Source organism: Rathayibacter rhapontici (assembly GCF_001995175.1).
Taxonomy (GTDB): Bacteria; Actinomycetota; Actinomycetes; order Actinomycetales; family Microbacteriaceae; genus Rathayibacter.
In genome coordinates this window covers 1-52,616 of the sequence record NZ_MUKN01000026.1, presented here as the reverse complement: position 1 = coordinate 52,616, position 52,616 = coordinate 1, and the positions used below count along the sequence as shown (strand labels likewise).

Genomic DNA, 52,616 nt, shown 5'->3' with positions numbered 1-52,616 from the left:
TCGCCAGGGTCGCGCCCGTGCCATCGAAGCGCAGCGTCTCCGTCGACCCGGGGGTCGTCGACTTCCGGGTCGAGCCGGAGTACTGGTTCTCCGACTGCCCCCACACGCCGGTCTCGCCGGCGGCGCCGGGCAGCACCTTCGACTTCGAGCGGGTGATGCCGAGGATCAGCGACGTCGCGTTCTTGAATCCGCGCTTGCCGGCGTCGCTGTTCCAGAAGTGGCCGACGTCGTTGCCGCCGGCCGCCTGGATGACGAGCCGGTAGACGTCCGCCAGGAACGCCGAGGTGCCCGCGGTGAGCAGCGCGAGCGCGACGTCGACACGGGTGCGGCCGCCGTTGTGCTGGTTGACGGACGTGCTCCCGAGACGCCGCGCGAGCTGGTTGGTCCAGAGGTCGAACACCGTGTAGTCGGGGGTGTTGATCGCGTCGTCGGCGACGACGATGCCCTCGGAGGACCCGATGTTCAGGATTTTCGTCGTGCCGATCGCCGTCTCCCACAGCTGCTCGGGGTCGTCCGGCAGGTTCGGGAGCCCCGGAATGGTGGGGTTCCCGGGCTCCTCGGGCTCGGTCGGGGTCTCCGGGTCCTCGGGGTCGACCGGCGGCCCGACTTCTCCCGCGAGGGTGCGGAAGGTGACCGTCGCCGACGGCGCGCTCTCCGACGAGTCGGTCTCGAGGGTCGCCAGCGCGAGCGCGTACTCGGTCGCCGGGGTGAGCTCGCGCAGCAGCAGCGGCGACTCCTCCGCCGCGACCGCCGGCTCTCCGTTCAGGGAGACCCGGAAACCGAGCGGAGCGTCCCCGGCCCAGGTCACGAGCGCATCCGTGGCGGAGACGGCGGTGACCTTGACGGCGGCCGGGACCGGGAGCGGCGGGGGCGGCGGGACCGGCAGGCCGTCTCCGACTCCGAAGGGCGACGTACCGAATGGCTGGGTTCCGAATCCAGCCATCTGCTACACCCAGCTCGAGGTCGGGATCGCCTTGCGGGTGACCCCTGCGTAGCCGGCGGCGTCCGTCTTGAGCAGCGGGATCGCCGTCGCTCCGGTCAGGTTCCGGATCTTCCCCGAGCCCTTGATGACCGTCTTGCCGCTGATGGGGTTCACCCACGCGGCCGGAGTCGTCGACGCGGATGCCTTCTGCACGACGTCGACATCGCCCGGGAGGACGAGCGTCGTGATGCCGGCGGTCGGGTGGCCGGCGACGCGGAGGAGGTCGGTCCCTGCCGGCGCGCGGGAGTAGTCGGCGAAGGCGTCGCCGATGAATCCGATCGAGTACGGGATCGGCTTGGTGGGCTTGGGGCCCGGGTCGCCGTCCTTCCAGTACCCGCCGGGCTCGAGGTCGACCATCGCCAGGGAGTTGTAGCCCATGATCGGGTCGATGACCCACGTGTCGACGCCGGTGAGGCGCATGCCGACGGTCTTGTAGCGGGCGTCCTTCTTCGCCTCCCACTGCGGGGCGACGTAGAGCACCGAGTGATGCACGGACTCCGCGGCGAGGCCCTGGCGGAAGCCAACCTCCTCGTAGTCGAACGCGCGGCAGAACAGGTAGCGCGTCTCCGAGTGGATCGGGGTGAGCGGCCACGTCGCGGTCGAGTCCGGGTTCGGGTTTCCCTGCGGGACCGTGAAGCCGGCCGTCGCGTCGGTGAAGCCGTAGCGGCCTCCGTGAGTCGTGACGTGCACGAACCAGACGTTCGAGCCGCGCGTCTGCGCCGCCGATCCGCCCGCGTCCTTCTCGCCCAGGGTCAGGACACCGTTGACGGTGCAATCGATGAAGAAGATGCTGTCGCAGCCGTGGTGCGTGTCCAGGCCCGGACCGTAGGTGTTGAAGGTCTGGTGGTGCATCACGTACACGAACCGCTGGATCCCGTGGCGCAGCGTGTCGCCGACGGCCGACAGGAACGCGCTGTTGCCGGTGGGGTTCGTCGTGAAGCCGTGGCGGACGTTGTACGAGACGCAGCCCAGGACGGCGAAGTTCTGCGTCGTGCCCTCGACCTCGACGTGGTAGCCGAAACCGCCCTCGGTGGTCGCGTCGTTGGGCAGCGCCTCGGCGATCGAGTTCGCGATCGTGCCGCCGTAACCGGACGCGATGCGGTACCCGTTTCGGTACCCGTTCCGGAAGACGTCGCCGACGTAGTGCCCGTAGACGGCTCCGCGGATGTCGACCGCGGCGGCGCGGACCTTGTCGACGCCGTTCGGGTCACCGATCGTGTCGAACGTGAGGTTCTCGGTCCGGCTGATCAGGTTCGAGAAGTAGTCGCCGACCGGGAAGATCACCGGCGTCGGGGCGTAGCGTTCTGCGAGCCGCCGAGCTTGCGCAGGGTGACCTCGACGGTGAGCTTCGACCAGTCGTAGAGGGTCGTGCCCTTCGAGACGACCTGGCCGGCGGCGGCGATCTTGCCGACGATGGTGGTGCCGCGGAGGAGGTTCTCGCCGACCGAGAACGAGCCACCGGCGCCGGGGGTGACGCCGCGGGTCGAGATCCGCATGTTCTTCGAGCCGTTGAGGTCCGCGCCGGCCGCCTCGAGCTTCATCGTGGCGCCGGAGGTCTGGCCCTTCACGATGTCGTTCTCGGCGAGCGTCGAGGACCCGCCGCTGATGAGGTAGGAGACGCCGAGGATCGGGACCGTCTCGGCCATGACGGCCTTGCCTGATGCGAGGGGCGTGTCGCCGCTCGAGAGCAGGTCGTGCACGACGGAGCCGGGGAGGCTCCACGAGAAGAAGCCGGCGGTCGCGGTACTCGTCTCGGACTTCTTCGCTCCGGACGCGACGATCTGCCAGGCCATGTCGGCGCGGAACTTAGGAATGTCGGCGGCCGGGACGTCGAAGAAGTTGACGCCGTGCCGGTTCGTCGCGCCGACCGACTTCGTGGCGAAGCCGCTGACCACGACGCCCGCGGACGGTGCGATGACCTGGCGGAGGATCGTGCCGCCTTCGCCGATGAAGCCGCCACCGCCGACGGAGATGATGTGCATGTTCCGGTCGTCGAAGTTGCCGGTCGTGGTCGTGTTCTTCAGCTTGTAGAGCGCCGGCACGACGACGGCCTTCTTCGCCGCGGACGCTGCGGCAGCCAGGGCGCCGATGTCGTTCTCGACCGGGTTCTCCGGGTCCCACTTCTTGAGGCCCCACTTCGGGTTCGCGGCGTTGAGGTAGCCGACGGACTGCTCCGCGACGCCCCCCTGCTGCAGCTCGAGGATCGCGGCGCGGTGGGACTCGACCACGGCGCCCCAGTTGGTGTTGCCGTTCGGCGGCGTGGGCAGGGGCTCGGTGTAGGCCACGGCGGGTCTCCAATCAGGGGTCGGCGGTCACGCCGGGCATGCGAAAGCCCCCGCCGGGAGTGGCGGGGGCTGGGGTGGTGCTCGGGGGTGAGAGGGGTCAGTCGGTGGCGCGGTGGGCGCCCGTGGGCTTCGCGCCGAAGTGGAGCAGCGCGAGGAACGCGTCGACCTGCGGGAGCGCCATCAGTCGGGTGATGACGGCCGCGAGGCCGGTGACGAAGACGACGCCGGCGGCGAGGTAGCCGAGCCACGCCTCGGGCACGTAGGCCTGCAGGAACTCGGAGACGATCGGCCAGGCGATCGCGAGGAGGGCGGCGAGCGCGAGGAAGGTCTGCACGGCGGTGCGCGCGGCGGCCTTCCAGGGGTACTCGACCTGCGTCGGGACGGTGGTGGGTTCGGTGGTGGACACGGTGACCTCCTGGGTCAGTCGGTTGCGGTTCGGGCGGGGAACGGGGGGAAGAGCGCCTCGGGGACGCCGTGGTCGATCGCGATGCGCCGGACCGCGGAGGCGTGTTCGGCGTAGCGGCGTCGGTCTGCAGCCTCCGCGTCGACGCGCTCCTCCGCCTTGTCGGCCCGGACGAGCGCCTCGTCGCGCTGCTGCACGATGTCGGCGCGGCGCTTCCCCTCGCGGGCGGAGACGCCGTTGCGGAGCGCAGCGACGACGGAGATGAACTCGCGCAGCAGGAGCGCGATGCCGGCCCCGCCGCCGAGCGCCACGAGCAGAGTCGTGTCGAGCATTCGTGTTCCCCCTAGTAGTGCTCGCGCCGAACCGTGTACGACGTCCGGCGGCGCAGGAGGGAGCGCACCTTCTTCGAGAAGGTGTCCAGCCCTGGCTCGCTCGTGAAGATCTGCAGCTCCGCGTATCGGCGCAGGATCGCGACGGTCGCCGCGGTCACGAACGCGAGCAGCACGAGCGAGGACCCCCCGGTCACGGCCGACAGCACGATCGCCACGTAGATCACTCCGCCGCTCATCGCGGCGACGTTGCCCAGGATCTCGATCGCCCAGACCTTCACCAGCCGCCCGACGAATCCGGCCGCGCCGCCGCCGAGGAGCAGTAGACCCCAGACGATGATCGCTTCCGGCCACGTCACCTCTCGGAGCACGAAGGTCGACGTCGCGAAGAGAGCCACGAATCCGGACACCGCCATCAGCGCGTAGGACGCCTGGTCGATGATCCAGATCGTGCGCTCCCACCGGAGGCGTCGATCGTTCGTGCTCGGGTCAGTCGCCACCATGAGCTACTCGGTCGACTTCGCGGAGAGCGCCGGCTGGTCGTCGGCCTTGGCCTCGGCGTCGATCTCCGCGTAGCGCTCGGCGCTGATCTCGAGGACGCGCGCGGTGAGCTCGGCCATCTGGCGGGCGTCGTAGTCGTCGGTTGAGCCGCAGAGCATGCGGGCGAACTCGTAGCGGACCGCCGGGTAGGCCTTGCGGTCCTTCCAGTCCTGCGTGAAGCCGTCGGCCGCGAGGAGATCGACGGTGGCCTGGTCGTTGTCGGTGTGGAGCACGGTCCAGGACTCGCCGTAGACGCCGATCGCGACCTCGCCGGTTTCGACGTTCTGGTAGATGCGGGCGACTCCGGGGCCGCGGCCCTCGCGGGTCACGACTCCGAAGAGGTTCTGGATCGAGGCGCCGAGGTCGGCGAACTTCTGGTCGATGTGGTTCTCGATGTGGGCGACTTCTGCTGCGCTCAAGGTGTCCTCCTGGGGTCGTGGGGCCGGCACGGTGACCGGGTGCGGGATGCGGAAGTAGAAGGCGGGGTCGACGGCCACGCCGCGGAGGCGGACCTCGAAGTGGAGATGGACGCCGGTGACGTTGCCCGTGGCGCCCTGGACGCCGATCTTCTGACCGGCCTTCACGCGCTGGCCCTTGCGCACGAGCTTCACGCTCTGGTGGCAGTACCAGGTCTCGAAGCCGCCGCCGTGGTCGATGCGGGTGCGGTTGCCGTAGGCGCCGGCGAGGCCCGTCTCGTTGCCCTCGACGACGATGCCGTCGGCGGCCGCGAAGAGGTCCTTGCCGTTGCCCCAGCCGTAGTCCTGGCCGTAGTGGATCGCGGGCGAGGCCTGCGTCGGCTTCGGGCGACGGCCGAAGGGCGTGTTGATGTTGCCCGGCGAGGGCCGGGCGGTGAGCTCGAGCACGAGGCCTCCTGATGTCGGTGATGGTGAAGGCCTGTTCAGCCCGTCCATGTGATGCGCCCGTCCGCTTCGCGAACGACGTTGCCCTGCCCCAGCTCGGCCCTGAACAGGTGCCCGTCGGCTGCGCGCGCGAGGTTCCCGCGGCCCGCGCTGACGAGGATCACCCGGCCGTCGTCGGGGAAGACGAACAGGTTCCCGGGGAGCGCCGGGTCGTCGGGGTCCGGGTCGTAGGGGTCGCCGCCGCCGGGGTCGCCTGCGCCGGGGTCGCCGCCGAGCGCCTCGCGGATGTACGGGCGAGGGTCGACGACCGCGGCGAAGGCCGGAGACAGATCGCCGCTCCATGAGGCCGTGACGTGGTCGTGCGTGCCGCGGCTGAACGAGCCGGTATCGCCGATCGGACCAACGACATCGCCGGCGTCGAGGAACGTCCCGACGGGGCGGCCCTTCGCGTCGAGGTGCGAGTGCCCCATGCGGAGGCCGTCGGCGCGCTGCACGACGACCTGCCAGCCGAGTCCGCCGCCCCAGGCGGAGAAGACGACCGTCCCTGCGAAGAGGTTCGGGATGCCCGTGCCGGTCGGCCATCCGTTGATGTCCTGCCCGCGGTGCGCGTTCGGCCGATTCTCGGTCGCGCCGTATGCGTCTCCCCAGTGATCCGGCTCTTCGTAGAACTCTCCGATCGTGGGCATCAGCTGGTCGGGAGGTTCGGGAAGAAGAGCTGCCCCTTTTCCACCCGTAGGAGGGCGCCCGGGCCGTCGGAGAGGATCACGCCATTGCCGCCGGCGGTGACCAGCGTGTCGCCGGCGCCGGCCATCTGCGCGCCGTTGCCGTTCAACACGACCGCTCCGTCGCCGCCCTTGACCTGCGCACCGTTCGCGTCTAGGCCAAGGGAGCCGCTGCCGCCGGTCATCTGCGCGCCGCCCGCATCGAGGTCGAGGGTGCCGTCGCCGCCCTTGACGTACACGTCCGCGTCGAATCGAGCGAAGGCGGTCGAGGAGCCCGAGACGATCACCTCGTTGCCGCCGACCTTGATGTACTCCGGGCCGGGCCCGCTCAGCTGCGCCGCAGCGTCGCTGACGCGCATCACGCTGCCGCCTGATTGCACCTGCACCGGGATGTCGTAGCCGACGATCTGCGCGTGTGCGTCGCTGTCGGCGTCGGCGGGGACGTAGATGATCTGCAGGGAGCTGTCGGAGCCGGCGGCCTCGGACACGATGACACGGCCGCCGCCGAACGAGCGGACATCGCCGGTCACATCGACGCGGCCCTTCCGTCCGTCCTGCCCGTCCACGAAGAGCGTGCCGGTGACGCGGCCGGTGCCCTGCAGGAGGAACGCCTCGAGGCCGACGACGCGCAGGCGGCCGGTCGTGATCGACGTGTTCCCGAGCGGCGCCTGCCGCTCGACGGCGGCGATGCGGGCGTTCTGCCGGGCGACGGTCGACTGGTCGAGGTTGTCGATGCGCATCAGGGCTCCCAGTACGGCTGGACGGCGAGCGAGACGGTCTCGGTGAGGTCGGTGTCGAAGCCGATGAGGTAGGTGTCGCGCCAGCCGTCGGTGTACTTCGGGTGGCCGACGGTCCACACGCCGAGGTGCGAGCCGAGCGTGAGCGTCTCGAGGTCAGCGCCGGGCGTGTTCGCCTGCAGCGCGTAGGACCACTGCTCGGTCGGGTAGCGGTACGCGCGGAGGTCGGAGTAGGCGTGGCCGAGGAGAACGCCGGGGTCGGTGATGCTCTTGTAGCCGGACTCGATCGAGTCGCGGAACGGCATCGCCGGGCCGTCGAGGTTGTTCGCGAAAGCGACGAGCATGTCCGCCTCGGAGCCGTTGCCGACCGCGATCTCTCCCGTGCGCTGCATCTGCCCGTTGATCCGGAAGGACGCCGTCGAGAGACCGTTCTCTTGGCTGCCGAGGTTCACCTCGACCTCGGGCCCGGAGAGGCGCGGGGTGCCGACGCGGACGACCCACTCGAGGCCGCCGTCCGCGCGGTAGCGGGGCGCGAAGTCGAGGTCCGGGCCGTCGTCGCGGTCCTGCATCTCAGCGAGCGCCTTCTCCGCGGTCCAGAGGTCCCAGTACGGGTAGAAGGCGGAGACCGGGCCTCCGGCGTCGGGCGGGGTGATGATGGGAAGCTGCCAGCCGCCGGTGTTGCCGTGGAGGACGCGCTCGATGACGGCGCGGACGGCTCCGCTGTAGGAGCGGTCGGTGATGGTGAGGTCGGCGGCGCGGTAGTCCTCGGCGTTCGCGCGGAAGACGGGGCGGACCATGTAGGCGCCGCGCACGTCGAGCGTGCTGAAGGTGAGCTCGCGGGTCTTCTCGTTCCAGTCGGTGACGTTCTCGAGGTAGCCGGCGTACAGGCAGACGCCGTTCCACGCCGTCGCGACGATGACCTCCCACGGGGAGCAGAGCAGCGCCGACCACTCGAAGTCGTCAGAGGCGATCACGGAGTGCGTGCCGGTCGACGGCGCGTTCAGGCGGCGCTTCGACGACGACTTCGCCAGCTCGACGGGGGCGATCAGGTTGCCGGTGCCGGGCGCGTGGAGGGTGTGCGTCCACATGGGCGGGTCCTCTCAGATGTCGGTGTCGGTCAGGGCGACGTCGAGGGTCAGGCCCGGGCCGATGCTGTGCACGATCTGCGCGCCGGCGGGGATGCCCCACGTGTCCGCGCGGGTCGCCGCGCCGGGCACCACGGCGCCGTCGATGCGCAGCAGTCCGTCGCGCATGTCGATGACGTGCGGGGTGCCGAGCTTGAGCGGCTGCACGACGTCGTACCGGCGGCCGCCCGGACCGTAGAGCGGATACCCGGCGGGCGCGTTCCCGCTCACGGTGTAGACGGGGAGCGCGGTGAAGTTGCCGCGGTGCGACGCCCGCTCGCCGGCAGTGAAGTGCTTCGTCTCGCCGTACTTCCGCGGATCGGGGCACCAGACGGTGACGATCCAGTCCGCGAAGCGGCGGTTGCCGCGCCGGGGAACCGCGCGGGAGCGGCCGGAGAGCCGGCCGCGCATCATCCATGTGCCGTCTGTGACGGTGGTGAGCGAGCCGTCCGCGATGAGTCCGCGGACCTTCCGGGACAGCTCCTCGGTCTCCTCCTCCGACGGGGTGATGATCACGCCCGAGAACGGGAGGAGCTTGTCGCCGAGCTGCCCCGGAGTGTCGAACGCCCCGGGGGCGCCCGGGCGCTTCACGACGTCGCGCTCCATCTCCGCCGACTCCCACCAGGCGTCGGCCCCGCCGGGCCCGAGATAGATCCCGTCCGGCGGGGCCAGCCCGTCGGGGCGGCCGTGCACCTCGACTCCGCCGATCGTGAAGGTGATGATGTCGCTCATCCGTCGCTCCTTCTCGCCTGGAAGTCGAGCTCGGCCATCGCCGCCTTGACGAGGGCTGCCTCGGACATGCCCGGCTGTGCGTGGATGTGGAGCTCCTCGGGGAAGTCGCGACGACCCGTCCGCCCGCCGGCGGGGGTACCGGCGACGTCGGCCGACGCGGACACCTCGACGGTGCCTGCGGCGACGGTCATCGCGCCCTCGGCGCGTCCTGCAGCGGAGCGGGCCATGCGCACGAGGGAGTCGCCGTAGGCCTCCGACTCGTCCTTCGTGCCCTCGACGGCTCCGCGGACGACGTTCCGGCCGGCGCCGCGCATGAGGCGCGACGGCGAGTTGATGTCGAAGAAGTCCGTGAAGCCGCCGAACGCCTGCGAGGCGAGGTCGGTGACTGCCGAGAACAGCTCGCCGCCGGCGGCCACGAGACCGTCGATGAGGCCGCGGACGATCTGCAGGCCCAGGTCCGCCCAGTCGACGTTCGCGAGGCCGTCCCAGATCGCCATGACGATCTGCGGCAGCATCTTGATGATCTGCGGGATCGCGGTGACGAGGCCGACGATCAGCGCGAGCACGAGCTCGATGCCGGCGACGATCAGCTGCGGCAGCATCGTCAGCAGGCCGGCGACCAGCTGCAGGACCAGCTCGATCGCGGCGGTGATCAGCGACGGGAGGGTCGCGATCAGGCCGGTCACGAGCGACAGCACCAGCTGGATGCCGGCCTCGATGATCATCGGCAGCGACTGCACGATCGCGAGCAGCAGCCCGAGCACCAGGGTCAGGGCCGAGGAGAGGATCGTCGGGAGCGCGGAGATGATGCCCTGCACGAGCGCGAAGACGAGCCCGATGCCGCTCTCGATGATCAGCGGCAGCGCGGCGAGGATGCCGGTGAGTAGACCCGTGACGAGCGTGAGCGCGCCCTGGATCAGGACGGGCAGTGCCGTGACGATGCCCTGCAGCAGCGCGGTCACGAGCTGGATCGCGGCCGCGATGATGAGCGGCAGGTTCGCGACGATCGCGGTCAGCAGACCGGTCACGAGGGTGACGGCGCCGAGGGCGATGGCGGGGATCGCGGTGACCAGTCCCTGCACGAGCGCGGTGACGATGGAGACGCCGGCGGTGAGCAGCGCGGGGACCTGCGCGAGGATCGCCGAGACGATCTGCGGGACGAAGGTCGCGACCTGCTGCACGAGGCCGGGGATCGCGGCGAGCACCGACGAGATGACGCCGGTGAGGCCGGACGCGAGCGCGGAGGCGTCGCCGCCCGACAGCGCGAACCCGGCGAGGCCGGCCGCGACGATGCCGAGCGGGCCGGCGAGCACGCCGAGCGCGCCGCCCAGGCCGGGCAGCAGCGTCATCAGCGGCGTGATCCTGGTCAGGATGCCCGCGAGGCCGCCGACGCCGAGGATGGCGACGACGGGACCCATGAGCGCCGAGAGGTCCGGCAGCGTGGACGTGAACCCGATCACGGCGTCGCGCGCGCTCAGCAGGAAGTCGACGACCGGCGAGTCCTCCTGGACGCCGAACGCCGTGCGGAAGGCGCTCGTGAAGTCGCCGCGGCTGACGAGGGCGACGAGGCCCTCGACTCCGGTCGCGACCCGAGTGAAGAACCCCGTGACGGCGGTGCCCGCGCCGGTGAGCGCCCCGGTGATGAAGGGCTTGAGCGGTGCAATCGTCTTGACGAGCCCGCCGACGATCGCCGCGTTGAGGCTGCCGAAGGCGCCCTCGAAGGTGGCCGTCGAGGTCGCGGCCTCCTTCGCGGCGTCGGTCATGCCGAGGTCGAGGATCGCGGCGTTGAACTCCTCCGCGGAGATCTCGCCCTTCTCCATCGCCTCACGGAAGTTGCCCGTGTACGCGCCGGCCGAGAGCAGCGCCTCCTGCAGCTTGCCCGAGGCGCCGGGGATGGCGTCGGCGAGCTGGTTCCAGTTCTCCGTCGTGAGCTTGCCCTGACCGGCGGTCTGAGTGAGGGCCATGCCGACGGACTTGTAGGTCTCGGCGTTGCCGCCGGCGACGGCATTCAGGTTGCCGCCGGCCTCGGCGAGCCGGTCGTAGTCCTTCACGCCGTTCGCGGCGAGCTGCGCCGTGACCGCCTGGATGTCCGAGAGGGAGTAGACGGTCCGGTCGGCGTACGCCTGCGTGCTGGCGGTCAGCTCCGCGATGCGGCTCGAGTCGAGGTCCGCGAAGCTGAGGGTGCTCTTGAACTTGTCGGTCGCGTCCGATGCGGTCAGAGCCTCGGGGACGAGGGACCCGATCTTCGCGGCCATCGCGCCGAGCGCGACCCCCGCGGTGGTCTGCGCGGCCCGGAACCCGTTGCCGAGCCCGGAGGCGATGCGGGACCCGACCGAGGACGCCGTGCGCGCCAGCCCGGAGAGGCCGCCGCCGGCAGCGGACACGAATCCGCGGAGCTTGCCGCCGGCGCTCTCGCTGCCGGTTGCGGCGTCCTGCGTGGCGCGGCGCACCGCGTCCTGCGCGGTCTTGAGACGGCCGGACGCGGCGGTCACGGTGTCGGTGGTGGAGGCGTGCGCGCGGCGGGCAGCCGCGAGGCGCTCCTCCGCGGCGACGGCCTGCGAGGATGCGGCGCCGCTCTTCTCGACGGCTTCCGCCAGTCGAGCCTCGGCGATGCGGACCTTGCCGGCGTCGTCCTGCTGCTTCAGGCGAGCCTTCGACAGCGCGTTCGCAGCGGACGCCGCCTGCGACGTCAGGTCCTTCATCGACTGCGCGCCGAGGTCGCCGGCCGACCGGTCCAGCGCCGACTTGAGGTCGGTGCCGAGCCGGCGGCCGGTCGTCGACCCCGCGCCCTTGAAGCCGCCGGTGAACGCACGAGCGCTCGACGTGGCGGCGTCCTGCGTCTCCTTCCGCACACGCGACTTGAACCCCGTCATCACGGGGAAGATCGAGATGTGCCCTGAGCCGACCTCGGAGGACATGCGGACCCCCTTCGGGTAGGTCAGGAGAAGACGACGCCCGCCTCGAGCTCGGCCTGCGCGGCCGCCACCTCATCGGGCGGCGCAGCGGAGGCGGGGCGCTCGAGCACCCACGGCATGAGCGCGCGCGTCGACTTCGGATGCGTCGCCGCGGTGATTACGCCGATGAGCTGCAGCGTCGATGCCGGGTACGCCCAGCCGGCGAGCTCGGCGCCGAACGCGGTCCCGGGGTCGCCGGCTGCGTCCTCGAGCAGCGCCTTCGCCTCGCCCCACGTCACAGCGCCGCCCAGGTCCGAGAGCCCGACGCCGAAGGTCTCGCGCAGCGTGCGTGCGACCGTCGTGCGGTGCTCTCGGATCAGCCGGGCGACGCTCAGGATTCCGGGAAGGCGAGCTCCTGCGCCCGCTTGAGCGCGCGGAAGAACTTCTCGGTCATGATCGCGACCTCGATGAGGCTGCGGTCCGCGAGCGCGGCGGCCTCCTCCTCGCCGTAGAACATGGAGAGCAGGTGCCGGAACTGGTCGAGCGGGGTCGAGAACTTCGCCTCGAGCTCGTCGATCGTGGACGTCGTGAGCTTGAGCGGGATCTTCACGACGTGGCGGTCGGTGAAGCGGCCGACGAACTTGTCCTCGACGATGATGTAGCGCACGTCGGTCAGGGCGCGCAGGGCGGCGTCCTCACGCTCCTGATCCCAGGAGTCGAAGTCGTACTCCTCCTCGACCTGAACGGGCGTCTCCGCGCTATCTGCCGGCTTCCGACGGGTGGTGGTGGTCATGACGGGTTCTCCTTCTTGGTGCTTGACGGGATGACGGGTGGTGAAACCGGCCGGGGCGACCCGTCAGCGCCCCGGCCGGTCGATCAGGTGGCGGGGTCAGGCGCCAGAGGGCGCCTCCACGGCGCCCGGCTTGGCCGGCCCCCACTGCCAGTACGGGGCGCCGTTGAACAGGTCGTCCTCGAGCCAGGTGAAGGTCACGTTCGCGCCCTCGACGGAGCCGCGCTCCTGCTGGTCGGGCTCGACCGAGGTCACCGATGCGACGCCGATCTGCCGCTTCTCCGTGCCGTTCCGGTACTTCGTGACGACGAGGAGGATGAAGCGGTTGTCGGGCAGGCTCGAGGAGACCTCGATCACGCCGTTCGCGTCGGGGGTCTTGCCCTCGACGAGCGCCTGAACGTTGGCGTTCTGCTCCGCGAGGCCGATGACGACGGAGCGGGTGCCCTCTCCGGCGATCGTGTAGCCCTTCTGGAAGAACTCGATCGGGTCCTCGTTGTCGCGCGCGGCGGACGGCCCGCCGTCGGACTTGTAGAGGCCGAGCTTCTTGAAGGCCGGCGGGAGGACGAGGGGCGACTTGCCGAGGTTGACCTTCGAGATGACGTTCGCCGTCTCGAGGATCGCGAACGCGGCGAGGCCGGTGATCGGGACGCCGACGGCGCCGGGGTCGTTGCCCTGGGGATCTGCGGACATAGGGGTCTCTCCTTCACGAGATGAAGCGCCGCAGATTGCGGAGCCCGGGGGTGGGTTAGTGACGGGTGGGCGTTACCAGGAGCCGGCGGCGACGTACTGCGCGGTCCCGTAGAAGCGGGCGACGTCGAGCTGGTCGACGACAGACGAGGGGCTGGTGCAGCCGTCCCACACGACGGACGCGATGGGGCAGCCCTCGGCGAGGACGATCTCCTCGTCGAACAGGAGGCCGGCCAGCCACCGCGCGAGGTCGCGCGCCGGCTTCTCGTTCCGCCGGGAGCCGGCGAGGACCGAGAAGCCGATCGAGTGGTCGAAGGTCACGGAGGACAGCCGCGCGCCGGGGTCGTCGCGGAGGACGATCAGCGGGCGCGCGAGCGGCACCTGCAGGGTCGGAGGCTCCCGGTTCCCGACTGCGACGTCGAGCTCGTCAGCTGCCGCTGCGGCGCGGACGTAGCCGGTCAGCCACAGCTCGAGGTCGGGCGGCTCGACCCTCACCCTCGGGCCGCCTTCAGCGCCCGGGCGAGGTTGCCGGTCTTCGACTCGATCAGCATCGTCTTGGCGTCGGTGCCGAGGACTCGAGAGACCCGCCGGCGGCGAGAGTTGCGGTGGACGAGGCGGAGCTTGTCGCGGTACGCGCCGGAGTCGACGGGCGCCGAGGCCTTCGCGGCGGCCAGGGCCCGCTGCGCCGCATCGTCCGTGAGCTTCTCCACGGGCGCCGATCGGAGGACTTCGTTGAAGAACTGCTGGTTGAACGTGACGTCGCCGTTCTTCGGCATGCGGGTTCCCTTCCGGTCAGCCGACCGCGCGGGTCAGCGGTATCTCGCGCGGCGCCGTCCACCCGGTGAAGGGGTTGGTGTCGGCCGCGGGCGGGATCCCGTCGATGGTGTAGACGGGGCCGCCCTCGTCGCCGTCGCGGATGCGGTCGCCCTTCTGGACGTCGAAGGCGCCGTCGCAGACGAGCGACTTCGCCTCGAGCGCCTGCTCGCGCGTCGCGCCGGCGAGCGCCGACGTCGAGGACTGCGAGATGGAGGCGCCGGGGATCGGCAGCACGTCGGGGTTGGACCAGTCGACGTCGATGTCGGTGTCCGAGTACTCGTCGCGCACCGCCTTCGGGCGGAGGCGGTAGACGGTGCGGCCGAACGGGAAGGTCATCGGCGCCGGCACTGCGGCCGCGCCGGTCAGGAGCTCGAGGGCGGTCGTCATGCGCCGTGCCCGAGCCGGTACGGCGTGAGGATGTCCTTCTCGCCCTGCAGCAGCGGGATCGAGAGGGGGGCGCCACCGGCGGTGACGTAGGACACCGACGAGCCGGCGGTTGCCTGCGCAGCGATGGTCGTCGAGTCCTTCGCGCGTTGCGCGAGCTTCACGATCAGGGCTACGACCTCGGGGACTTCCTCGGGGTCGTAGCCGTGGGTGAGCGTGACCTGCACGGCGCGGAACCGGCGGGGGAAGGCTCCGGCGCGCAGCTCGAGCATCCCCGACGTCGACCAGTCGGCCGAGGCGGTGAGGTCCACGCCGCCGACGACCACGGAGCTGACGGCGGTGACGTGCCCCGTCGGGAGGAGCAGCAGCCTTCCGCCCTTCCCGTCGAGGGTGAGTGTCTCCGTGACGGAGGGGGCGACGTGCCAGCCGCACTCGCGGCGGATCGCGCCGTTCGCGGCCTCGAGGAACAGCGTCGGGCTGACCTGCGTGGTGGCTCCTACGATCGGCGCGCGTCGGTTGGGTGCTTCGGGCACGTCGCCCCTCCTGTCACTTCGTGGCGCGCGTGCGCTTCGGCGCTGCGCTCTCGGTGCTGAGCGGCGCCGGGGCGTCGGGCTCAGCGGCGGCCGGCACGGGGCCGTCCTCCGTGGGGAGCGTGACCTCGCCCTGCTCGACGACCTCGGCCTCGCCGCCGACGACGGTCGACGAGTGGCGGTCGGTGTCGAGGGGCGGGACGACGGGCGACCCGGCGGCCACCCACGCCTCGAAGGCCGCGAGCTTCGCGGGGTCGATCGCGTCGACCTTCACGGGCTCGGGGACCTCGATCAGGCCGCGTCGCTCCGCGTCCTCCCGGCGGTAGCGGACGCCGTCGATGACGACCATCGGGCTGCTCATCAGGCGCCCGCGGTCAGGTCGACGGCCGCGATCTTCGCGGGCTGGCGGAACATCTGCAGCGCGCGCAGCTCGGCGCGGATGTAGACGAGGTTCCGGCGCGCGAAGTCCGCGTGCTGGTTGAACGCCAGGATCGACAGCGCCTCACGGATGAGGAGCTGCACGCCGCGGAAGTCGCCGACGAGCGCGGTGCCGGCGGGCAGGAGAGCCGACGTGGCGCGCGGCATCCCCCAGATGTTGCCCGGTGCGGTGGACCAGGGGCCGGCGCCGTAGAAGCGGTTCTCGCCGTCCTTCGCCAGGTCGAAGTACTCCTCGTCCGCGGGGTTGAGCAGCACCGTCGGCTGGAAGGTGCGGGACGTCTCCGCGAGGAGGGTCTTCGCCTTCCGGAGGGTGGTGAAGATGTCCGTGCTGAACGACTGCTGCAGGATCCCGGTGGTGTTCAGGATGCCCGCGGGCTCCCCACCGGTGCCCGAGCCGAGCAGGAGCACGCGCTCGAGCTCGTCGCGGAGGTTCTGCGTGAGGACGCCGTCGATGAGCGAGGCGAGCGCGCCGTCGTCCGACATCTCCTGGTTCGTGGCCTCGACGCCGTCCGCGTAGGTGTGCGCCTTCGCGTCGGCGGTCTGGGTCGCCAGGGTCGAGACGGGCTTGTAGCCGGCCGCGATCGTGGTGCCGGTCGTGCCGGTCGCCTCGGGGACGATGGCCGCGTTGTTGGTGATGGACACCAGCTGGCGGTACTCGAGCCACGACGAGTCGGTGGTGCCGACGGTGATCAGGTCGAGCAGATCGTTCGGCTTGCGGTAGGTGGTGTCCTCGATACCGGGGAGGCGGGTGGCGACGTGATGTCGCCGTTCGCCGCGGTGTTGAGGGGCGCGGGGTCGGCCTTCAGCGCGGAGCGCTTGTCGCCGATGTGGCGCGCCTTGACGTCGATCGGCGTCTCGCGGCCGATGCCGGACGGGTGCGCCGAGCGCATGGCCCGGTACTCCGCCGACTTCACGAAGCGCTCACCGAGCGAGCCGGTGACGGGCGCCTCGTCGCGGTCGCGGGTGACGACCGGGGCGTTGTCGCTGAAGGACTTCAGCGCGGCCTCGGCCTCGTCCAGCTTCGCGACCTGCGCCTCGAGGTCGGAGATCTCCGAGCGGAGCGCCAGGACCTCGGCGGCCTCGTCCTCGGAGAGCTCGGCGGCCTTCGCGGCGAAGGCGGCCCACTTCTCGCGGGCGGCCTTCAGGAGGGCACGGGGGTTCATCAGATCCTGCTTTCTCGGCCCAGGCCGCGTGAGTGCGAGTAGAGCCGCCGCCAGCTGGCGAGTCGGCGACGACTCAGCCGGCGGGGTGCCGGCCTCGTCTGCGCCCTGGGGCGCGTCCTCATCCGGCTCGAGAGCCGGCGGGGAGTCTTGGGTGGCCGGAGGCACCGGCGGGTCGTCCGCGCGGATCTCGGCGGCCTCGGGGGGTGCCGGGTCCTCGGCGTGCGGGTCGGCGGCCTCGACGGCCTCGAGTGCCGCCTCGAGGGACTTCACTCCGAGCAGCCGCGTCTCCGCGTTCGCGCCCCGGAGGACCACCGAGACCTCGACGAGCTCGAACCGGTGGACCTTCCACGCGGGCTCGCCGTCCTCCCACAGGAACTGCTCGACGTCCTCCGGCCACTCGAAGCCGCCGATCGAGAACTCCTTGATGCGCTTCTGCTTCAGCAGCCGATAGACCTTCATCGCCAGCGGGTCCTCGCGGTCCAGCTGCGCGTCGATCACCAGGCCCTCGTCGGTCTCGCGACCGGTCGCGCCACCGAGGTGCGCGGCGAGGTCGTCCCAGCGGTGGTTCCACAGGATCGGCAGCGGGTCGTCGCCGAGGCGCGCGAGCGAGTCCTTGAACGCGCCCGGCTGCACCACCTCGCGGTAGCTGTCGAGCACGCCGAACACGGACACGAGCGCCGAGAAGCGGCCCTCGTCGTCCAGGTCGGTGACCGACTCGACCGTGAGTGCCTTGCGGACCGTCTTTCTCATGACTCCTCCTCGGCGCCCGGGGGGCGTCCGTCTCCGCCGTCCTCCGGCGAGCTCTGCCCGCCAGCGGTGACGTTCATCGGGAGGACCAGCTCGTCGCCGCCCTCGGTGCGGGACAGACCGAGCTCGGCCCGTCCCTCGTTGCGCGTCATGACCGGGCCGCCGGTCAGCTTCGAGAGGACCGATGCTTGCTCGATGAGGTCGCCCTTGAGTGCCGACCGTCGGTCGAGCTCCGCGTAGTCGCGGGAGTCCTCGGCCAGCGCCGGGACGATCTCGAGCGCGAACGCCTGCTGCATCGCGGTCAGGTGCGGGCCGAGCGCAGGGCCGTAGAGCATCTGCCGGAACGCGGTGATGTTCGAGAACGTGCCCTGTCGGGCGCCGACGAGCTCGGGCGGGATGTGGAACGCCGAGGCGACTTCCGCGTCGGTGAGCTGCCGGCCCTCGATGTCCTTCGCGTCGTTCGGCGTGAGGTTGGACCGCAAGTCCTCGTACTCCATGCCGTCCTCGAGGATCGGCGTGCCGCCGGCGTTGCTGTCGCGGAAGGTGCGCCAGGAGTCGAGGAACTTGTCGCGCGCCTCCGGCGACCAGCGCGCGGTGGCGGGCCGCTTGAGGACGCCCGACATCTTGGGCGCCTCCGCCCACTGCCGGTCGCGCCAATCGACCGCGTGCGACTGCTCGCGCAGGATCGCGGCGAGGGTGGTCAGCGGGGAGACGCCAGCGGCGCCCCACTCCGACCAGCCGGCCGAGACGGCCACGGGCAGGTCGTCGAGCCAGAAGGTGTCGCCTCCGGTCGGGTGAGCGATGCCGACGCGGGCGAGGTTGTCGAAGGCGTCGGCCTCGAGGACGAGCAGCCGCGGCGGGATGCGCTGCAGCTGCCCGCCCATGAGCACGACTCCGAAGCGGTCGTAGAGGCAGCGGTCGACGTAGAGCCGCTCGAAGAAGTCGACGGTCGACGTGAATCGCCGCGGTCGGCGCAGCGCCCGCTCGATCGGGGAGTCGCTGATCCGCTGGCGGTCGTCGTCCGCGTTCCGGCGGTACGCCTTCCACGAGACGACGGCCGCGTTCCGGGCGATGAAGCTGACGACCTTGCGGACGGACGGCTGCGACTTCCACACCGCGCCGGGGCTCTGCGCTCCGAGCGTCGCGCTGTACGCCGTGAGCGGGACGCCCGGGTCGGGCACGACGAACGGCGAGATGCGCGCGAGAGCGGATCCGGGACCGGAGAGGCTGACGATCGCGCTACCTGTCGAGAGCTCGACCACGGACCATCACCACCTGCACTGCTAGGACCGCGTGGCGGTAGACGATGAGCTCGCCGGGGAAGGTGCCGCCGGCGCTCGAGACTTCACGGAGCCGGAGCCGGCCCCACCACGCCCAGGCGGTCGTGCCGGTGACGGAGGATCCGTCGCTCAGCGAGACGACGACCTGGCGGCCGGGGAGGAAGAACATGGGGCGCCTCTCATGCCACGACGAGGCCGTGGTCTTCGTAGTGCGACGTCGCGAGGACGTCGCCGGCGTGCACGAGGCCGTAGAGCGCGTTCGACGCCGAGATGAGCACGGCGGCGTCCACGGCTGAGCCGTCGCGGTCGAGGAAGAAGACCTCGCCGACCTTCCGGGCGGTGGTGCCGGAGGCGGACAGATCGAGCGCCGGCTGTGCGCGGTGCCGGAGCGTGTGCGCCTCCACCCGGTCCTTCAGCTGGCCGACGGCCGCACCGAGGTGGGAGCCGCCGACCTCGAAGACGGGCAGGCCGAGTTGCTGCAGCGGGACGGCGAACTCGCCGGCGGGACACCCTCGCGGCTGCAAGCCGATCGCGGTGACGGGGCGCCGCTGAGCGACCTTCTCGACCAGCGGCGCGAGCCAGAGCATCCCGGCCGACTGCGCGATGACCTCGATGTGAGGCAGCCCGTCCTCGCGCCAGCCGGCGGCGGACAGGTACGTCATCTTCCGGTCGGTGCTGGTGTCGACGCCAAGCGCGATCGGCGTGCCCGGGACGATGCGGGATCCGCCGGCGCCGCTCTCGCTGGGGCCGTCGGCGCACGCCGCCCAGTCCGCCGGCAGCAGGTACGGAGTGACGAGCGTCTGCACCCACTGACACAGGACCTCGGTCTTCGTCACGGCCTCCGGCTCGCCCGACGCGAGGTCGGACAGCAGCTGGTCGACGTTGTAGCCGAAGCCGATCGAGGGGTTCGACTGGAAGTAGCCGGCCGGGTCGTCGATCGCGGCGTCCTCGTGCGCGGACCACTCGAAGATCCCGTTCGCGGTGTCGTGCTCGTTCGCGAAGTCCTCGACGGACTGCAGGCCCTTTGCCACGTAGTCGTCCCACGCCGCGCACGTCGCGATGGCCGCGGCGCGCAGGTCGGCGAGCACGACGGACCGCGCGTCGCCGGCGGAGGAGATGGCCCAGAGCTGCGAGTTGAACGTGCCGTTCAGCGTCTTCGAGAACGCGGCCCAGCCGTCCCAGTTCGTCTGCTGGCGCAGCTCGTCGATGATCGCTCGGGCGGTCGAGTCGCCGCGAGACCCGCCGGAGGCGAGCGCGGCGATCTCGTAGCGCGCGCCGTTCGCGAGACGGATCGCCTCGGAGCCGTTCGTCGTCGTCGGCGTCCGTGCCTGCTTCGCGAGGACGGGCACGAGCACCGCACGCTCGGCCGGCGTGAACCGATCCGGCCAGCGCAGGACCTCCGGGTTCGACCGGTCGAGGACCTTCCGCCAGACCTTCTTCGCCGTGTCGCGGTCCTGGGCGGACCCGAGGACGAGGAACTCGTGCGCCGGGATGTGGTCGGGGAACGACTGGGAGTCGACGAACAGCCACCAGGTCGCGAGGACCTCGATCAGCTTCGTCTTCCCGTTCTGCCGGCCGACGATGATGACGACCTTGCGGAAGCGGTAGGTGCCGTCCTCGTTCAGCTCGAGCGCGTGGATCAGCAGCCACTTCTGCCACGGCCGCAGTGTCACGCCGAGGTAGACCAGCGCGAACTCGATGACGTGGAACCCGTGCGTCGTCGCCGGTGTCAGAGGGCGCAGCGGACGAGTCCAGATGCGCGGCTCCTCACGCCCCTTGCCGGTGCGAAGAGCCACCCTTAGCTGCTGCGAAACTTGCAAAGTCAGCGACCTCCTGATCGACCGCCGGGGCCGTCGTCGTCTCGTCGCCCTCGTCGGCGGCGTCGCCCGCGGTCGGCGTCGGCTTCCCGACCAGGCCGGCCTCGCCGGGCGCCTCCTTGAGCACCCGCCGCACGTCCTTCAGCGCGGAGAGGTACGCGGCGTGGGTCCGTGACCCGCCGCCCTCGTCCATCTCCTTCGCGAGCGACTTCACCAGCGCGACGAGCGGCGCCTCCTCCGGGATCCGCAGCAGACCGGTCGCCTTCAGCATCCGCGTCACCGCGGCCCTGTGCTCTCGGCTCGCGCGCGTTCTCGGCTCGGCCATGCATCGACCTCCCCGGTGGTAAAAATCGCGTCACATCGTCGGGGAGAGAGAAGCCCTCGGGCCGGGAAGGGCTTAGGGGTTCGAGTCCCTGCGATGGAAAGGCCCCCTGCCCTTCGCTCGGGTCGGCGAGGGTGCGGTCGGGGTTCTGGTGGGCGGGGGAGGGTGGGCCGCGCAGGGTGCCCTCGTCCCGGGGCCGCGCTGGTGGGCGCTGGCTGCCGGGGTCATGGGGTCCTTCGCTTCTCAAGACGAGGCATCACGCTCGCGCGTTGACGCGGCCGGTCTGTGGGGTCAGGCGGTGCGGCGGACCAGGACCTTCGCGTCGATGACGGTGGCGAGCGCCGGGGCGAGGTCCTCGAGGAGCGGGAGGAGCGGCCAGGGGAGGGACACGGCGTCAAGGACGCGGCCGCGGGCGATCTGGTCGGCGGTCGCGGGCCAGCTGAAGCGGAGGGCGCCGCCTCCCGGGTAGCGGATCGTCTCTCGCCCGTTGGCGCGGATGACGCGGGTAGCGCACGCGGAGAGGTTCAGGCGGAGTGCTGCGTGGAAGTCTTCGGCCGCCTCGCGGTGGGTGCCGGCGACATAGAGGACCTGGGCGCCGGCGGATGCGAGCACGGCGGCCTCGGTGAGGTTCGAGCGGAGTTCGATGCGCACGGGCCCGCCTCTCAGTAGAAGGACTCGGAGAGCACGCCGAGCGGGGGACGGGGTGGGCCGTCGCCGCGGTCGCGGTTGCAGCGGGCGTGGGAGGCGCGGAAGTTGCCGGGGTCTTCCTGCAGCTCGGGGTACTTCGACACGGGGAAGAAGTGGTCGAGCTGGAAGGCGGGGTCCTTCCAGGACAGCTCGGGCGGGATCGAGTAGTCGATCTCGAGGCCGCACATCCAGCAGCGCGCGTCCTCTTCCTCGCAGGCGGAGCGGAACTCGGCCTTCAGCTCGAGCATCCTCGGGGTGCTCTTGTGGTGCTGGCTCACGGGAGGCGCCTCCTGCGGTCGTCGATCACCCGAGCTAGTGTCGCGATCATGATCGACAGAGACGGAGCCGCCCTCATCGCTCAGGTCGCGGCGACACTGCTAGTGGCTGTGGCGGTCGGGAGTTTCTTCACGGGCCGCCTGCGTCGCAGCACTGCGCGGCGCGTGCGTCGCACGGAGGAGCTGCTCGCGTTCAACCTGCTCTTCCTGACGATGTTCGCGACGGCCGCAGGGGCGTTCCCGTTGTTCCCCAGGGACATCTGGACGACCGTCACCATCAGCGTGTCTGGGTTCATCGCGATGGGGCAGTTCGCTCGGCTGACGGCAGTGACCATGTACATCAGGCACGAGCGCAACGAGTAGCCCGCTCATCGTGGTGTGCGGGTCGGCGCCGGGTGTCCGGTTCGTCCCGCTGGGGCACGAAAGCGCCCCGCGTCGAAGGTGACTGCGGGGCGCTCCTGTTGTGCCGATCATGAAGTTACGGGGTGACATCGTCGGCCACAAAATTCTTGCGTCTCTCGGTGCGTCGGCGCTCGGATTCTGCGTACTGTGCCTGCCTCGCGCGGCATTCGCCGCTCGGCAAGGTGTGCAGTCGCAGCCGGCCCGGTAGCGATTGCGGGTGCCGTGCTCGAGCGACGCGGCCGATCGGGGCCGGGTGGGGTCCGACTCGAGGCGTCGCACGAACGCGGCCTGCAGGTCCTCGAGCCGGATCCACTTCGTCTCGCTGCCCGGCCGCTGGTGGGAGGGCAGGTCGTCCCGTAGCCAGCGCTGGATCGTGCGCCGGCTACGCCCCACGCGCCTCGCGGCTTCGTGGATCGACAGGACCTCGGGGTTCACCTGCTGGGCCGCCTTCGAGCTCGTGGGGGTAGTGGTCGGAGACGAAGGGCGACGTTCGGAGGCCGTTCTTCGAGGTCCAGCGGACGCGGGCCTTCCGGGCGAGGAGGGCGACCACTTCGCCTCCCCAGACAGTCTCGCTCTGGTACTTCCCCCCGCGGCGGGTCGTGCGCGAGACGGTGGAGCTGACCTGCAGTGGCGAGGCGGCCCGGAGGACCGCTGCGGCGACGTCGGCCGGTAGCCGGCGGATCCCGAGGCCGCCCCGGTACGGGATCGGAGTCGCGAGGGGCCGAGGGTTCGCGAGGAGGAGGTGGTGGGCGCCTTCCCACGCCCACGGCGACGTCGAGTCGGTCACGACGTCCACCAGGTCGACGAGACCGATGATCGCGCCGCGGGCGACCTGCTCGTGCGGCAGGTTGTCGCGGGTGCCGTCGTAGTAGCCGGCGGGGTCGTCGCGGAGGCCGGCGTGGATCGCGACGGTGCCGCGGTAGGGGCCGAGGCTGCGGGAGCGGTTCTCGACGTCCTTCCCCTGGTAGATGATCGCCCAGGCCCACGGCTGGCGGACGGTGAGGACGCGGACCTCCTGCTGCTCAGCCACGGTCGACCTCCTCGAGGTTGACCATCCCGCATCGGAGGCAGACGGGCGCTCGGGTGTCGCCGCTCCAGACGTGGTGTCCGTAGCAGATGGCGGCTCCGCCTGGCATCGTCATCGGTCGCCTCCTCGGGGGTGGGCGGGACGGGCTCCCATGAGGAGGCCGGGTGGTGGCGCACTGCCTCCATGTGCGGCATGCCGTGGTTCTCGGCCAGGCGGATCGAGCCCTCCTGCGTCGAGAGCGCCACTTCTCTCGACCACGGGAAGCCGACGCGTCCGGTCGCGTTGTTTCGGATTCCGTACTCCCACGGGCGCTGGGATCGCACGAGGTCAGCGAGGACGTGGATATCGCGCCGCGATCGGTTGATCGTGTCGAGCGCCGACATGCTGTGCCGGAAGATGCTGTCCGCATCCCAGGTCTCGGCGTCCGCCCGGCGCTCGGCGGCGGCCACGATTGGCTCCCACTCCTCCGCCGTCTCTACGGTGCGCGGGCGGGTGTCCTCCTCCTCCTGGCCGGTCGCCACCATGAACACCCAGTAGGCGCTCATGTCGTAGTCGTCGTCGCAGTCCTCAAGCCCGTCTCGCGCGGAGTCAGCGATCACACCGAGCCGACGCTGCGCCTCGTCCCGTTCGGCTTCCGCGGTGCGCACCCGAGCGAGCAGGGCGGGCAGGGCGTCGGCGATTGCGTTGAGCGCTCGGAGTTGTCGCCACGGGCCCTCCGACCCGCCCAACTTCCGAGCGGCAACCGCTTCGGCGAGGCTCACCTCGATCGCGTCGAGGTCGGCGTCCTCTCGCGGGAGGGACGCGGACAGGGCGGCGGCAGTGCGGAGCCACAGGTCGAGAATCGAGCCCGCGCCCGGCATCTCCCCGTTGACCTCCACGTACTGCTCGCGGAAGGTGTCGGCGGTCGTGATGAGGGCGCGCACCCCTTCCGGGGGGAGGGGGGTCTGGTCAGGCACGGACGGCACCAGCCTTCCGGTGCCGGGCCAGCGGCTCCATGAGCCCGTGCGCGACATCGAAGTCCTCAACCGCGAGTCGCGCCGCAGCGGACGCCTCATGCGCCGCGCGGTACTCGTCCTTCAGCCGGCGGCTGAGCGCCGCACTGGCGCGCTCGTGGGCGTGACGGTCACCGTGCGGGTCTTCCCCTCGGATCACGACGTCGTACGCGAGGTGACTGGCCGCGGACTTGACGGCACGGTACGCCGCGAGGTCCGTCTCGATGAGCGCGAGTCTCTGCTCGCGTTGCTCCGGGGTGAGTGTCGGCATGGTCAGCTCTCCTTCGTGGTCGTGGGGGTCTGCAGGGGGTGGCCGTGGGCGAAGACGGTGCAGCGGAGGCGCTCGTCCTCGACAGTGACGAAGCCGAGGCAGGACAGGTCGTTCGGCCCGCGGACGATCAGGCGCGTTCCGGTCGACTGCGCGAGCTCGGCTGAGGCCGCCTGCACCGTTGTCGCTGCCTCGACCCGCTCGAGGGCCGGGGCGATCGACTCGCCGTAGCCCGCGAACAGCTCGCGCGCCGCCCAGCGCAGCCCCGCGAGGCCGTCGATGGGGACTCGCGCACCCTGAGCCGTGACCAGCTGCAGCACTGCGCTCATGCGACGACCAGAGTGACGGTGTCGGTCGGCGCGAGTCGCACAGCGGCGTAGCCGTTCGTCGAGTCGCAGGCCAACATGATGGTCGGCGCGTAGGCGTCCATGACGCGGATGACCTCGACCGGGCGCTTCCGGCCGGCGGGGATGATGTGGTCGCCCGCCTTGATGGCGTCGGCGGCGATGGTGAGGCGAGCGAGGGGGGCTGCGCTGTTCATGGGTTTATCGTAACTCCTAACTACAGTTGTACGCAACTCGAAACGTAACTGATATCCTCGGCGCATGACCGAGACGAACAAGGGCGGACGCCCTCCCGCCGAGAGCCCTCGCAGCAAGGCCCACATGCTCCGGCTCACTGCCGAGGAGGATGCCTTGGTGCGGGAGGCGGCAGGTGACGCCCGACCGGCTGTGTGGATGCGGGAGCAGGCGCTCAGCGCGGCTCGGAAGGCTCGTCGCCGCTCCTGACATCGAGGGACGCGGACAGGGCGGCGGCGAGGCGTTCCACGAGCGCCCGCCAATCGTCGTCGTGGATGCTCTTCCAGGCGACGGCGCCTTCGGCTTCCGCGATGAGGGCGCGCACCCCTTCCGGTCGCGGCGGGGTCAGCCCGATCACGACGTTCGCGACCACGTTCGGCACCGGTGGCCCGCCGATCGCGTTGAGGTGGTTGGGGTGGTGCTCCATCAGGTGGTCGGTGATGCGGTCGAGCGCATCCTGAGCGGAGGTCATGAGCGGTTCTCTTTCGTGGTGTGGGTGATGCCGGGGTCGCCGGCCGCGATGTGGAAGCCGACGATCGCGGCCCCAGCGGTCAGGACCGCGGCGAGGACGAGCAGTGCGGGCCTCACCGGGTGCCGCCGGAGGTGAGCTGCAGGGCGCCGACCGAGCGGGTCGCGATCATCTGGTCGACCTGCTGCGCCGTCTCCTCGTAGACCGTCCGGCCGTTGGGAAGGACGACGTAGGCGTAGAACTCTTGATCGAGCTCGGCGAGCCCGGAGGAGACGGCCTCGAGCTTCGCCTTCACGACGAGCGCGAGGGCGCGCCACCGCTGCCGGACGGCCTGCTCGTACGCCGACTGTGCCGCCGTGGGCGATGCGGCGCGGCCCGTCGGCGTGCGGGTGAACTCCTTCGCGCCCTTCTCGGGCAGCGGGACGACGAACCGGATCTGGCGGCGCCCGACCTGGAAGGCGACCTGCGCCTGTCCGGGCTGGGTCATGTAGGCGAAGCTCTCGGCGCCGTACCGCTCGAGGGTGCGCTCGATCTCGGCGCGCGATCGGTCGGAGGGCACGTCGGTCTTCGCCGCGTACTGCGGTGTGGCGGTCATGCTGCGGTCCTCTCGGTGTGGCATCCGCACTCGCACGGCGCGAGAGCATCCTTCTCGTAGTCCCACGCGTCCCCGAAGCACGACCGGTGGGATCCGGCCCTGCAGTCGGAGTTCACAGGGCGGGGGAAGCCGGTCACGACGCCACCCCCTCGGTCGCAGCGGCAGCCGCGAACTGCGCCTCGTCGTCGGGCCGCCACCCGCAGGCGTTGCAGACGGCGTACGGGTCATCGCCGTCCCACCCGACGACGACCTGGCCGGCGCCGCAGCCGATGCCGCCGCGGCCGCACTTCCGCGAGGACCGCCTCGGGCCCCGCTCGGCGAGGCGCCAGCGGCCGGAGTAGACGCGCGCCGCCTCCGACACCTCGGCGTAGAAGTGGGCGACGTGAACGCTCGTGCACCAGGCGGGGGCGGCGAGCACCAGCCACTCGGCGGCGTCGTTCGCGGCGCGGGTGAGCGTGCGGGTGGACCAGCCGGCCGGGACCCGGTCGACGTCCCGGTCGCGCTCGATCGACTCCGAGAGGACCGTCGGCGGGTCGAGGCGAAGCTCGACCGTCCAGGCGGCGACCCACCGGGCGAGCAGCGGCCACAGCTCGTTCAGGGCGTCGATGCCGTCGGCGTCGATCGGGAGCCGGGGCGCCTTCGTCCCGGCGACCCTCTCGGTGATGGGCGAGACGATCGAGGGCGCCGTCTGCTCGGTGATGGTGGTGACCAGCTCGGCGAGGGTCACGACGTCCCGGCTGAGCCGGCCGTAGCAGGACCAGCAGAGCTGGCCGGCGCGGGCCGCCGCGAGCTTCCCGGGGCGGCCCTTCGCGTCGTGCTGGCGGATGCAGCGCGGGCCCACCGGGTCGTCGTGTAGCTCCCGCTCGAGGTCGGACAGCGCTGCTGGCGCGAACGTGTCCCGCATCAGAACGGCTCCTCGTCGTTCTGCGCGGGAGCCGACGACGGCGTGCGCCAGTCGCTAGACGCCCCGCTGCCGCCCTGGGAGCCCTGGTACCCACCGGCCTGCCCGCGACCCCCGGAACGGCCGCCACCGACTCCACCACCGGCTGTCCGGGTGACCTGGGCGGTGGCGTACCGGAGCGAAGGACCGATCTCGTCGATCTCGAGCTCGATGCTCGTGCGCTTCTCGCCCTCCTTCGTCTCATACGAGCGCTGCTTGAGCTTCCCCGTCGCGACGACGCGGGAGCCCTTCGTGAGCGACCCGGCGACGTGCTCGGCGAACTCCTCCCAGACGGACGCGCGGAGGAACAGCGCCTCGCCGTCGACCCACTGGTTCGACTGCTTGTCGAAGGTCCGCGGGGTGCTCGCGATCGTGAAGTTCGCGACGGCCTTCCCGTTCTGCGTGTGGCGCAGCTCCGGGTCGGACGTGAGGTTGCCGACGACGGTGATGATGGTTTCTCCGGCCATGAGGGCTCAGGCTCCTTCGTTGTAGGGGATCGGGGTGGTGGGCAGCTCGTCGTAGTCGAAGCCGTAGCCGTAGGACACGAGGGCCACCGGCGGCGGGGTCGGGAACTCCTCGGCCTCCTCCGCGGCGTCCAGCAGCTCCTGCGCCATCTGCCGCGCCTCAGCCGGCGCGAGCTCGGTGTACTTCCGGTGCATCCGCACGGCCACCGCCTCGGGGCCGGTCGCGAAAACCTCAGCGGTGGTCTCGGTCTTCTGTCGTTCGACCACTGGTCAGTCCTTCTGGGTAGGGGTCCACGGGAACGGGGAAGCGCCGCGGCTGATGTGCGACGGCCAGTCGCGCGCGTCACGGTCGCCTCGCCAGCGGACGAGTCGGAATTGAGTGCCGGACACGCGGCCCTGCACCTTCGAGGGGGTGATGCCGAGGCCGAATTCCGGCCAGCCGAGCAGCGCCGATGACCCGCGGGGCCGCAGCTCCCGGTCGCCTCCGGGGCCGGCGGTCGCGTGACCGGCGTGCGCCTCCATCAGGAGGGCGACGCCGCGGTCGCGGATCGTGTCGAGCGCGGCGAGCAGCGGCGCCGCGTCGTCGTCGGACGTGATCGCTCCCGGCGTCAGCCGGTACAGCGGGCCGATGGCGAGCACGTCGGGCTGGTGCTCGTCGATCAGCGCGTGCACGTCCGACAGGTCGGAGTCCTTCGTCAGGTCCAGGCGCGGCGCGCACCACAGCCGCACCTTCGACGCGGGGTGCTCTGTGCTCCGCAGGGACGCGGCCGCCACGAGCCGCTGCGACGAGCGCCGCCACTGCTTCTCGGTGTTCTCCGCGTCGATGACCAGCCCGCGGACGGGCGTGATCGGGCGGAACGTGAACGGGTGGATCCCGGCCGACGCGAGCAGCACGATCTGCCGGATCAGCATGGACTTGCCGCCGCCCTCGACGCCGGTGAGCACGAGGCGGTCGCCGCGCTCGAGCAGGTCGGGGACGACCCAGTCGTAGTCGTCCACTCCCTGCATGACGGCCTCGAGCTGCACGGCGAGCGCGCGGCTACGGGCGGCGCCGGCGCGGATTGCCTTGAGGCCTTCAGTGGCCCGGGCGAGGGACACGCCGGAGTCGGTGACGGCGGCGCTCTGCACGAGGTTCTGGCCGAGCTGCCGCAGCTGCCGGCGGACCGACGCCTCCCGTACCTGGGCGGCGTAGAACGATGCGTTCTCCGAGGACGTGACGTCGCCGGCGAGCTCGTGCAGGTCCGACGGGGTGAACGCGGTGACGCCCCAGTCCTGCAGGCGGCCGGAGACGGTGATGACGTCGACCGGCTGGCCCTCCGCGAGCAGGCGCTTCATCCCGCGGAGGAGCTCGCCGAGGTGCGGGTCGAGGAAGTCGCCGGGCGAGACGAGCGGGGTGACGTCGCGCATGACCTTGCCGTTCAGCAGCAGGGCGCCGAGCACGGCACGCTCCGCCAGCTGCACGGACTCGTCGCCGCTCACGAGCGCGCTCGCAGCCAGTCGAACTCGCCGTCATCGTCCTGCGGCGGCCGCACGCGGTCGATGCGCTCAGGGAGCGGCTCGTCGTCCCAGCCCTCGCCGTTGAGCCACGTCGTCGGGTGCTTCACGAACTGCTGCTCCGGCAGGTTCGGATCCGCGGCCAGCCGGCGAGCGCCGCCGATGATCGCCTCGACGTCGTGCTTCTTCACCAGCCGGAGGAACGCCGCCTTCGCGGTGCCCTTCGCGACCTTCCGCGGGTAGACCTTCCAGAACTCCTCGAAGCGATCGCTCGCGCTCGGCCCGGCAGGGACGAGCATGAGTTCTTCAGGATGGTCTTCTTCTAGATGGTCTTCTTTGTGGTCGGATTCACCGGCGCCGGTTTTCCCGGCCGCGGTTTCACCGTCGCCGGAAAAGCCGTCCGCGGTGGACTGGGCCATCGAGGGAGCCGTCAGGCGGTAGTCGACCTCGCCGAAGCGGCCGCCGTCGCGGTTCTGCACCCGGACGAGGTAGCCGGCCTCGAGCAGCTCGGCGATCGTGGCGCGCACGGCGTCGCGACCCTCGCGGCCGGACTTCACGAGGGACCGCTCGCCGATCTTCCAGCCGGGCCGGTGGGACAGCAGCTCGAGCAGCAGCCCGCGTGCTCGGCGGCTCAGTCGGGCGTCTCGCGCCCAGGCGTTCGGGATGCGGGTGAAGTTCCGATCGAAGTCGAATTCGGGGCGTTCGATCATCGTGACCGCCTCCTTCCTGTGGTTCGTGGTTCGTGTGTGGGGTAGCCGTGCTCGGCCATGAACGCGGCCGCGTCGGTCTCGGTGACGGTCTGGAAGCCGCCGTCGTCGTCGAGCCGGATCCAGCCGCTCGCGGTGAGCAGCGGGACGTCGGCGGGGAGTGGGCCGTACTGGCGGACGAGGAACCCGCGAGCGAGCGCCGCGGTCCGGTGGGACTCCATGTGGCCGTGGCACTTCGTGGTCCCGGACCCGCAGACGACCGCGAGGTTCCCCGCGAGGTTCGTCTCGGGCCGGCCGCTGCCGCCTGCAGCGCGGGGCCGGCGGTGCTGCAGCGAGTAGTCGCTGCGGTCCACCTGGCGTCCGCACCAGCGGCAGCGGCCGGAGTCGCGGTCGATGACCAGCGCCCGGACCGCGGGCCTGACCGCGGAGGCGGTCACCGTCGGATGACGAGCCGGAGCCGCGCGGTCTCGGTGAAGCCCGGCAGCGGGCGGCCCTTCTCGGTGACGAGGAACGCGACCTGGTAGACGCCGCCGGCCTCGTCCTTCCGGTCCTCGACGCGGTCGACGAGGTACACCGAGGTGCCCTTCCCGATCTGGACGCGGTCGCCGCGGCGGACGGTCGCGCCGGTCACGGCCGGTACCGTCCGGAGTCGAGCGTGCGCTCCACCATCCGCGCGATCGTCTGCGCTCCCGAGAGGCGCTTGTCGGCGGCGTCCGCCTGCCCCTTCGCGTAGGTCACGGCGACCTTCGCGACGGCGACGGCCTGCGCGAGCTCCGCCGTCTCGAGAACGATGCGCGCCTCCCGACGCTCGGCGGTGGACCCGTCGACCGTGAGTTTCAGCCGGGCACGAGCCATCGCGAGCGCGTGCACCGCCTCGTCGCGCCTCGTCTCAGCGGCCGCCACCGTCTCCGGCGCGGCCTCGATCCGCTCGAGCGCCGCCTCGACGTCGTCGATCACGTCGTCGGGCGTCTTGATCCGCTGCTCGGTCACGACTGCGACTCCGACTCCGCGAGGGCCGCCTCGAGCTGCTCAGTGCGGCGCGCGAACACCTCCGCGAGCTCGTCGGTCCACTCGTTCCGACGCTCGCACGCGGCCCGCAGGTCGAGCAGGTCACCCATGTCGACCGCCCCGCCGAGCATGTCGACCCACGGCATCGGCAGCTCCGGGTCACGCGCGGGGCCGGCGGCCGGCGGCGGGCCCTGCTCGAGCGCCCGCTTCCGCGCCCACAGCATGTCGCGCACCGTCTCCCCCGAGGCGAGCACGTCGCCGAAGACGCCCGCCTGCTCCGCCTCCTCGTACAGCGGCCGAAGGTCAGCCATCGACGTGCACGCGATGGCGCGCTGCTCCCACGAGGAGTCCGCCACCACCTGCGCGTCTACGGGCTCCTCGGGACGCCCCGCGGGCTCCGGGGCCCGGCGCTGCTCCTGCGGCCGCTCAGCGCCGTTCGTGCCCTGCTGGACGGCAGTGGGCGCCGCGTTCGCCGCCTGCGCCATCTCCTCGGTCGAGTACAGCCCCGACAGGTCGTTCGGGAACGCCTTCCGCAGCGCGAGCATCTCGGCGACCTTCGCGAGCATAACGTCGGGCATCTTGGCCCACATCGCGCCGAGCTTCTTCTCGCCCGTCCTCGCGCCGCGGTCCCACACGTCCTCCATCGGGGCGTACGACTCCCAGCGGGCGACCACGGACAGCGCCTCGCGGAAGCCGGCCTTGTACACGCCCACGCGGGCGAACGCCGGGAGCTCGCGCCCCGTCGTCGGCATCCACGCCTGAGTCCACGTCTGCCCGTCGTTCGAGAACTCCGGCGCCGTCTGCCCCTCGTACTTCCCCGACCGCTCCGCGACCAGGCGGGCGCCGTCGATGCTGATCTGCGTCTGCCACTTCCCGCCCCGCTCGATGCAGTAGATCTGCCGAGCGAACGGGTCCAGCTGCGTTCGCTCGCACTGCAGCAGGAACGCCTCGACCACCGGCCGCGGCGCCAGCTGCGGCGGCTGGTTGCGCTTGCGCGACACCAGGCCGGCCGCCTCGATCAGCGCCGCCTCCTTGTCCGTCCAGGTGCTCTGATCACCCGACGTCGGCAGCGCCAGCACGCCACCACTCGTCCTCACCATCTCGCTCACGCGGCCTGCTCCTTCTGCTTCGCAGGCGTGACCCGCAGGGTCGCCGCCTTCGTCGTCTCTCTCGTCGTCGTGAAGGCCGCGGCGTGCGCGGCCCACCCGGTGCGCGCGGCCTCGTACAGCGACCAGAGCGCCGGCGCCGCCTCCTTCGCGGCCGCCTCGTCCGGAGCGCTGACCGTCGCGGTCCCGCCCGGCTTGTACGTCACGAGCCCCGCCGGGGTCCGCTCGGAGAACTCCTCGCCCTTCTCCGTGCCGATCCGCATCAGCTCGGCGCGCGCCAGCTCCTTGCGGCGAGCGCCCTCGGCCTCCGTCGCCAGCGCCTCGGCGTACTGACCGACCCACACCTCGAGCTCCGACGGCTCCGCCTGTTCCTCGGCTGCGGGCTGCTCGGCGCGGGTCCGGTCGAGGGCATCGAGGAAGATGTCGGCCTGAGTCACGAGGAACGCGATCCGCTCCTCGTCGCGCAGGAAGATGCGCGTGCGCACTGCCTGCACCGTCGGCCCCTGCTCGGGCCACTTCGTGTAGTCGCCGTCGTGCTGCTCCCACGCGAAGACCACGCGGTCCGCGCCGGTCACGTGCAGCTGCCACTGCATCTGGTCGTAGTAGCCCGTCGACCAGAACTTCGGCGGCCGCGCCCGCTGCAGCATCGTCCTCACGACCTCGAGCGGCACCACTCCGGCGCCGGGCGCGGGGGAGAGGTCGAACTTCGAGGCCTTGCACTCGAGCAGCTCGATCGCGCCGAGGAACGACTCGCCGATGCCGTCCGGAGTCGCCAGGTGCCGGCGGTTCCCCTCGGCGTGCAGCAGCCACGAGTTGCCCTCGATGTGCGGCCACTCCGCCTGGACCGCGGCGACGATCGCCGGCTCCCGGACGTTGCCCCACTCCATCGCCGGCGTCGCCCGGATCGACTTCGGCTTCAGCTTGTCCCGGAGGACGCCGAGCCCGTCGCCGGCCGCGATCTTCGCGACCTCGGTCGCCGTTGCCCCGGTCAGGCGAGCGTCCAGCCACACCTCGCGGTCCTCCGACGTCGCGACGCGGCGCTCCATCACTCTCTGCAGCGCGCTCACGGCTGCACCTCCGTCACGACGAGCGCGAAGCCCGTGCCGTAGTAGCCGTTGCCGTCGTCGCCTTCGATCACCGCGACGTCGGTCGCGACTCCGCCGGCGTAGACGCTGATCCGGTAGCGGTGCGGATCCTCCGCGTACTGGTAGTCCGAGCCGCGCGTGTCTGCGAAGGCTTCGTCCAGCACGTCGACGGAGGTGATCGCGTTGTCGACGGTCGCGAGCGAGGCGAGTTCGTAGTCGCCCGCGGAGCAGGCGCACCCGCCCTCGTTCGGCTCGACGCGCACCACCATGCCGTCGTCGAGGGTCAGCGTCTGCTCCTCCTTGTCGGCGGCGACGATGCGTCGTCCGACGAGCAGGTCAGCGATCTTCTGCTTCTCCCAGTGGTCGATGGTGGTCACTCGTCGTCACCGCCCTCGATGTCCAGGTCGAGCTGCACGTCCGGCGCGGCCGCCATGAACCCGCCGCGCGCCCCGCAGTACTCCCGCAGCAGCGACAGCACCTTCTCCTCGTCCTCGAGCGGCACGAGCTCCACCTGCTTCAGGCCCGCCTTCGCCACCCGCGAGCCGTCCTCCTTGATCGAGAGATCGGTGCGCTCGACGCGGGCGATCACGTAGACGCCGTTCGGCGACTCCACCCGCGACCAGTCGCTCTCGAGCGCGGTCATCCCGTTCTGCTCCTCGCCCGGGAACTTGCCGGCGAGGGTGATCTTCTTCGTGGTCGACATCAGTCCTGTTCCTTCTCGTTGGGCCACCGGAGAGAGCCCCCGGCGGCGGTCTGCTTCTTGCTGATCGGCTCGACCTCGAGAGGCCGGCCGAGGTTCCTGGACCCGAGCGCCATCAAGGCGAGGGCGTCAGCGGCGTTGTCGTCGGACACCCGCACGGCGGGGAAGGCGGCGCGCATCGCAGCCAGCACCTCGGGCTTCTTCGCCCGCCCGTTGCCGGTCGCGTACATCGCGCGGGTCGCCTGATGCACTCGCACGACCGGGCCGCGGCGGAGCAGCACCCGCACGAGCAGGTAGTAGAGGGCGTGCCGCTCGATCGCCAGGCCGCCCGTCAGCGTCGGCGGCGGCTCCTCGATGACGAACAGCCCCGACGTCGGCAGCCACTCGAGCGCCCGCCCGGCGACGTACTCGATCCGGTCCGACTGCGCCTTCAGGTCGTCGCCCTGCTTCTTCGTCCGCACGACCGCCGTGACGATCCGCTCGCCCTCGACGTACCGGGCGAGGCCGCACGCGGTCAGCGACGAGTCGATGCCCGAGACGTTCACGGCTTCAGCGGGTGGATGCAAACAAGCGCCCACAGATCGAACTCGATGTGGTGGCACGCCTCGCACTGGAAGCCGAACAGCGTCTGGTTCAGCGCGATCAAGTTCCGCGTGTGTCCCTCGCAGGCGAGAGTCACGTCGGCGCAGAACCGGCAGACCACCGAGAACCGAGCTGCCGCTTCGCAGTCCTTGACCGCACACTGCGCCTCGAAGTCGAGGTGCTCGATCGACTCGACATCGACCTGCTCGAGCACGTCACTCATGCCGTCGCGTCGATCCATGCGATGAACGCGAGGAACCCCAGCAGGCCTGCCAGAGCAGCCGATCCGTCGATCAGCGGGACCTGCGGGAGGCCGGCGAGAGCGAGTGCCGTGTGCACGGCGAGCTTGATGACGATCAGGATCAGCACGGCCGCGAGGAGCACGACGATCGGCCCGCGGTGCTTCATGGGGGCGCGACCCTCCGCCTCGAGCGAGCGGACGTAGCCCGTCGGCGTCGAGCCGGTCAGCCAGGCGTCGTACGCCGTCTCGACGGAGTAGCCGTCCGTGACCTCGTCGCCGTCCAGGTGGTGCCCGGCAGCGTCCTCAGCGGCGGCGTACCACGCCTGCCACGGCATCGGCACGAACGTGGAGTCGGAGGCGGCCCTGCGGTCGCTGTCAGTGGTGCTCATGATCAGTTCCTTCCGGCGGCTTCAGGGCGCGCCGATCAGCGCCCCCGGAGGGCGCATCGAATACGGGAGAAGGGGTGGGGCCGGTTGGTCTCCGTCAGCGACTCAGAACGTCGTGTGGACCGGCCCCGGCCAGCGGGATGGCTGGCGGTCTAGGCGGAGCGCCGGCTGGCGATCGACGTCACGTTCGACGTCGGCAGCTGAGCCGCGATCCATGCATCGACGTCTTCGCGACGCCAGCGCAGGTACTTCCCGACCTTGAAGGCCGGAGGGAGCGCGTCGGGGTTCCGGTTGCGCATCTGGTAGACGGTCGCCTCGTCGATCTGCAGCTCGCCGGCCAGGTCGGAGACGGTCAGGTGGACGGCCATCAGGCCACCGCCTGCACGTTCCGGACCTGCTCGGCGAGCGATTCGGTCGGCACGACCTCGAAGGCCTCGCCGATCCCGAGCCCGAAGGTGTCCACCATCGCGACGATGAACGCCGCGGAAGGCTGGGACCCCTCGTCGACCCTGCGGAGGGTCGCCCGGTTCACGCCCATGAGGCGCGCCTGGTGCTCCTCGGTGGGGATCTCGCGAAGCTCTCGGAGCCTCTTGAGCAATCCCGGCTTGATCCGGAGCGTGCTTGCCATTCGGTCCTCCTCGTTGCGGTTCCGCGTTGTGGTGTCGCAAGTATGCGACGCTGTGACGCACAGATGCAACACCAACGGGGGGCGTTGTTGCACAAGTGTTAGTCAAGATTCGCGGAATTACGCGGATACATGGCTTGCGGATGTTGCAAAGTTGCGACATGCTCGCAGTGTGAATGACGCGCTTCGGGAACACATCGAACATCTGGCCGGGACGAAGAGTCTCCGATCGGTCGCCCTCGCCGCCGGGATGCACCCGAGCACCCTCGTCCGTCAGCTCGACGGCGAAGTGAAGGTCGGGACGGTCGTCGCCATCTGCCGCGCGTACGGTGCGCCGATCCTCCCCGCGTTCGTCGCCGCCGGCTTCATCACCAGCGACGAGGCAGAGCGCACCTCGACCGAGGCCGCTCTCCGCGACGCCTCCGACCGGCAGCTCGCCGAAGAGATCCTGCGTCGCGTCATCGAGGCGGAGAGGGAACACCCCGAGCTGACCGAACCGCTCGACGACGACCAGGTCGACGAAGCGGTCGAGAAGTCCAACATCCGTCGGCTGAATGTCGGAGGTCGACCCGACACTCTCACCGACGAAGAGATCGCAGAGCGCTACGGCGATCGCATCGCAGCAGACACGTCAGACCCCGAGCAGGACCTCGACCACAGGACGCCATGACGCACAGCCCAGCCGCCTATGACCCGTACGAACACGCGGAGCGGCTGGGCATCCCGGTCCTCCACGGGCGGATCCGCTCGGCGAACGGCCTCTGGATCCCCGAGGAGCGCGTCATCATCCTGAAGCGCGGGCTCCGCTCCTGGCACGAACGCCAGACCCTCGCCCACGAGCTCGGCCATGTCTGCCTCGGTCACTGCGAGACCACGCCGCGGATCGAGCGCCTCGCCGACCGGTGGGCGGCCCGGAAGCTCATCGCTCCCGACCACCTCGCCGACGTCGCCCGCATGAGCCCCGACCCCGGCGTCTGGGCTCTCGAGCTCGGCGTCACCGACCACCTCCTCGAGCTCTACCTCCGAGACCACCGCGCCGCCTAGGAGGCCCGCATGCCACGTCCGCCGCTACCGATCGGCTCGAACGGGATCGTCACCGTCACCCCCGCAGCGAAGGCCAAGGGGCCCTGGGTCGCTCGCACTCGGTTCCGGGACTACGACGGCGTCACTCGCACCGTCGAGCGCAAGAGTGCGCAGAGCGCCGGGAACGCGCGCGACCTCCTCGCCCGCGCGCTCCTCGAGCGGCGCGCGCCGGGCGGCGACGACCTCACCGCCGAGACCCGCATGAAGGCCGCGGGGGAGAAGTGGTGGGCGGACGAGATCGACGGGCAGCGCGCGACGACCACCGAGCGCCGCTATCGGCAGACGCTCGCGCACATCGACCAGGGCGTCGGCGGCCTCCGACTCCGCGAGATGACCACCGCCCGCTGCGACACGTTCCTCCGCACTCTCGCGCGGACCCGCGGCCCCGCGACCGCGAAGCAGGCGAAGAGCGTCCTCTCCGGCATCCTCGGCATGGCCGCCCGCCTCGACGCGATCCCCGCGAACCCCATCCGCGACGTCGGCGCCATCCGGCAGATCACCCCCGAGGTCCGCGCGCTCACCCTCGACGAGCTCCGCGCGTTCCGGACCGCGCTCGCGGGCGACCGGCGCAGCGTCCTCGGGGACGTCGTCGGCCCCGTCGACTTCATGGTCGGGACGGGTGCGCGCGTCGGTGAGGTGTTCGCGCTCCGATGGGCCGACGTCGACCTCGACGCGGCGACTCCGACCGCGACGATCAACGGGACGACCCTCTGGACGAAGGGCTCCGGCATGACGATCCAGACGCACCCGAAGTCCGCGACGTCCCGCCGGCGGCTGCTGCTCCCCGACTTCGTCGTCGAGATGCTCGCGGCGCGCGACCACGACGCCGAGCTGGTGTTCCCGTCGCTGTTCCTGACCCGGTCGACGGTCCGCGATCCGAACAACTTCCGGAAGCAGCTGCGCCGGTTCACCGAGGGCACGGACTGGGAGTGGGTGACGCCGCACACGTTCCGCAAGTCGGTCGCGACGCTCGTCGAGGACCTCGGCGAGGCGTCCCGGCAGCTCGGCCACGCGGGCACCGACATCACCGAGCGGCACTACCGCGTGCGAACGCACGAAGGCCCCGACCTCCGTGCACGCCTGCAGCTGGTGGCAGGGTGACGGAGGCCGGGGCGCTCATCGTTTACTCGACGAAAACAGGGCCACGAACGGCCATCAACGGCCAGACAGCGCGAGTCAGCGCCGCGCATCCGGCCCGGTCAGCGCCAGGAATCGGCACTCAGCATCAGCCAACGCAAGGCATCGGGTCGGATTCTCTTGGTCGCAGGTTCGATTCCTGCCGGGGGCACGTCGACGCCGGGTCCGCGCGCACGGCGTCGATCGATCCGCTCGCCGCCTCCCGGTCAGGAGGACGTCGTCGCGCTCGCGCGCACCGGGTCGCGCGGGCGGGAAGTGCAGAGCCGCGCTTTCCTTTTTTCCCCACGCCGCGACCTGAAAGGGTGGCAAACGGGGCTTTTCTGGCCTAACACACTGCCCATTTCTGGGCAACATCGGCGTGTTTCCAAGTTTTGAGCGCTGTGCTCGCCTTTCGGCACCTAGTCTGGGGGTGTCCGGAATTACAACGACGTAACGAACGGAGGTACGACCATGCTGCTCCTCGCTCTTCTCGCTGGAATCGCGGTTGCGTGGACGATCATTGCGGCGCCCCTCGCCGTACTGGTCGGCCGGGTTGCGCGTGCACGTGACGCGCACATCTGAGACGTGTGATCTACACCAAGGAGAAGGCCCCGACCGCTGATGCGATCGGGGCCTTCTCCGCGTGAGGGGCTCGGCTCACTCGACCGGGCGGGCGGCGTGAGCGGTGCGGGCGTCGTCGGACTGCTCGCCCTCGGCCTCGGCCGACGGAGCGGGCGCTGCCGCCTGATCGTGCTCGACCGGGGGGAGCTCCTCGACCGGACGCTCCCGCGACGGCACCTCGAGGCGGTCGACGTCGTCCAGAAGCTGGCGCGTTTCGTCGTGTCCATCGTTCTCGGAGGCGGCCGGCAGGACGATCGTCGGAGTCGAGGACGGACGCTGGTAGTCGCTCGAACCCTCCGATGCACCGACGACGACGGGAGCGGGGGTCGCCGGGCGCTCGGGCTCCCGGGTCGGCGTCGTCGTCCGCGCGGGTGCCGCCTCGGCCGGGACGGGCTTCGTCTCGGGGCGGGAGGTCTCCGAGAAGCGCCAGCGCTCGAGGTCGGCGAGGAACGCCTTGCGAGCGCGCCCGGGCTTGTCGCGCCAGAGCACGAGGCGGTCGCGGAACTCGCCGACGCTCGCCTGGGTCTGGTAGCCGCCGGTCGCCGAGGAGTGCTTCAGGTCGGCGAGCTCGTGCGCGGCCCAGTTCGCCGCGACTCCTGAGCCCTTCACCGGCAGCAGGCGCAGGTGCGTCTCGGCCTGCGCGGAAGCGCGGTCGCTCAGGATGCGCTCGGTCTGGCTGAGCACGTTCCAAGCGGAGGCGTCGACTGCCGCGTCGATCAGCGTCGCGATCACGGCGTTCTTGCGCTCGTGATCCTGCTGCCTGATCAGGCGCGCGATCGCGGACCGGAACACGGCGGCCGTGATGACCACTCCGATCACCACCGAGAGCAGGACGACCACCGCCAGGAACACCGCCCGGTAGCCGTCCGCCGTCTGGATCCATTGCACGAAATCGCTCCACCACTGCATGTGCCGAACGTTAGCCCGACGGCGCGGCGACGGGAGATCGGCACGCCGACCTCCCGGTGATCGGTGCGTCAGGCGACGCGGAAGACCTCGATCGCGTCGTCGACGCTCCAGAACTCGCCGAGCTGGGCACCCGCGGGCATCCCGGCCCGCAGGAGGCGAGCGCGGTACTTCTCGCCCTGCGGGTCGTCAACCAGCTCGATGTGGCCGACGACGGCTCCGGAGGCGGTGCTCACGCGCCAGAGCCGCCCGTTCACCCGGGTCAGCCTCGGGGGAGTGCGGGTCGCGTGCAGAGTGGACAGGGACATCGGTTCCTCCTGCTCGGATCGGGGAGCACCCACCGGCCAGGGTGCTCTCGCAGACTACGAGCGACCACCGACATCCCCGTCGGCTCCGCGGGCTCAGCGCAGAGCGGTCCCGTGCACGGCGAACTCCTCGATCGCCGTCGTCTCGGCCTCGGTCAGCGGGCCGGCGTCGAGAGCCGCCACGTTCTGCTCGAGCTGGGCGACGCTCGAGGCGCCGATCACCGCGCTGGTGACGGTCGGAACGCGCAGGACCCAGCTCAGCGCGAGCTGCGCGAGCGTCTGGCCGCGACCCTCCGCGATCGCGTTCAGCCCGCGCGCACGGGCGAGGTAGTCCTCGTCGATCCGGTCGGAGGAGAGGAAGCGCGAGGTCGCGGCGCGCGATCCGTCCGGAACGGTCCCGTCGAGGTAGCGGTCGGTCAGCAGCCCCTGGGCGAGCGGCGAGAACACGATGCAGCCGGTCCCGAGCTCGTCGAGGACGGGGAAGAGCCCGTCCTCGATGTGGCGGTCGAACATCGAGTACCGGGGCTGGTGGATGAGCAGCGGCACTCCCGTGGACGCCAGGGCGGCCTGGGCGGCGCGGGTCTGCTCGGGGTCGTAGTTCGAGACGCCGACGTACAGCGCCTTGCCCTGCTGGACCGCGGAGGCGAGTGCTCCCATGGTCTCCTCGATGGGCGTCTCGGGATCGGGGCGGTGCGAGTAGAAGACGTCGACGTAGTCGACACCGAGCCGCTCGAGGCTCTGGTCGAGGGAGGAGAGGAGGTACTTGCGGGACCCGCCGTCGCCGTACGGTCCCGGCCACATGTCGTAGCCGGCCTTCGACGAGATCACGATCTCGTCGCGGTAGGCGCGGAAGTCCTCGGCGAAGATCCGGCCGAAGGCGGTCTCGGCCGCGCCGTAGGGCGGTCCGTAGTTGTTGGCGAGATCGAAGTGGGTGATCCCCAGGTCGAAGGCGCGGCGCAGGATCGCGCGCTGGGTGTCGAGGGGGCGGTCGGATCCGAAGTTGTGCCAGAGGCCGAGGGAGAGCGCGGGAAGCTTCAGCCCACTCCGTCCCACTCGTCGGTAGTCCATGCGGTCGTAGCGGTCGGGGGCTGCGTCGTAGCTCACTCCTGGACTCTATGCCAGCGGCCCTCCGCCACGGAATGCCGCGGGCTCGGACGGTGTTGACTCAGTCGACGCGCCCGGCACCCCGAGTGCGTCGCCGCGACAGGAAGTGAGTCACACGCACATGCGCACATTCGTACTCGCCGGGGGATGCTTCTGGTGCCTCGACGCCGTCTACCGCGTCCTCGACGGCGTGAGCGACGTCGTCTCCGGCTACACCGGCGGATCCACCGTCGACCCCGACTACGAGGACGTCTGCACGGGACGCACCGGCCACGCCGAGGCCGTCGCCGTGACGTTCGATCCCGACGTGATCCCGGAGCAGGTGATCCTCGACGTCTTCTTCACACTCCACGACCCCCGTCAGCTCAACCGGCAGGGCAACGACGTCGGCACGCAGTACCGCTCGGCCATGTACTACTCCACCGATGAGGAGAAGGAGCTCTTCGAGGCGGCCCGCGACCGCGCCTCGGAGTGGTGGGACGGCTCGATCGTCACCGAGATCTCGCCCCTCGGCGTGTACTACCCGGCCGAGGACTACCACCAGGACTTCTTCGCGAAGAACCCGGGTCAGGGCTACTGCCTCGCGGTCGCACTGCCCAAGGTGAACAAGATCCGGAAGTCCTACTCGAAGTACATCACCGCCTCCTAGGCGTCCTCCCCAGGCGCCGATGACGCCGGTCGTCCCCAGAAGGGCCCGCCTCCACTCCGGAGGCGGGCCCTTCGTCACGACACTGTCCTCACGGCACCCGGGTGGTACCAGCCCCCTCCGCCCGGGTGCCGCTCCGGCCGCGATCGCGGCCATCGACGAGAGGACACGACCATGACCGACACCCTCACCCTCATCGGAGTCATCGGCACCGATCCGCGGAGCATCGACACCGCGAACGGCAGCACGATGGCGAGCTTCCGACTCGCCTCGGCGCAGCGCCGCTACGACCGCGCCGAGCAGCGCTGGGTCGACGGCTCCACCAACTGGTACACCGTGAACGCCTTCAACGGGCTCGCGGGCAACGCTCTCGCCTCCCTCGCCCGCGGCGACCGGGTGATCGTGACCGGGCGGCTCGCGGTGCGCTCGTGGGAGAGCGGAGGCAAGTCCGGCACCGACGTCGCACTGACCGCGGAGGGCATCGGCCACGATCTCGCTTGGGGGACCACCCGCTACACGAAGACCGTCGGCCGGTCGGCGCCGGTGGCGGCCCCCACTGCACCCGAGGCGTGGAGCGAGGAGCCGCAGAAGGCCCTCGACGCACCGGCGACGGGGGACTGGGGCGCGGTGACGTCGCCGCTCGAGCCCTCGTTAGAATCGGTCGACACCCCGTTCTGACGCGGGTGTCCGGCGCGAGAGCCGCGTCCGCCGGAAGGAGTCGAGTGAGCACACGGACCGCGGTCGACGAGCGCCTGCTCCGCACCGCCCCCCGCCTGGCCGCCCTGCTCGCCGGTCCCGTGCTCGCCGCCGGGCTGCTCGCCGGGTGCACCGCTCCCGCCGCTCCCGAGACCACCGCATCGTCCCCCGCCGCCGAGCCCACGGCCGGCGCTCCGGCAGCGCCCGCTGAGGCCGCCCTCGTCCCCGGCGGCTCCGCAGACGAGAACCTGCCCTACTTCGAGCAGGTGATCAGCGGAGTCGTCGCCGCGGATGCGGAGGCGCCCGGCCTCAGCGTCGTCGACGCCCTGGTCGCCGGCGGCTTCCCGAGGGAGTCGATGCAGCTGACGGCCGACGAGACGTCGATCGGGCTCGACGCCGACACCGTCCTCGTCTCGGTGAAGGTCGGCGAGTCGTGCCTGCTCGGCCAGTACGGAGCCAAGAGCGACGGCGTGCACGCCGTGGTCGCCGCGCCGATCGCCACCGGCGCGTGCCTGGTCGGCCGGACCGTCCCGCTCGAGGGCTGATCCCGCGCCCTCCCAGCCGGTACCCTGGAGGCGGCCCCCGGCCTCCGATCCGTCTGCGCGAACCGCGCCGCGATCGACGGAGGCCGTCATCCGGCCGAGGGTCTCCCGGTCATCGGGGAGGGCCCGTCGGAACGCGGGGCTCCGAGAACGTACGAGCGGTTGAGGGACTGAAGTGGCTGAATACATTTACTCGATGGTGCGCGCCCGCAAGGCGGTCGGCGACAAGCTGATCCTGGACGACGTCACGATGTCGTTCCTGCCCGGCGCCAAGATCGGCGTGGTCGGCCCGAACGGCGCCGGCAAGTCGACGATCCTCAAGATCATGGCCGGGCTCGACACCCCGAGCAACGGCGAGGCGCGGCTGAGCCCGGGCTACTCCGTCGGCATCCTGATGCAGGAGCCCGAGCTCGACGAGACCAAGACGGTGCTCGAGAACGTCCAGGAGGGCGTGGGCGAGATCAAGGGCAAGATCGACCGCTTCAACGAGATCTCCCTCGCGATGGCCGATCCCGACGCCGACTTCGACTCGCTGCTCGCCGAGATGGGCACCCTGCAGGAGGCCATCGACGCCGCCGACGCGTGGGATCTCGACTCCCAGCTCGAGCAGGCGATGGACGCTCTGCGCACGCCCCCGGGCGACTCCCTCGTGACGAACCTGTCGGGCGGTGAGAAGCGCCGCGTCGCGCTGACCAAGCTCCTCCTGCAGAAGCCCGACCTGCTGCTGCTCGACGAGCCCACCAACCACCTGGACGCCGAGAGCGTGCTCTGGCTCGAGCAGTTCCTCTCGAAGTACCCCGGCGCCGTCCTCGCCGTCACCCACGACCGGTACTTCCTCGACAACGTCGCGGAGTGGATCGCCGAGGTCGACCGCGGACACCTCTACCCCTACGAGGGCAACTACTCGACCTACCTCGAGAAGAAGCGCGCCCGACTGGAGGTCCAGGGCAAGAAGGACGCGAAGCTCGCCAAGCGCCTGACCACCGAGCTCGAGTGGGTGCGCAGCAACGCCAAGGGCCGTCAGGCCAAGTCCAAGGCCCGCCTCGCCCGCTACGAGGAGATGGCCGCCGAGGCCGAGAAGACGCGCGTGCTCGACTTCGAGGAGATCGTGATCCCGGTGGGTCCCCGCCTCGGAGCCCAGGTCATCGATGCGAAGAAGCTGCACAAGTCGTTCGGCGAGCGCGTGCTCATCGAGGACCTCAGCTTCACGCTCCCGCGCAACGGCATCGTCGGCGTCATCGGCCCGAACGGCGTCGGCAAGACCACGCTGTTCAAGACGATCGTCGGCTTCGAGCCGCTCGACGGCGGTGACCTCAAGATCGGCGAGACGGTCGACATCTCCTACGTCGACCAGAGCCGCGGCGGCATCGACCCGAACAAGAACCTCTGGGAGGTCGTCTCGGACGGGCACGACTACATCCAGGTCGGGAAGACCGAGATCCCGTCGCGCGCGTACGTCTCGCAGTTCGGCTTCAAGGGCCCGGACCAGCAGAAGAAGGCGGGAGTGCTCTCCGGTGGAGAGCGCAACCGCCTCAACCTCGCGCTGACGCTCAAGCAGGGCGGCAACCTCCTGCTGCTCGACGAGCCCACCAACGACCTGGACGTCGAGACGCTCGGCAGCCTCGAGAACGCGCTGCTCGAGTTCCCCGGCTGCGCCGTCGTGATCACCCACGACCGGTGGTTCCTCGACCGGATCGCGACGCACATCCTGTCCTACGAGGGCACCGAGGAGGACCCGGCGAACTGGTACTGGTTCGAGGGCAACTTCGAGGCGTACGAGGAGAACAAGATCGAGCGCCTCGGCCCCGACGCGGCGAAGCCGCACCGCTCCGCCTACCGCAAGCTGACGCGCGACTGATGCGCCTGCACGTCGCCATCCCGCTGCGCTGGTCGGACTTCGACGCCTACGCGCACGTCAACAACGCCGAGATGCTGCGTCTGCTCGAGGAGGCGCGCATCCAGGCGTTCTGGCGGCCCGATTCGCCGGGCGCAGCGGGCATGGCGACGGCGGTTCTGGACGCGCGACCGGGCGCCCCCACGATCAGCCTGATCGCACGGCAGGAGATCGAGTACCTCGCCCCGATCCCGTACATGCGGGCGCCGATCGACATCGAGATGTGGATCGGGCGGATCGGCGGCGCCAGCCTCGAGATCTGCTACGAGCTGTACTCGCCCGTCGGCGTCGAGCCGCGGATCCTGTACACCAAGGCGGCGACCACGCTCGTCATGGTGACCGCCGCCACCGGACGGCCCGAGCGGATCCCGGACGAGCTCCGCGAGGTGTGGGCGCCGTACGTCGACGAACCGGTGCGGTTCGCGAAACGCGGCTGACGGGGCGCGTCCCGCTCAGTGCAGCGGGACGCGCACCATGCCCTCCTGCGCGACACTGGCGACCAGCCGTCCGTCGCGCGAGTAGATGCGGCCGAGCGAGAGTCCGCGGCCGCCCGAGGCGCTCGGCGCCTCCTGGACGTAGAGCAGCCACTCGTCGACCCGCGCCGGACGGTGCCACCACATCGCGTGGTCGAGGCTCGCGATCCGCAGACCCGGCGTGGTCCACGCCGCACCGTGCCGGCGCAGCGTCGACTCGAGGATCGTGTAGTCGCTCGCGTAGGCGAGAGCCGCGCGGTGCAGCATCGGATCGTCGGGCAGGGTGCCGAGCGCGCGCATCCAGACGCTCTGGTGCGCCCTCCGGTCGGGGTCTGCACGGAGGTAGACGGGCTGCTCCACGTGCCGCACGTCGAACGGCCGCTGGGTCGCCCAGAAGCTGCCGACCGGGTGGTCCACCCCGGCGAGGATCTCGGCCGTGCTGGGCAGCGACTCCGGATCGGGAACACCCACCGGCATCGGCGTCTGGTGGTCCAGGCCCTCGTCCTCTGTCTGGAACGACGCGATCATCGACAGGATCGGCGCGCCGTTCTGGTACGCCTGGGTGCGCCGGGTGCAGAACGACCGGCCGTCGTGGATCCGATCGACCGAGAACGTGATCGGGAGCTCCACGTCGCCCGGGCGGAGGAAGTAGCCGTGCATCGAGTGCACGCTGCGGCCCTCGACCGTGCGGCCCGCCGCGATCAGCGACTGCGCGAGCACCTGGCCGCCGAACACGCGCCCCTCCGGCATCCACTGCGACGGCCCCGTGAAGATGTCCTCGCTGGTCCGCGCCCCCGTGTCGGTCAGATCGAGCGCGGTGAGGAACGAGGACAGGGGATCGGACACGGTACCTCCGGGATGTCGGCCGATCGGGCGAGCGGCTCGGGGTAAGTTTATCGATGCGATGAATGCGTCCTTCTCCCTCGCGGATCCGCCCAGCCTCTCGGATCTGAGGGTCTTCCTCGGCCGGTCCGCCCGCGTCGACGACGGCGCGGTCCGACTGGTCGCCGACGACCACGTCCTGGCCACCTACACCGCGATCCTGCAGCCGCGGGGGATCCTCGACCGCTCCGCGACCGTGCTCGGACTCCGCGTCTTCGCGCTCGATCAGCCGGCCGCGTTCGACCGGGTGATCCCGATCCGCGCACTCAACGACCGTCTGGCCCGCCTGCAGTGGGAGCCGGGAGGAGCCGACGGGAAGCCCGTCGTCCTCCCCGACGGCGATGACGCCACGGCCGGCGCCTGGGCGGGCATCGCGCCTCCGCGCGGAGGCTGGGCCCGCCGAGAGCCGGTGGACCCCGCCTTCCTCGAGAAGGTCGCCCGCGACGGGATCGACGAGATCGCGGCGGCGGTCGGCTCGGCGACCGGGGAGCAGATCGTCGGACGGGTCCGCTCCTCGGTCTGGGGCCGGCCCCTCGACGGTCTCGAGGACGTGCCGGCAGGAGCCGCCTTCGCCCTCTTCGCGCTCGGCTTCCTCGGAGCGGACGACCCGGTCGCGCTCCTGGAGAGCGGTCCGTGGCGCCGCCTCACGTCGCGACGGGGCCACGTCCTCGTCCGCACCCCCGCCTGACTACTCCTCGAAGGTGTTGACCATGGCGTGCGCGGCACGCTCGAGGTAGTCCCAGAGCAGGGCGTCGTCGGCGGACGCCAGCTCGAGCTCGTCGACGGCGACGCGCATGTGCTGCAGCCAGTGGTCGCGGGCCGCCGGATTCACGCGGAACGGCTGGTGGCGCATCCGCAGTCGCGGGTGCCCGCGCTCCTGGCTGTACGTGCCCGGGCCGCCCCAGTACTGCTCGAGGAAGCCGGTCAGTCGTTGGATCGCCCCTTCGAGGTCGTCCTCGGGGTACATCGGCCAGAGCACCTCGTCCTCGCGCACCCCTTCGTAGAAGCGGCGCACGAGCCGCTCGAACGTCGGCCGGCCGCCGATGTGCTCCCAGAAGCTCCGGAGCGGCGGGGTGCCGCCGATCTGCAGTCCGCTCACGAGCGGGGTCCTTCCGTCGGGGGAGTCGAGTCGCCGTCGCGGGGACGGGAGCGGAGGGCCCGGGGCAGCCGCACGGGCTTCCCGTGCTCGGTGGTGACGGTCGGGGACGGCGTGGTGCGCGGCGGCTTGGCTCCTCCGACGCTGGTCGCCCCCTCGAACCCGCTCAGCACGACCGCGTTGAGCGAGGGCAGCTTGACGTCGAGCGCATCGAGGGCCCGCTTCAGACGCAGGCGCAGCTCGCGCGCGACGTCGTCCTTCGCGGTCGTGCGGGTCTTGATCACCAGGCGGACGACGAGGGCGTCGTCCGCGATCGACTCCAGGCCCCAGAGCTCGGGCTTGTCGATGATGCGCGCCCGCCAGCGGCTGCTGCCGGCGAGCTCGGTCGCGGTGGCGAGGACGGTGCTCTGCACCTGCTCGAGATCGGTCTCGTACGGCACGGCGAGGTCGATGATCACGCGCGACCAGCCCTGCGACATGTTGCCGACCCGGGTGATCTCTCCGTTGCGGACGAACCACAGCGTGCCGTTGACGTCGCGGATCTGCGTGATGCGGACCCCCACCGCCTCGACGACCCCCGTGGCCTGCCCGGTGTCGACGACGTCGCCCACGCCCAGCTGGTCCTCCGCGACCATGAACAGGCCGTTGAGGACGTCCTTCACGATGTTCTGGGCGCCGAAACCGAGACCTGCGCCGAGTGCCGCGGTCAGCAGGGCGAAGGAGCCGATCAGCGTGCTGTCGATCGTGTTGACGACCATCACGAGCGCGATGACGACGATCAGGATCGAGCTGATGTTGTTCAGGATCGACCCGAGGGTCCGGGTGCGCTGGACCACGCGGACGGCGGCGAGCGGCGACGCCGCGATCGACTGCGTGTCCTCGACGCGCTGGCGCCGCTTGACGCCCGAGACGATCTGATCGACCACGCGGCCGACGAGGAAGTGCGCGATGACCCGGGCGATCAGGGCGCCGAGCACGATCGCGAGGACCGCGACGCTCTTCCAGAACACCGGGGTGTCGAAGAACGAGATGGTGGCGGAGACGGGATTCGGGGTGGAGGTCTCGAAGAGCAGCATGACCCCACCAGGCTACGGGACGCCTTCCTCCCCGTCCGGTGTGCGCGGACGGCTCCTGGGTGCGCGCGGGGTGTATAGATTCGGGAGGAGGGCCGCGAGGCGGTCCGCCACCGAGGGAAGGACCTCCCGTTGCTGCACTCGACACGGACGCCCGCCGACAAGCGCCGACTCTTCCGCGAACGGCTCGCCACGGGCGAGCTGCTGCAGCTGCCGGGCGCGTTCACTCCGCTCTCGGCACGGCTGATCGAGGCCAAGGGCTTCGACGGAGTGTACGTCTCGGGCGCCGTGCTCTCGGCCGAGCTGGGCCTCCCGGACATCGGCCTCACCACGCTCTCGGAGGTCGCGGGTCGCGGTCAGCAGATCGCGCGGATGACCGACCTGCCCGTCCTGGTCGACGCGGACACCGGCTTCGGCGAGCCCCTGAACGTCGCGCGCACCGTCCAGATGCTGGAGGACGCGGGAGTGGCGGGCCTGCACATCGAGGACCAGGTCAACCCGAAGCGGTGCGGCCACCTCGACGGCAAGGCCGTGGTCGACGAGAGCACCTCGGTCCGCCGCATCGCCGCGGCGGTCGACGCGCGACGCGATCCGGACCTCCTCGTCATGGCGCGGACCGACATCCGGGCCCTCGAGGGTCTGCAGGCCGCGATCGACCGCGCGAAGCGGCTCGTGGACGCGGGAGCGGACGCGATCTTCCCCGAGGCGATGCGCGACCTGAGCGAGTTCGAGGCGGTGCGCGCCGCGGTCGACGTGCCGGTGCTCGCCAACATGACCGAGTTCGGCAAGAGCGAGCTGTTCACGACGCAGCAGCTGGCGGACGTCGGCGTGAACATCGTCATCTACCCCGTCTCGCTCCTGCGCATCGCGATGGGCGCGGCGATGCGGGCCCTCGACGGCCTGAAGGCCGAGGGCTCGCTCCGCTCGGAGGTGCCGGGCATGCAGACGCGCGCCGAGCTGTACGAGCTGCTCGACTACGAGTCCTACGGCCGCTTCGACGAGGGCGTCTTCGACTTCAGCCTCGCCGACCACCACGGCGCCTGAGCGCCCGCACTCCCCGGTGCGGTGCCGCACCGGGTCCGTCTCGCGAAGGAGCGATGCATGAGCACGACGAGTCAGGACATCAGGAAGGGCCTCGCGGGGGTCGTCGTCGACACCACGTCGATCTCGAAGGTCGACCCGGAGTCGAACTCCCTGCTCTACCGCGGATACCCGGTCCAGGAGCTCGCGTCGCAGTGCTCGTTCGAGGACGTGGCCTGGCTGCTCTGGCACGGCGAGCTCCCGACGGCGGAGGAGGCGGCGGAGCTGTCCGGCGTCGAGCGCGCCCACCGCGCTCTGGACCCGGCCGTGCGGTCCGTGATCGACCTGCTGCCGTTGACGGCTCATCCGATGGACGTCGTCCGGACCGCCGTCAGCGTCCTCGGCGCCCTCGATCCCGAGCCGGGAGCGGACGCGCCGGGGGAGGTGCTCGCGCGCTCGGTGCGGCTCTGGGCCGCACTGCCCGCCGTCGTCTCCTACGCGCAGCGACGGCGGCGCGGCCAGGAGCCGATCGCGCCGCGGGACGACCTCGACTACTCCGAGAACTTCCTCTGGACCACCTTCGGCGAGGTGCCCGACCCGGTCGTCGTCGACGCCTTCCGCGTCTCGCTGATCCTGTACGCCGAGCACTCGTTCAACGCCTCGACCTTCACCGCGCGGGTCGTCACGTCCACGCTGTCCGACGTCTACTCGGCCGTGACCGCGGCGGTCGGCGCCCTCAAGGGGCCGCTGCACGGAGGCGCGAACGAGGCCGTCCTGCACGTCTTCGACGAGATCGGCCTCGGTCCCGACGCCTCCGAGCGCTCGCGGACGTGGCTCGCGGAGGCGCTGGCCGCCAAACGGAAGATCATGGGCTTCGGCCACCGCGTCTACAAGTCGGGCGACTCGCGGGTGCCGACGATGGACGCGGCGATGCGGCGCCTGGCCGAGCACGCGGGGCGGCCGGACGTCGTGGAGCTGTCGGACGCGCTCGCCGAGGCGATGGCGGAGCGCACGGGGATCCTGCCGAACCTCGACTACCCCTCCGGACCGGCCTACCGGCTGATGGGCTTCGACACGGAGGTCTTCACTCCGCTGTTCGTCGCGGCGCGCGTCGTGGGCTGGACGGCGCACGTGATCGAGCAGCGCTCGGCGAACGCGCTCATCCGGCCCCTGTCGCAGTACGACGGAGTCGCTCGACGGCCGGTCCCCGAGCGCTAGGGACGACGGAGGGGGCGCCGGATCACTCCGACGCCCCCTCCGAGACGGATCAGCGGGCCGATCAGCGCGCGTCGCGCTCCTGGGCGCGCAGGGCGCGCTCCACACCCGCCAGGTTCTCGATCACGAGACGGCGCAGCGCGGGCACCTCCGGGTTCGCGTCCAGCCACTCGCGGGTCGCCGCGACGATCTCCGGAGACGGGGCGGCCGCCGGGTAGAAGCCGACGACGAGGTACTCGGCGATCTTGTAGCTCTTCGAGTCCCACAGCTCGCGCAGAGCGCAGAAGTAGACCGGCACCATCGCGTCGAGCAGCTGCGGGTCGCTCGTGCGCTGGAAGCCCAGGCCGGTCGAGCGCACGATCGTGTTCGGCGCGGAGTCGTCGGCCGTCACCGACTCCCAGGCCGCGCGCTTCGCCTCGGCGGTCGGGATCGCGGCGCGGGCCTGCGCCGCCGACTGCTGCCCGGTGGCCGTGGTGTCGGCGGCGAGAGCGGAGTCGATCTCCTCGGTGCCGGCCCGGCCGCCCGCGACGAGCGCGATCAGCAGCTCCCAGGCGAGGTCCGTGTCGATCTCGAGGCCCTTGAGCGAGGTCGATCCGCTGCGCAGCGCCTCGAGGGCGTCGAGGTGCTCGGGCGTCGACGCGACGGCGGCGAAGAACTTCACGAACTGGAACTGCGCGTCGCTGCCCGCCTCCGCCTCCTCGGCCAGGGTGCGCAGCCGGTCGCCGACCTGAGCGACGGTCTCGGAGCGGTGCTCCGGAGCGACGTACTGGGTCGCGGTGGTGACCAGCTGGCCCAGCACCGTGCGGAGCGTGGTCGACTCGGTCTCGGTGGCGATGTTGCCCAGCACGAGGCGGACGAAGTCGCGCGGCGCCGACTCGGCGTCCCGCGTCGCGTCCCAGGCCGAGCCCCAGACGAGCGAGCGCGCCAGCGGGCTCTCGATGCTCGCGAGGTGCTCGATCGCGACGGCGAGCGAGGCGTCGTCGAGGCGGATCTTGGCGTACGCCAGGTCGTCGTCGTTGAGCAGCACGAGCGCCGGGCGGGTGCGGCCGATCAGCTCGGGCACCTCCGTCCGCTCGCCGTCGACGTCGAGCTCGAGCCGGTCGACCCGCACCAGCCGGTCGCCCTCGAAGTCGTAGAGGCCGATCGCGAGGCGGTGCGGACGGATCGTCGGGTACTCCTCGACGGCGCTCTGCAGGATCGCGAAGGAGGCGATGGAGCCCGACTCGTCGACCGCGATCTCAGGGCGCAGGGTGTTCACTCCGGCCGTCTCGAGCCACTGCGCCGACCACTCGGTCAGGTCGCGGCCGCTCGTGGCCTCCAACTCGACGAGGAGGTCGCTCAGCTCGGTGTTTGAGAAGGCGTGCTTGACGAAGTACTCGTGGACGCCCGCGAGGAATTCCTTCTCGCCGACCCAGGCCACCAGCTGCTTCAGGACCGAGGCGCCCTTGGCGTAGGTGATGCCGTCGAAGTTGACCTGGACGTCCTCGAGGTCGTTGATCGTCGCGACGATCGGGTGCGTCGACGGGAGCTGGTCCTGGCGGTACGCCCAGCTCTTCTCCATCGCGGCGAAGGTCGTCCACGCCTCGGTCCACTCTGTCGCCTCGGCGGTGGCCAGGGTGGACGCGTACTCGGCGAACGACTCGTTCAGCCAGAGGTCGTTCCACCACTTCATGGTCACGAGGTCGCCGAACCACATGTGCGCGAGCTCGTGCAGGATCGTGACGACCCGGCGCTCCTTGATCGCGTCGGTGACCTTCGAGCGGAACACGTAGGTCTCGGTGAAGGTGACCGCTCCCGCGTTCTCCATCGCGCCGGCGTTGAACTCGGGGACGAAGAGCTGGTCGTACTTGTCGAACGGGTACGGGACGCCGAACTTCTCCTCGTAGAACGCGAAGCCCTGCTTGGTCTTCTCGAAGACGTAGTCGGCGTCGAGGTGCGGAGCGAGCGAGGCGCGCGCGAAGACGCCCAGGGGCACGGTGCGGCCGTCGGAGGAGACGAGCGAGTCGCGCTCCACCACGTACGGTCCGGCGATGAGGGCCGTGATGTAGGAGGAGATGCGGGGCGTGGGCTCGAAGCTCCAGGTCGCCACGCCGTCGCCGGCCGGGACCGGCTCCGGGGTCGGCTGGTTCGAGACGACCTGCCAGGCGGCGGGCGCGGTGACCGTGAAGCGGAACTCCGCCTTGAGGTCCGGCTGCTCGAACACCGCGAACACGCGGCGGGAGTCCGGGACCTCGAACTGCGAGTACAGGTAGACCTCGCCGTCGACCGGGTCGACGAAGCGGTGCAGGCCCTCGCCGGTGTTGGTGTACATCGCGTCGGCGACCACCGTCACCTCATTCTCGGCGGCGAGGGAGTCGAGGCGGATGCGCACGCCGTCGGCGACCTCGGCCGCGTCGAGCTCGACGCCGTTCAGCACGACCGAGTGGACGGTGCGCGTGATCGCGTCGAGGAAGGTCGACGCCCCCTCCACCGCGGTGAAGCGCACGGTCGTCGTGCTGAGGAACGTCTCCGCCCCCCGCGTGAGGTCGAGGCTGATGTCGTAGTCGATGACCTGGATCAGCGAAGCGCGCTCCTGCGCTTCGCTCCGGGTGAGGTTGTCTCCTGGCACGGGGTGCTCCATCCGTTCGTCTCGGGCGCGGCCGCCGGGCGCCGGGGTGCGGGCGCCGACGATCAAGCCTAGGGCCGCGCCGCCCGGCCGCACCCGGGCGGCGCCCAGGCGCACCGGGGGGCG

General features: G+C 71.0%; 71 protein-coding genes (1 of these 71 running past the window's edge). 13 read left to right on the top strand and 58 right to left on the bottom strand.

What is annotated here, in order from left to right; translation table 11 throughout:
• From B0T42_RS20015 to B0T42_RS09995, 28 genes are all read right to left on the bottom strand, one after another.
• Positions 1-808, bottom strand: partial view of a hypothetical protein gene (locus B0T42_RS20015; RefSeq protein WP_158078098.1) — the 5' portion only. 794 nt of this gene lie to the left of the window's left edge; only the first 808 of its 1,602 coding nucleotides appear in the window; it begins with the start codon at positions 806-808; the stop codon falls past the left edge of the window.
• 138 nt (positions 809-946) lie between these two features.
• A complete protein-coding gene (locus B0T42_RS10125; RefSeq protein WP_077223056.1) occupies positions 947-2,266 on the bottom strand; it encodes a hypothetical protein in 1,320 nt (439 codons plus the stop codon).
• Entirely contained in the window at positions 2,263-3,267 is a 1,005-nt protein-coding gene (locus B0T42_RS10120; protein ID WP_077223055.1) for a hypothetical protein, read from the bottom strand. Before B0T42_RS10120 ends, B0T42_RS10125 begins: the two co-directional genes overlap by 4 nt.
• Before the next feature lie 97 nt (positions 3,268-3,364).
• Complete coding sequence (locus B0T42_RS10115) at positions 3,365-3,673, bottom strand: hypothetical protein (RefSeq protein WP_077223054.1); 309 nt, start codon at positions 3,671-3,673, stop codon at positions 3,365-3,367.
• 14 nt (positions 3,674-3,687) lie between these two features.
• Positions 3,688-4,002 (bottom strand): hypothetical protein, encoded by a 315-nt coding sequence (locus B0T42_RS10110; protein WP_077223053.1) that lies wholly within the window; start codon positions 4,000-4,002, stop codon positions 3,688-3,690.
• An 11-nt stretch (positions 4,003-4,013) separates the two neighbouring features.
• On the bottom strand, positions 4,014-4,502 hold the full coding sequence (locus B0T42_RS10105; protein ID WP_077223052.1) for a hypothetical protein: 489 nt from the start codon (positions 4,500-4,502) through the stop codon (positions 4,014-4,016).
• Positions 4,503-4,505: 3 nt separating this feature from the next.
• Positions 4,506-5,402, bottom strand: a complete 897-nt coding sequence (locus B0T42_RS20670) for a M23 family metallopeptidase (protein ID WP_201788525.1) — start codon at positions 5,400-5,402, stop codon at positions 4,506-4,508.
• A 35-nt stretch (positions 5,403-5,437) separates the two neighbouring features.
• A complete protein-coding gene (locus B0T42_RS10095; RefSeq protein ID WP_077223050.1) occupies positions 5,438-6,085 on the bottom strand; it encodes a M23 family metallopeptidase in 648 nt (215 codons plus the stop codon).
• Positions 6,085-6,861 (bottom strand): hypothetical protein, encoded by a 777-nt coding sequence (locus B0T42_RS10090; RefSeq protein ID WP_077223049.1) that lies wholly within the window; start codon positions 6,859-6,861, stop codon positions 6,085-6,087. The genes B0T42_RS10095 and B0T42_RS10090 overlap by 1 nt, the downstream gene beginning before the upstream one ends.
• A complete protein-coding gene (locus B0T42_RS10085) occupies positions 6,861-7,946 on the bottom strand; it encodes a hypothetical protein (protein ID WP_077223048.1) in 1,086 nt (361 codons plus the stop codon). Before B0T42_RS10085 ends, B0T42_RS10090 begins: the two co-directional genes overlap by 1 nt.
• Positions 7,947-7,958: 12 nt before the next feature.
• Positions 7,959-8,714: a hypothetical protein gene (locus B0T42_RS10080; RefSeq protein ID WP_077223047.1), complete on the bottom strand. Its 756-nt coding sequence runs from the start codon at positions 8,712-8,714 to the stop codon at positions 7,959-7,961.
• Entirely contained in the window at positions 8,711-11,632 is a 2,922-nt protein-coding gene (locus B0T42_RS20485; protein ID WP_201788524.1) for a tape measure protein, read from the bottom strand. Before B0T42_RS20485 ends, B0T42_RS10080 begins: the two co-directional genes overlap by 4 nt.
• Before the next feature lie 20 nt (positions 11,633-11,652).
• Positions 11,653-11,907: a hypothetical protein gene (locus tag B0T42_RS10070; RefSeq protein WP_236720211.1), complete on the bottom strand. Its 255-nt coding sequence runs from the start codon at positions 11,905-11,907 to the stop codon at positions 11,653-11,655.
• 92 nt (positions 11,908-11,999) lie between these two features.
• A complete protein-coding gene (locus B0T42_RS10065) occupies positions 12,000-12,401 on the bottom strand; it encodes a hypothetical protein (RefSeq protein WP_077223045.1) in 402 nt (133 codons plus the stop codon).
• 96 nt (positions 12,402-12,497) lie between these two features.
• Entirely contained in the window at positions 12,498-13,088 is a 591-nt protein-coding gene (locus B0T42_RS10060) for a hypothetical protein (RefSeq protein WP_077223044.1), read from the bottom strand.
• Positions 13,089-13,160: 72 nt separating this feature from the next.
• Complete coding sequence (locus tag B0T42_RS10055; protein WP_077223043.1) at positions 13,161-13,580, bottom strand: hypothetical protein; 420 nt, start codon at positions 13,578-13,580, stop codon at positions 13,161-13,163.
• The gene (locus tag B0T42_RS10050; RefSeq protein ID WP_077223042.1) at positions 13,577-13,861 is read right to left on the bottom strand and encodes a hypothetical protein; all 285 of its coding nucleotides are present in this window, start codon (positions 13,859-13,861) and stop codon (positions 13,577-13,579) included. The genes B0T42_RS10055 and B0T42_RS10050 overlap by 4 nt, the downstream gene beginning before the upstream one ends.
• A 16-nt stretch (positions 13,862-13,877) precedes the next feature.
• Positions 13,878-14,288 (bottom strand): hypothetical protein, encoded by a 411-nt coding sequence (locus B0T42_RS10045; RefSeq protein WP_077223041.1) that lies wholly within the window; start codon positions 14,286-14,288, stop codon positions 13,878-13,880.
• Positions 14,285-14,818 carry a hypothetical protein gene (locus B0T42_RS10040; RefSeq protein ID WP_077223040.1) on the bottom strand — a complete coding sequence of 178 codons (534 nt, stop codon included), beginning with the start codon at positions 14,816-14,818 and terminating at the stop codon, positions 14,285-14,287. The genes B0T42_RS10045 and B0T42_RS10040 overlap by 4 nt, the downstream gene beginning before the upstream one ends.
• Before the next feature lie 13 nt (positions 14,819-14,831).
• Positions 14,832-15,176, bottom strand: coding sequence for a hypothetical protein (locus B0T42_RS10035; RefSeq protein WP_139344476.1), 345 nt, complete (start codon positions 15,174-15,176; stop codon positions 14,832-14,834).
• Positions 15,176-15,943 (bottom strand): phage major capsid family protein, encoded by a 768-nt coding sequence (locus B0T42_RS10030; RefSeq protein WP_236720214.1) that lies wholly within the window; start codon positions 15,941-15,943, stop codon positions 15,176-15,178. The genes B0T42_RS10035 and B0T42_RS10030 overlap by 1 nt, the downstream gene beginning before the upstream one ends.
• Entirely contained in the window at positions 15,943-17,166 is a 1,224-nt protein-coding gene (locus tag B0T42_RS10025) for an HK97 family phage prohead protease (protein ID WP_077223037.1), read from the bottom strand. Before B0T42_RS10025 ends, B0T42_RS10030 begins: the two co-directional genes overlap by 1 nt.
• A complete protein-coding gene (locus B0T42_RS10020) occupies positions 17,163-18,425 on the bottom strand; it encodes a phage portal protein (RefSeq protein ID WP_077223036.1) in 1,263 nt (420 codons plus the stop codon). The genes B0T42_RS10025 and B0T42_RS10020 overlap by 4 nt, the downstream gene beginning before the upstream one ends.
• A complete protein-coding gene (locus tag B0T42_RS10015) occupies positions 18,403-18,612 on the bottom strand; it encodes a hypothetical protein (protein ID WP_077223035.1) in 210 nt (69 codons plus the stop codon). Before B0T42_RS10015 ends, B0T42_RS10020 begins: the two co-directional genes overlap by 23 nt.
• 10 nt (positions 18,613-18,622) lie before the next feature.
• A complete protein-coding gene (locus B0T42_RS10010) occupies positions 18,623-20,239 on the bottom strand; it encodes a hypothetical protein (protein WP_077223034.1) in 1,617 nt (538 codons plus the stop codon).
• A complete protein-coding gene (locus B0T42_RS10005) occupies positions 20,211-20,531 on the bottom strand; it encodes a hypothetical protein (protein ID WP_139344475.1) in 321 nt (106 codons plus the stop codon). Before B0T42_RS10005 ends, B0T42_RS10010 begins: the two co-directional genes overlap by 29 nt.
• Before the next feature lie 342 nt (positions 20,532-20,873).
• A complete protein-coding gene (locus B0T42_RS10000) occupies positions 20,874-21,233 on the bottom strand; it encodes a hypothetical protein (RefSeq protein ID WP_077223032.1) in 360 nt (119 codons plus the stop codon).
• 11 nt (positions 21,234-21,244) lie between these two features.
• Complete coding sequence (locus B0T42_RS09995; protein WP_077223031.1) at positions 21,245-21,547, bottom strand: HNH endonuclease; 303 nt, start codon at positions 21,545-21,547, stop codon at positions 21,245-21,247.
• A gap of 48 nt (positions 21,548-21,595) precedes the next feature.
• Here B0T42_RS09995 and B0T42_RS09990 point away from each other — a divergent pair, with 48 nt between their 5' ends.
• On the top strand, positions 21,596-21,907 hold the full coding sequence (locus B0T42_RS09990; RefSeq protein ID WP_139344474.1) for a hypothetical protein: 312 nt from the start codon (positions 21,596-21,598) through the stop codon (positions 21,905-21,907).
• A gap of 421 nt (positions 21,908-22,328) precedes the next feature.
• Here B0T42_RS09990 and B0T42_RS20665 read toward each other — a convergent pair whose 3' ends face one another.
• Positions 22,329-22,976 (bottom strand): ASCH domain-containing protein, encoded by a 648-nt coding sequence (locus B0T42_RS20665; protein ID WP_201788523.1) that lies wholly within the window; start codon positions 22,974-22,976, stop codon positions 22,329-22,331.
• Positions 22,977-23,369: 393 nt separating this feature from the next.
• Between B0T42_RS20665 and B0T42_RS20010 the strand changes: the two genes are divergently transcribed.
• Positions 23,370-23,510, top strand: coding sequence for a hypothetical protein (locus B0T42_RS20010; protein ID WP_158078097.1), 141 nt, complete (start codon positions 23,370-23,372; stop codon positions 23,508-23,510).
• A 411-nt stretch (positions 23,511-23,921) separates the two neighbouring features.
• On the opposite strand, the gene B0T42_RS09975 is transcribed toward B0T42_RS20010, so the two are convergent.
• From B0T42_RS09975 to B0T42_RS20000, 22 genes are all read right to left on the bottom strand, one after another.
• Positions 23,922-24,236 (bottom strand): hypothetical protein, encoded by a 315-nt coding sequence (locus tag B0T42_RS09975; protein WP_077223028.1) that lies wholly within the window; start codon positions 24,234-24,236, stop codon positions 23,922-23,924.
• A gap of 2 nt (positions 24,237-24,238) precedes the next feature.
• Complete coding sequence (locus B0T42_RS09970) at positions 24,239-24,562, bottom strand: hypothetical protein (protein ID WP_139344473.1); 324 nt, start codon at positions 24,560-24,562, stop codon at positions 24,239-24,241.
• Positions 24,559-24,774: a hypothetical protein gene (locus B0T42_RS09965; protein WP_077223026.1), complete on the bottom strand. Its 216-nt coding sequence runs from the start codon at positions 24,772-24,774 to the stop codon at positions 24,559-24,561. Before B0T42_RS09965 ends, B0T42_RS09970 begins: the two co-directional genes overlap by 4 nt.
• 212 nt (positions 24,775-24,986) lie before the next feature.
• Positions 24,987-25,283 carry a hypothetical protein gene (locus tag B0T42_RS09960; protein WP_077223025.1) on the bottom strand — a complete coding sequence of 99 codons (297 nt, stop codon included), beginning with the start codon at positions 25,281-25,283 and terminating at the stop codon, positions 24,987-24,989.
• 112 nt (positions 25,284-25,395) lie between these two features.
• Positions 25,396-25,875 carry a hypothetical protein gene (locus B0T42_RS09955; RefSeq protein ID WP_077223024.1) on the bottom strand — a complete coding sequence of 160 codons (480 nt, stop codon included), beginning with the start codon at positions 25,873-25,875 and terminating at the stop codon, positions 25,396-25,398.
• Positions 25,876-26,008: 133 nt separating this feature from the next.
• Entirely contained in the window at positions 26,009-26,779 is a 771-nt protein-coding gene (locus B0T42_RS09950; protein WP_077223023.1) for a hypothetical protein, read from the bottom strand.
• Entirely contained in the window at positions 26,779-27,282 is a 504-nt protein-coding gene (locus B0T42_RS09945) for a single-stranded DNA-binding protein (protein ID WP_077223022.1), read from the bottom strand. The genes B0T42_RS09950 and B0T42_RS09945 overlap by 1 nt, the downstream gene beginning before the upstream one ends.
• A 6-nt stretch (positions 27,283-27,288) precedes the next feature.
• Positions 27,289-27,546, bottom strand: a complete 258-nt coding sequence (locus B0T42_RS09940; RefSeq protein WP_077223021.1) for a hypothetical protein — start codon at positions 27,544-27,546, stop codon at positions 27,289-27,291.
• A 3-nt stretch (positions 27,547-27,549) separates the two neighbouring features.
• Positions 27,550-28,758, bottom strand: a complete 1,209-nt coding sequence (locus B0T42_RS09935) for an AAA family ATPase (RefSeq protein ID WP_077223020.1) — start codon at positions 28,756-28,758, stop codon at positions 27,550-27,552.
• Positions 28,755-29,300 carry a hypothetical protein gene (locus B0T42_RS09930; RefSeq protein ID WP_139344472.1) on the bottom strand — a complete coding sequence of 182 codons (546 nt, stop codon included), beginning with the start codon at positions 29,298-29,300 and terminating at the stop codon, positions 28,755-28,757. The genes B0T42_RS09935 and B0T42_RS09930 overlap by 4 nt, the downstream gene beginning before the upstream one ends.
• Before the next feature lie 179 nt (positions 29,301-29,479).
• Positions 29,480-29,917, bottom strand: coding sequence for an HNH endonuclease (locus tag B0T42_RS09925; RefSeq protein WP_077223018.1), 438 nt, complete (start codon positions 29,915-29,917; stop codon positions 29,480-29,482).
• Positions 29,914-30,111: a hypothetical protein gene (locus tag B0T42_RS09920; protein ID WP_077223017.1), complete on the bottom strand. Its 198-nt coding sequence runs from the start codon at positions 30,109-30,111 to the stop codon at positions 29,914-29,916. Before B0T42_RS09920 ends, B0T42_RS09925 begins: the two co-directional genes overlap by 4 nt.
• The gene (locus B0T42_RS09915; protein WP_077223016.1) at positions 30,108-30,470 is read right to left on the bottom strand and encodes a hypothetical protein; all 363 of its coding nucleotides are present in this window, start codon (positions 30,468-30,470) and stop codon (positions 30,108-30,110) included. Before B0T42_RS09915 ends, B0T42_RS09920 begins: the two co-directional genes overlap by 4 nt.
• Complete coding sequence (gene bet / locus B0T42_RS09910; RefSeq protein WP_236720213.1) at positions 30,467-31,588, bottom strand: phage recombination protein Bet; 1,122 nt, start codon at positions 31,586-31,588, stop codon at positions 30,467-30,469. The genes B0T42_RS09915 and bet overlap by 4 nt, the downstream gene beginning before the upstream one ends.
• 5 nt (positions 31,589-31,593) lie before the next feature.
• On the bottom strand, positions 31,594-32,661 hold the full coding sequence (locus B0T42_RS09905; RefSeq protein WP_077223014.1) for a YqaJ viral recombinase family protein: 1,068 nt from the start codon (positions 32,659-32,661) through the stop codon (positions 31,594-31,596).
• Complete coding sequence (locus tag B0T42_RS09900) at positions 32,658-33,056, bottom strand: DUF7448 domain-containing protein (protein ID WP_077223013.1); 399 nt, start codon at positions 33,054-33,056, stop codon at positions 32,658-32,660. Before B0T42_RS09900 ends, B0T42_RS09905 begins: the two co-directional genes overlap by 4 nt.
• Complete coding sequence (locus B0T42_RS09895; protein WP_077223012.1) at positions 33,053-33,382, bottom strand: hypothetical protein; 330 nt, start codon at positions 33,380-33,382, stop codon at positions 33,053-33,055. Before B0T42_RS09895 ends, B0T42_RS09900 begins: the two co-directional genes overlap by 4 nt.
• Complete coding sequence (locus B0T42_RS09890; RefSeq protein WP_077223011.1) at positions 33,382-33,924, bottom strand: hypothetical protein; 543 nt, start codon at positions 33,922-33,924, stop codon at positions 33,382-33,384. Before B0T42_RS09890 ends, B0T42_RS09895 begins: the two co-directional genes overlap by 1 nt.
• Positions 33,921-34,184: a hypothetical protein gene (locus tag B0T42_RS09885; RefSeq protein ID WP_077223010.1), complete on the bottom strand. Its 264-nt coding sequence runs from the start codon at positions 34,182-34,184 to the stop codon at positions 33,921-33,923. Before B0T42_RS09885 ends, B0T42_RS09890 begins: the two co-directional genes overlap by 4 nt.
• Positions 34,181-34,591, bottom strand: a complete 411-nt coding sequence (locus B0T42_RS09880) for a hypothetical protein (protein ID WP_077223009.1) — start codon at positions 34,589-34,591, stop codon at positions 34,181-34,183. The genes B0T42_RS09885 and B0T42_RS09880 overlap by 4 nt, the downstream gene beginning before the upstream one ends.
• Before the next feature lie 149 nt (positions 34,592-34,740).
• Entirely contained in the window at positions 34,741-34,956 is a 216-nt protein-coding gene (locus B0T42_RS20005; protein ID WP_158078096.1) for a helix-turn-helix transcriptional regulator, read from the bottom strand.
• Positions 34,956-35,216: a hypothetical protein gene (locus tag B0T42_RS20000; RefSeq protein ID WP_158078095.1), complete on the bottom strand. Its 261-nt coding sequence runs from the start codon at positions 35,214-35,216 to the stop codon at positions 34,956-34,958. Before B0T42_RS20000 ends, B0T42_RS20005 begins: the two co-directional genes overlap by 1 nt.
• Before the next feature lie 169 nt (positions 35,217-35,385).
• Between B0T42_RS20000 and B0T42_RS09870 the strand changes: the two genes are divergently transcribed.
• Genes B0T42_RS09870 through B0T42_RS09860 form a run of 3 tightly spaced genes read left to right on the top strand, consistent with a single transcriptional unit; the run spans position 35,386 to position 37,397 of the window.
• Positions 35,386-35,883 (top strand): hypothetical protein, encoded by a 498-nt coding sequence (locus B0T42_RS09870; RefSeq protein WP_139344470.1) that lies wholly within the window; start codon positions 35,386-35,388, stop codon positions 35,881-35,883.
• Positions 35,880-36,257 carry an ImmA/IrrE family metallo-endopeptidase gene (locus B0T42_RS09865; protein ID WP_077223006.1) on the top strand — a complete coding sequence of 126 codons (378 nt, stop codon included), beginning with the start codon at positions 35,880-35,882 and terminating at the stop codon, positions 36,255-36,257. Before B0T42_RS09870 ends, B0T42_RS09865 begins: the two co-directional genes overlap by 4 nt.
• A gap of 9 nt (positions 36,258-36,266) precedes the next feature.
• A complete protein-coding gene (locus B0T42_RS09860) occupies positions 36,267-37,397 on the top strand; it encodes a site-specific integrase (protein ID WP_077223005.1) in 1,131 nt (376 codons plus the stop codon).
• Positions 37,398-38,069: 672 nt separating this feature from the next.
• On the opposite strand, the gene B0T42_RS09855 is transcribed toward B0T42_RS09860, so the two are convergent.
• From B0T42_RS09855 to B0T42_RS09845, 3 genes are all read right to left on the bottom strand, one after another.
• Positions 38,070-38,942 (bottom strand): hypothetical protein, encoded by an 873-nt coding sequence (locus B0T42_RS09855; protein ID WP_139344469.1) that lies wholly within the window; start codon positions 38,940-38,942, stop codon positions 38,070-38,072.
• Positions 38,943-39,010: 68 nt separating this feature from the next.
• Entirely contained in the window at positions 39,011-39,247 is a 237-nt protein-coding gene (locus tag B0T42_RS09850) for a hypothetical protein (RefSeq protein WP_077223003.1), read from the bottom strand.
• Positions 39,248-39,340: 93 nt separating this feature from the next.
• Complete coding sequence (locus B0T42_RS09845; RefSeq protein ID WP_077223002.1) at positions 39,341-40,348, bottom strand: aldo/keto reductase; 1,008 nt, start codon at positions 40,346-40,348, stop codon at positions 39,341-39,343.
• A 121-nt stretch (positions 40,349-40,469) separates the two neighbouring features.
• Between B0T42_RS09845 and msrA the strand changes: the two genes are divergently transcribed.
• The 5 genes from msrA to B0T42_RS09820 all read left to right on the top strand — a co-directional run bounded on the left by msrA (position 40,470) and on the right by B0T42_RS09820 (position 44,563).
• A complete protein-coding gene (msrA, locus tag B0T42_RS09840; protein ID WP_055792452.1) occupies positions 40,470-40,997 on the top strand; it encodes a peptide-methionine (S)-S-oxide reductase MsrA in 528 nt (175 codons plus the stop codon).
• 171 nt (positions 40,998-41,168) lie between these two features.
• Complete coding sequence (locus B0T42_RS09835) at positions 41,169-41,672, top strand: single-stranded DNA-binding protein (protein WP_077223001.1); 504 nt, start codon at positions 41,169-41,171, stop codon at positions 41,670-41,672.
• 44 nt (positions 41,673-41,716) lie between these two features.
• On the top strand, positions 41,717-42,235 hold the full coding sequence (locus B0T42_RS09830; RefSeq protein WP_077223000.1) for a DUF6993 domain-containing protein: 519 nt from the start codon (positions 41,717-41,719) through the stop codon (positions 42,233-42,235).
• Positions 42,236-42,407: 172 nt separating this feature from the next.
• Complete coding sequence (gene ettA / locus B0T42_RS09825) at positions 42,408-44,090, top strand: energy-dependent translational throttle protein EttA (protein ID WP_055792444.1); 1,683 nt, start codon at positions 42,408-42,410, stop codon at positions 44,088-44,090.
• Entirely contained in the window at positions 44,090-44,563 is a 474-nt protein-coding gene (locus B0T42_RS09820) for an acyl-CoA thioesterase (RefSeq protein ID WP_077222999.1), read from the top strand. The genes ettA and B0T42_RS09820 overlap by 1 nt, the downstream gene beginning before the upstream one ends.
• A 15-nt stretch (positions 44,564-44,578) precedes the next feature.
• Here B0T42_RS09820 and B0T42_RS09815 read toward each other — a convergent pair whose 3' ends face one another.
• Entirely contained in the window at positions 44,579-45,445 is an 867-nt protein-coding gene (locus B0T42_RS09815; RefSeq protein WP_236720210.1) for an acyl-CoA thioesterase, read from the bottom strand.
• A gap of 58 nt (positions 45,446-45,503) precedes the next feature.
• On the opposite strand from B0T42_RS09815, the gene B0T42_RS09810 reads away from it, so the two are divergent.
• Positions 45,504-46,169, top strand: a complete 666-nt coding sequence (locus B0T42_RS09810) for a DUF8185 domain-containing protein (protein WP_055792438.1) — start codon at positions 45,504-45,506, stop codon at positions 46,167-46,169.
• Here B0T42_RS09810 and B0T42_RS09805 read toward each other — a convergent pair whose 3' ends face one another.
• Both B0T42_RS09805 and B0T42_RS09800 read right to left on the bottom strand, forming a co-directional pair.
• Positions 46,170-46,580, bottom strand: a complete 411-nt coding sequence (locus tag B0T42_RS09805) for a globin (protein WP_077222998.1) — start codon at positions 46,578-46,580, stop codon at positions 46,170-46,172.
• On the bottom strand, positions 46,577-47,653 hold the full coding sequence (locus tag B0T42_RS09800) for a mechanosensitive ion channel family protein (RefSeq protein WP_077222997.1): 1,077 nt from the start codon (positions 47,651-47,653) through the stop codon (positions 46,577-46,579). The genes B0T42_RS09805 and B0T42_RS09800 overlap by 4 nt, the downstream gene beginning before the upstream one ends.
• Before the next feature lie 129 nt (positions 47,654-47,782).
• Between B0T42_RS09800 and prpB the strand changes: the two genes are divergently transcribed.
• Both prpB and B0T42_RS09790 read left to right on the top strand, forming a co-directional pair.
• Positions 47,783-48,694: a methylisocitrate lyase gene (gene prpB / locus B0T42_RS09795; RefSeq protein ID WP_077222996.1), complete on the top strand. Its 912-nt coding sequence runs from the start codon at positions 47,783-47,785 to the stop codon at positions 48,692-48,694.
• A gap of 57 nt (positions 48,695-48,751) precedes the next feature.
• A complete protein-coding gene (locus B0T42_RS09790) occupies positions 48,752-49,888 on the top strand; it encodes a bifunctional 2-methylcitrate synthase/citrate synthase (protein ID WP_077222995.1) in 1,137 nt (378 codons plus the stop codon).
• A 61-nt stretch (positions 49,889-49,949) separates the two neighbouring features.
• On the opposite strand, the gene pepN is transcribed toward B0T42_RS09790, so the two are convergent.
• The gene (gene pepN, locus B0T42_RS09785) at positions 49,950-52,493 is read right to left on the bottom strand and encodes an aminopeptidase N (protein ID WP_077223060.1); all 2,544 of its coding nucleotides are present in this window, start codon (positions 52,491-52,493) and stop codon (positions 49,950-49,952) included.
• Positions 52,494-52,616: the final 123 nt, after the last annotated feature.

What these genes read in the sequence shown, in the direction of transcription:
- B0T42_RS10110 (WP_077223053.1), bottom strand. Translation starts at nt 4,002, where the DNA reads ATGCTCGACACGACTCTGCTCGTGGCGCTCGGCGGCGGGGCCGGCATC.
- B0T42_RS10105 (WP_077223052.1), bottom strand. Translation starts at nt 4,502, where the DNA reads ATGGTGGCGACTGACCCGAGCACGAACGATCGACGCCTCCGGTGGGAG.
- B0T42_RS10095 (WP_077223050.1), bottom strand. Translation starts at nt 6,085, where the DNA reads ATGCCCACGATCGGAGAGTTCTACGAAGAGCCGGATCACTGGGGAGAC.
- B0T42_RS10090 (WP_077223049.1), bottom strand. Translation starts at nt 6,861, where the DNA reads ATGCGCATCGACAACCTCGACCAGTCGACCGTCGCCCGGCAGAACGCC.
- B0T42_RS10085 (WP_077223048.1), bottom strand. Translation starts at nt 7,946, where the DNA reads ATGTGGACGCACACCCTCCACGCGCCCGGCACCGGCAACCTGATCGCC.
- B0T42_RS10080 (WP_077223047.1), bottom strand. Translation starts at nt 8,714, where the DNA reads ATGAGCGACATCATCACCTTCACGATCGGCGGAGTCGAGGTGCACGGC.
- B0T42_RS20485 (WP_201788524.1), bottom strand. Translation starts at nt 11,632, where the DNA reads ATGTCCTCCGAGGTCGGCTCAGGGCACATCTCGATCTTCCCCGTGATG.
- B0T42_RS10065 (WP_077223045.1), bottom strand. Translation starts at nt 12,401, where the DNA reads ATGACCACCACCACCCGTCGGAAGCCGGCAGATAGCGCGGAGACGCCC.
- B0T42_RS10060 (WP_077223044.1), bottom strand. Translation starts at nt 13,088, where the DNA reads ATGTCCGCAGATCCCCAGGGCAACGACCCCGGCGCCGTCGGCGTCCCG.
- B0T42_RS10050 (WP_077223042.1), bottom strand. Translation starts at nt 13,861, where the DNA reads ATGCCGAAGAACGGCGACGTCACGTTCAACCAGCAGTTCTTCAACGAA.
- B0T42_RS10045 (WP_077223041.1), bottom strand. Translation starts at nt 14,288, where the DNA reads ATGACGACCGCCCTCGAGCTCCTGACCGGCGCGGCCGCAGTGCCGGCG.
- B0T42_RS10035 (WP_139344476.1), bottom strand. Translation starts at nt 15,176, where the DNA reads ATGAGCAGCCCGATGGTCGTCATCGACGGCGTCCGCTACCGCCGGGAG.
- B0T42_RS10025 (WP_077223037.1), bottom strand. Translation starts at nt 17,166, where the DNA reads ATGAGAAAGACGGTCCGCAAGGCACTCACGGTCGAGTCGGTCACCGAC.
- B0T42_RS10015 (WP_077223035.1), bottom strand. Translation starts at nt 18,612, where the DNA reads ATGTTCTTCCTCCCCGGCCGCCAGGTCGTCGTCTCGCTGAGCGACGGA.
- B0T42_RS10005 (WP_139344475.1), bottom strand. Translation starts at nt 20,531, where the DNA reads ATGCTGAAGGCGACCGGTCTGCTGCGGATCCCGGAGGAGGCGCCGCTC.
- B0T42_RS09990 (WP_139344474.1), top strand. Translation starts at nt 21,596, where the DNA reads ATGATCGACAGAGACGGAGCCGCCCTCATCGCTCAGGTCGCGGCGACA.
- B0T42_RS20010 (WP_158078097.1), top strand. Translation starts at nt 23,370, where the DNA reads ATGCTGTCCGCATCCCAGGTCTCGGCGTCCGCCCGGCGCTCGGCGGCG.
- B0T42_RS09975 (WP_077223028.1), bottom strand. Translation starts at nt 24,236, where the DNA reads ATGCCGACACTCACCCCGGAGCAACGCGAGCAGAGACTCGCGCTCATC.
- B0T42_RS09970 (WP_139344473.1), bottom strand. Translation starts at nt 24,562, where the DNA reads ATGAGCGCAGTGCTGCAGCTGGTCACGGCTCAGGGTGCGCGAGTCCCC.
- B0T42_RS09965 (WP_077223026.1), bottom strand. Translation starts at nt 24,774, where the DNA reads ATGAACAGCGCAGCCCCCCTCGCTCGCCTCACCATCGCCGCCGACGCC.
- B0T42_RS09960 (WP_077223025.1), bottom strand. Translation starts at nt 25,283, where the DNA reads ATGACCTCCGCTCAGGATGCGCTCGACCGCATCACCGACCACCTGATG.
- B0T42_RS09955 (WP_077223024.1), bottom strand. Translation starts at nt 25,875, where the DNA reads ATGACCGCCACACCGCAGTACGCGGCGAAGACCGACGTGCCCTCCGAC.
- B0T42_RS09950 (WP_077223023.1), bottom strand. Translation starts at nt 26,779, where the DNA reads ATGCGGGACACGTTCGCGCCAGCAGCGCTGTCCGACCTCGAGCGGGAG.
- B0T42_RS09945 (WP_077223022.1), bottom strand. Translation starts at nt 27,282, where the DNA reads ATGGCCGGAGAAACCATCATCACCGTCGTCGGCAACCTCACGTCCGAC.
- bet (WP_236720213.1), bottom strand. Translation starts at nt 31,588, where the DNA reads ATGGTGAGGACGAGTGGTGGCGTGCTGGCGCTGCCGACGTCGGGTGAT.
- B0T42_RS09895 (WP_077223012.1), bottom strand. Translation starts at nt 33,382, where the DNA reads ATGTCGACCACGAAGAAGATCACCCTCGCCGGCAAGTTCCCGGGCGAG.
- B0T42_RS09885 (WP_077223010.1), bottom strand. Translation starts at nt 34,184, where the DNA reads ATGAGTGACGTGCTCGAGCAGGTCGATGTCGAGTCGATCGAGCACCTC.
- B0T42_RS09880 (WP_077223009.1), bottom strand. Translation starts at nt 34,591, where the DNA reads ATGAGCACCACTGACAGCGACCGCAGGGCCGCCTCCGACTCCACGTTC.
- B0T42_RS20005 (WP_158078096.1), bottom strand. Translation starts at nt 34,956, where the DNA reads ATGGCCGTCCACCTGACCGTCTCCGACCTGGCCGGCGAGCTGCAGATC.
- B0T42_RS20000 (WP_158078095.1), bottom strand. Translation starts at nt 35,216, where the DNA reads ATGGCAAGCACGCTCCGGATCAAGCCGGGATTGCTCAAGAGGCTCCGA.
- B0T42_RS09865 (WP_077223006.1), top strand. Translation starts at nt 35,880, where the DNA reads ATGACGCACAGCCCAGCCGCCTATGACCCGTACGAACACGCGGAGCGG.
- B0T42_RS09860 (WP_077223005.1), top strand. Translation starts at nt 36,267, where the DNA reads ATGCCACGTCCGCCGCTACCGATCGGCTCGAACGGGATCGTCACCGTC.
- B0T42_RS09855 (WP_139344469.1), bottom strand. Translation starts at nt 38,942, where the DNA reads ATGCAGTGGTGGAGCGATTTCGTGCAATGGATCCAGACGGCGGACGGC.
- B0T42_RS09850 (WP_077223003.1), bottom strand. Translation starts at nt 39,247, where the DNA reads ATGTCCCTGTCCACTCTGCACGCGACCCGCACTCCCCCGAGGCTGACC.
- msrA (WP_055792452.1), top strand. Translation starts at nt 40,470, where the DNA reads ATGCGCACATTCGTACTCGCCGGGGGATGCTTCTGGTGCCTCGACGCC.
- B0T42_RS09835 (WP_077223001.1), top strand. Translation starts at nt 41,169, where the DNA reads ATGACCGACACCCTCACCCTCATCGGAGTCATCGGCACCGATCCGCGG.
- B0T42_RS09820 (WP_077222999.1), top strand. Translation starts at nt 44,090, where the DNA reads ATGCGCCTGCACGTCGCCATCCCGCTGCGCTGGTCGGACTTCGACGCC.
- B0T42_RS09810 (WP_055792438.1), top strand. Translation starts at nt 45,504, where the DNA reads ATGAATGCGTCCTTCTCCCTCGCGGATCCGCCCAGCCTCTCGGATCTG.
- B0T42_RS09800 (WP_077222997.1), bottom strand. Translation starts at nt 47,653, where the DNA reads ATGCTGCTCTTCGAGACCTCCACCCCGAATCCCGTCTCCGCCACCATC.
- B0T42_RS09790 (WP_077222995.1), top strand. Translation starts at nt 48,752, where the DNA reads ATGAGCACGACGAGTCAGGACATCAGGAAGGGCCTCGCGGGGGTCGTC.